General features: G+C 69.9%; 54 protein-coding genes, 1 tRNA gene, 1 pseudogene and 1 riboswitch (1 of these 57 only partly in view). Of the genes and pseudogenes, 25 read left to right on the top strand and 31 right to left on the bottom strand.

Features of this window, described 5'->3' with window-relative positions:
• The 3 genes in view from VEB62_RS06620 to VEB62_RS06610 are tightly spaced (each overlapping or abutting the next) and all read right to left on the bottom strand, a layout consistent with a single transcriptional unit that may run on beyond the window.
• Window positions 1-632: the 5' end (the start) of a cbb3-type cytochrome c oxidase subunit I gene (locus tag VEB62_RS06620; protein ID WP_324797069.1), read on the bottom strand. Its footprint begins 1,906 nt before the window's first position; the window shows 632 of its 2,538 coding nt (coding positions 1-632); it begins with the start codon at window positions 630-632; its stop codon lies beyond the left edge, outside the window.
• A complete protein-coding gene (locus tag VEB62_RS06615) occupies window positions 629-1,588 on the bottom strand; it encodes a cytochrome c oxidase subunit II (RefSeq protein WP_324797066.1) in 960 nt (319 codons plus the stop codon). The genes VEB62_RS06620 and VEB62_RS06615 overlap by 4 nt, the downstream gene beginning before the upstream one ends.
• Window positions 1,578-1,943, bottom strand: a complete 366-nt coding sequence (locus VEB62_RS06610) for a c-type cytochrome (RefSeq protein ID WP_324797063.1) — start codon at window positions 1,941-1,943, stop codon at window positions 1,578-1,580. The genes VEB62_RS06615 and VEB62_RS06610 overlap by 11 nt, the downstream gene beginning before the upstream one ends.
• A 223-nt stretch (window positions 1,944-2,166) precedes the next feature.
• Here VEB62_RS06610 and VEB62_RS06605 point away from each other — a divergent pair.
• Window positions 2,167-2,604: pseudogene (locus tag VEB62_RS06605) on the top strand (c-type cytochrome); the annotation flags it as partial.
• On the opposite strand, the gene VEB62_RS06600 reads toward VEB62_RS06605, so the two are convergent.
• The 7 genes from VEB62_RS06600 to cpdR form a co-directional block, all read right to left on the bottom strand.
• Window positions 2,594-3,328 (bottom strand): cytochrome b, encoded by a 735-nt coding sequence (locus VEB62_RS06600; RefSeq protein WP_324797060.1) that lies wholly within the window; start codon window positions 3,326-3,328, stop codon window positions 2,594-2,596. The pseudogene VEB62_RS06605 and the gene VEB62_RS06600 overlap by 11 nt on opposite strands.
• Complete coding sequence (locus tag VEB62_RS06595) at window positions 3,325-4,065, bottom strand: cytochrome c oxidase assembly protein (RefSeq protein ID WP_324797057.1); 741 nt, start codon at window positions 4,063-4,065, stop codon at window positions 3,325-3,327. Before VEB62_RS06595 ends, VEB62_RS06600 begins: the two co-directional genes overlap by 4 nt.
• Window positions 4,062-6,566 (bottom strand): membrane-bound PQQ-dependent dehydrogenase, glucose/quinate/shikimate family, encoded by a 2,505-nt coding sequence (locus tag VEB62_RS06590; protein ID WP_324797055.1) that lies wholly within the window; start codon window positions 6,564-6,566, stop codon window positions 4,062-4,064. The genes VEB62_RS06595 and VEB62_RS06590 overlap by 4 nt, the downstream gene beginning before the upstream one ends.
• 120 nt (window positions 6,567-6,686) lie before the next feature.
• A complete protein-coding gene (locus tag VEB62_RS06585) occupies window positions 6,687-6,884 on the bottom strand; it encodes a hypothetical protein (RefSeq protein ID WP_324797053.1) in 198 nt (65 codons plus the stop codon).
• A 101-nt stretch (window positions 6,885-6,985) separates the two neighbouring features.
• Window positions 6,986-8,143, bottom strand: a complete 1,158-nt coding sequence (gene dcm, locus VEB62_RS06580; protein ID WP_324797051.1) for a DNA cytosine methyltransferase — start codon at window positions 8,141-8,143, stop codon at window positions 6,986-6,988.
• 58 nt (window positions 8,144-8,201) lie between these two features.
• Window positions 8,202-8,276, bottom strand: a tRNA-Val gene (locus tag VEB62_RS06575).
• A 136-nt stretch (window positions 8,277-8,412) separates the two neighbouring features.
• Complete coding sequence (cpdR, locus tag VEB62_RS06570; RefSeq protein WP_324797048.1) at window positions 8,413-8,772, bottom strand: cell cycle two-component system response regulator CpdR; 360 nt, start codon at window positions 8,770-8,772, stop codon at window positions 8,413-8,415.
• Between the two features lie 138 nt (window positions 8,773-8,910).
• On the opposite strand from cpdR, the gene VEB62_RS06565 reads away from it, so the two are divergent.
• Window positions 8,911-9,786: an N-formylglutamate amidohydrolase gene (locus tag VEB62_RS06565; protein ID WP_324797045.1), complete on the top strand. Its 876-nt coding sequence runs from the start codon at window positions 8,911-8,913 to the stop codon at window positions 9,784-9,786.
• A gap of 234 nt (window positions 9,787-10,020) precedes the next feature.
• Here VEB62_RS06565 and VEB62_RS06560 read toward each other — a convergent pair whose 3' ends face one another.
• Window positions 10,021-10,719 (bottom strand): DUF599 domain-containing protein, encoded by a 699-nt coding sequence (locus VEB62_RS06560; RefSeq protein ID WP_324797042.1) that lies wholly within the window; start codon window positions 10,717-10,719, stop codon window positions 10,021-10,023.
• A 133-nt stretch (window positions 10,720-10,852) separates the two neighbouring features.
• On the opposite strand from VEB62_RS06560, the gene ppa reads away from it, so the two are divergent.
• Window positions 10,853-11,410, top strand: a complete 558-nt coding sequence (gene ppa, locus VEB62_RS06555) for an inorganic diphosphatase (RefSeq protein ID WP_259554860.1) — start codon at window positions 10,853-10,855, stop codon at window positions 11,408-11,410.
• Between the two features lie 216 nt (window positions 11,411-11,626).
• Window positions 11,627-12,235: a Crp/Fnr family transcriptional regulator gene (locus VEB62_RS06550; RefSeq protein WP_324797037.1), complete on the top strand. Its 609-nt coding sequence runs from the start codon at window positions 11,627-11,629 to the stop codon at window positions 12,233-12,235.
• Window positions 12,236-12,250: 15 nt separating this feature from the next.
• On the opposite strand, the gene VEB62_RS06545 is transcribed toward VEB62_RS06550, so the two are convergent.
• On the bottom strand, window positions 12,251-13,426 hold the full coding sequence (locus tag VEB62_RS06545; RefSeq protein ID WP_324797035.1) for an acetyl-CoA C-acetyltransferase: 1,176 nt from the start codon (window positions 13,424-13,426) through the stop codon (window positions 12,251-12,253).
• Window positions 13,427-13,631: 205 nt separating this feature from the next.
• Between VEB62_RS06545 and trhA the strand changes: the two genes are divergently transcribed.
• The 4 genes from trhA to VEB62_RS06525 all read left to right on the top strand — a co-directional run bounded on the left by trhA (window position 13,632) and on the right by VEB62_RS06525 (window position 16,277).
• Window positions 13,632-14,345: a PAQR family membrane homeostasis protein TrhA gene (gene trhA / locus VEB62_RS06540; RefSeq protein ID WP_414641992.1), complete on the top strand. Its 714-nt coding sequence runs from the start codon at window positions 13,632-13,634 to the stop codon at window positions 14,343-14,345.
• A gap of 57 nt (window positions 14,346-14,402) precedes the next feature.
• Window positions 14,403-15,005, top strand: a complete 603-nt coding sequence (gene phaR / locus VEB62_RS06535) for a polyhydroxyalkanoate synthesis repressor PhaR (protein ID WP_324797030.1) — start codon at window positions 14,403-14,405, stop codon at window positions 15,003-15,005.
• A 2-nt stretch (window positions 15,006-15,007) separates the two neighbouring features.
• The gene (locus VEB62_RS06530; RefSeq protein WP_324797028.1) at window positions 15,008-15,358 is read left to right on the top strand and encodes a hypothetical protein; all 351 of its coding nucleotides are present in this window, start codon (window positions 15,008-15,010) and stop codon (window positions 15,356-15,358) included.
• 160 nt (window positions 15,359-15,518) lie between these two features.
• A riboswitch (yybP-ykoY riboswitch) is annotated at window positions 15,519-15,698 on the top strand.
• Between the two features lie 15 nt (window positions 15,699-15,713).
• Window positions 15,714-16,277, top strand: coding sequence for a TMEM165/GDT1 family protein (locus tag VEB62_RS06525; protein ID WP_324797026.1), 564 nt, complete (start codon window positions 15,714-15,716; stop codon window positions 16,275-16,277).
• On the opposite strand, the gene VEB62_RS06520 is transcribed toward VEB62_RS06525, so the two are convergent.
• Together VEB62_RS06520 and VEB62_RS06515 are read right to left on the bottom strand one after the other, a co-directional pair.
• Complete coding sequence (locus tag VEB62_RS06520) at window positions 16,274-17,047, bottom strand: metallophosphoesterase family protein (protein WP_324797023.1); 774 nt, start codon at window positions 17,045-17,047, stop codon at window positions 16,274-16,276. The two genes, VEB62_RS06525 and VEB62_RS06520, sit on opposite strands and share 4 nt — an antisense overlap.
• A gap of 105 nt (window positions 17,048-17,152) precedes the next feature.
• Complete coding sequence (locus tag VEB62_RS06515; RefSeq protein ID WP_324797020.1) at window positions 17,153-17,932, bottom strand: nucleotidyltransferase family protein; 780 nt, start codon at window positions 17,930-17,932, stop codon at window positions 17,153-17,155.
• Window positions 17,933-18,070: 138 nt separating this feature from the next.
• Here VEB62_RS06515 and VEB62_RS06510 point away from each other — a divergent pair, with 138 nt between their 5' ends.
• The gene (locus tag VEB62_RS06510) at window positions 18,071-20,269 is read left to right on the top strand and encodes a response regulator (RefSeq protein WP_324797017.1); all 2,199 of its coding nucleotides are present in this window, start codon (window positions 18,071-18,073) and stop codon (window positions 20,267-20,269) included.
• Here VEB62_RS06510 and VEB62_RS06505 read toward each other — a convergent pair.
• From VEB62_RS06505 to VEB62_RS06485, 5 genes are all read right to left on the bottom strand, one after another.
• A complete protein-coding gene (locus VEB62_RS06505) occupies window positions 20,257-20,907 on the bottom strand; it encodes a glutathione S-transferase family protein (RefSeq protein WP_324797014.1) in 651 nt (216 codons plus the stop codon). The two genes, VEB62_RS06510 and VEB62_RS06505, sit on opposite strands and share 13 nt — an antisense overlap.
• A 31-nt stretch (window positions 20,908-20,938) precedes the next feature.
• On the bottom strand, window positions 20,939-21,724 hold the full coding sequence (locus VEB62_RS06500; RefSeq protein WP_324797012.1) for a CPBP family intramembrane glutamic endopeptidase: 786 nt from the start codon (window positions 21,722-21,724) through the stop codon (window positions 20,939-20,941).
• Between the two features lie 17 nt (window positions 21,725-21,741).
• Window positions 21,742-22,431: a helix-turn-helix domain-containing protein gene (locus tag VEB62_RS06495; protein ID WP_324797009.1), complete on the bottom strand. Its 690-nt coding sequence runs from the start codon at window positions 22,429-22,431 to the stop codon at window positions 21,742-21,744.
• 109 nt (window positions 22,432-22,540) lie between these two features.
• Complete coding sequence (locus VEB62_RS06490) at window positions 22,541-23,137, bottom strand: phage tail protein (protein ID WP_324797006.1); 597 nt, start codon at window positions 23,135-23,137, stop codon at window positions 22,541-22,543.
• Between the two features lie 11 nt (window positions 23,138-23,148).
• Window positions 23,149-23,739, bottom strand: coding sequence for a phage tail protein (locus VEB62_RS06485; protein WP_324797002.1), 591 nt, complete (start codon window positions 23,737-23,739; stop codon window positions 23,149-23,151).
• 346 nt (window positions 23,740-24,085) lie between these two features.
• On the opposite strand from VEB62_RS06485, the gene VEB62_RS06480 reads away from it, so the two are divergent.
• Entirely contained in the window at window positions 24,086-25,132 is a 1,047-nt protein-coding gene (locus VEB62_RS06480; protein ID WP_324796999.1) for a ribonucleotide-diphosphate reductase subunit beta, read from the top strand.
• Entirely contained in the window at window positions 25,054-26,163 is a 1,110-nt protein-coding gene (locus VEB62_RS06475; RefSeq protein WP_414641991.1) for an oxidoreductase, read from the top strand. The genes VEB62_RS06480 and VEB62_RS06475 overlap by 79 nt, the downstream gene beginning before the upstream one ends.
• 135 nt (window positions 26,164-26,298) lie before the next feature.
• On the opposite strand, the gene VEB62_RS06470 is transcribed toward VEB62_RS06475, so the two are convergent.
• From VEB62_RS06470 to VEB62_RS06450, 5 genes are all read right to left on the bottom strand, one after another.
• Complete coding sequence (locus VEB62_RS06470; protein ID WP_324797164.1) at window positions 26,299-27,813, bottom strand: carboxylesterase/lipase family protein; 1,515 nt, start codon at window positions 27,811-27,813, stop codon at window positions 26,299-26,301.
• 44 nt (window positions 27,814-27,857) lie between these two features.
• Window positions 27,858-28,616 (bottom strand): molybdopterin-binding protein, encoded by a 759-nt coding sequence (locus VEB62_RS06465; protein ID WP_324796996.1) that lies wholly within the window; start codon window positions 28,614-28,616, stop codon window positions 27,858-27,860.
• Window positions 28,613-29,437 carry a cytochrome b/b6 domain-containing protein gene (locus tag VEB62_RS06460; RefSeq protein WP_324796995.1) on the bottom strand — a complete coding sequence of 275 codons (825 nt, stop codon included), beginning with the start codon at window positions 29,435-29,437 and terminating at the stop codon, window positions 28,613-28,615. The genes VEB62_RS06465 and VEB62_RS06460 overlap by 4 nt, the downstream gene beginning before the upstream one ends.
• Before the next feature lie 178 nt (window positions 29,438-29,615).
• Window positions 29,616-31,076: a sensor histidine kinase gene (locus VEB62_RS06455; RefSeq protein ID WP_324796992.1), complete on the bottom strand. Its 1,461-nt coding sequence runs from the start codon at window positions 31,074-31,076 to the stop codon at window positions 29,616-29,618.
• 40 nt (window positions 31,077-31,116) lie between these two features.
• Entirely contained in the window at window positions 31,117-31,839 is a 723-nt protein-coding gene (locus VEB62_RS06450; RefSeq protein WP_324796989.1) for a TVP38/TMEM64 family protein, read from the bottom strand.
• Window positions 31,840-31,958: 119 nt separating this feature from the next.
• Between VEB62_RS06450 and rpmH the strand changes: the two genes are divergently transcribed.
• The 5 genes from rpmH to VEB62_RS06425 all read left to right on the top strand — a co-directional run bounded on the left by rpmH (window position 31,959) and on the right by VEB62_RS06425 (window position 36,143).
• Window positions 31,959-32,093, top strand: a complete 135-nt coding sequence (gene rpmH, locus VEB62_RS06445; RefSeq protein ID WP_123288089.1) for a 50S ribosomal protein L34 — start codon at window positions 31,959-31,961, stop codon at window positions 32,091-32,093.
• 26 nt (window positions 32,094-32,119) lie between these two features.
• Window positions 32,120-32,524, top strand: a complete 405-nt coding sequence (rnpA, locus tag VEB62_RS06440) for a ribonuclease P protein component (RefSeq protein WP_324796981.1) — start codon at window positions 32,120-32,122, stop codon at window positions 32,522-32,524.
• A gap of 5 nt (window positions 32,525-32,529) precedes the next feature.
• The gene (gene yidC, locus VEB62_RS06435) at window positions 32,530-34,341 is read left to right on the top strand and encodes a membrane protein insertase YidC (RefSeq protein WP_324796978.1); all 1,812 of its coding nucleotides are present in this window, start codon (window positions 32,530-32,532) and stop codon (window positions 34,339-34,341) included.
• Window positions 34,342-34,495: 154 nt separating this feature from the next.
• Window positions 34,496-35,137: a ribosome biogenesis GTP-binding protein YihA/YsxC gene (gene yihA / locus VEB62_RS06430; protein ID WP_324796975.1), complete on the top strand. Its 642-nt coding sequence runs from the start codon at window positions 34,496-34,498 to the stop codon at window positions 35,135-35,137.
• A gap of 40 nt (window positions 35,138-35,177) precedes the next feature.
• Window positions 35,178-36,143, top strand: a complete 966-nt coding sequence (locus VEB62_RS06425; RefSeq protein WP_324796972.1) for an alpha/beta fold hydrolase — start codon at window positions 35,178-35,180, stop codon at window positions 36,141-36,143.
• Here VEB62_RS06425 and VEB62_RS06420 read toward each other — a convergent pair.
• Together VEB62_RS06420 and VEB62_RS06415 are read right to left on the bottom strand one after the other, a co-directional pair.
• Complete coding sequence (locus VEB62_RS06420; RefSeq protein ID WP_324796969.1) at window positions 36,140-37,621, bottom strand: S41 family peptidase; 1,482 nt, start codon at window positions 37,619-37,621, stop codon at window positions 36,140-36,142. The genes VEB62_RS06425 and VEB62_RS06420 overlap by 4 nt on opposite strands.
• 77 nt (window positions 37,622-37,698) lie before the next feature.
• Window positions 37,699-38,700: an LLM class flavin-dependent oxidoreductase gene (locus tag VEB62_RS06415; RefSeq protein ID WP_324796966.1), complete on the bottom strand. Its 1,002-nt coding sequence runs from the start codon at window positions 38,698-38,700 to the stop codon at window positions 37,699-37,701.
• A 120-nt stretch (window positions 38,701-38,820) separates the two neighbouring features.
• On the opposite strand from VEB62_RS06415, the gene VEB62_RS06410 reads away from it, so the two are divergent.
• Entirely contained in the window at window positions 38,821-39,183 is a 363-nt protein-coding gene (locus tag VEB62_RS06410) for a hypothetical protein (RefSeq protein ID WP_324796962.1), read from the top strand.
• A gap of 6 nt (window positions 39,184-39,189) precedes the next feature.
• Here VEB62_RS06410 and VEB62_RS06405 read toward each other — a convergent pair whose 3' ends face one another.
• Window positions 39,190-40,128, bottom strand: a complete 939-nt coding sequence (locus VEB62_RS06405) for a pirin family protein (RefSeq protein ID WP_324796959.1) — start codon at window positions 40,126-40,128, stop codon at window positions 39,190-39,192.
• Between the two features lie 35 nt (window positions 40,129-40,163).
• On the bottom strand, window positions 40,164-40,652 hold the full coding sequence (locus VEB62_RS06400; RefSeq protein WP_324796956.1) for an Lrp/AsnC family transcriptional regulator: 489 nt from the start codon (window positions 40,650-40,652) through the stop codon (window positions 40,164-40,166).
• A gap of 145 nt (window positions 40,653-40,797) precedes the next feature.
• Between VEB62_RS06400 and VEB62_RS06395 the strand changes: the two genes are divergently transcribed.
• The 7 genes from VEB62_RS06395 to VEB62_RS06365 all read left to right on the top strand — a co-directional run bounded on the left by VEB62_RS06395 (window position 40,798) and on the right by VEB62_RS06365 (window position 49,437).
• Complete coding sequence (locus tag VEB62_RS06395) at window positions 40,798-42,033, top strand: 3-methyl-2-oxobutanoate dehydrogenase (2-methylpropanoyl-transferring) subunit alpha (protein WP_324796953.1); 1,236 nt, start codon at window positions 40,798-40,800, stop codon at window positions 42,031-42,033.
• A 2-nt stretch (window positions 42,034-42,035) separates the two neighbouring features.
• Complete coding sequence (locus tag VEB62_RS06390) at window positions 42,036-43,160, top strand: transketolase C-terminal domain-containing protein (RefSeq protein ID WP_324796950.1); 1,125 nt, start codon at window positions 42,036-42,038, stop codon at window positions 43,158-43,160.
• 1 nt (window position 43,161) lies between these two features.
• Window positions 43,162-44,904, top strand: coding sequence for a dihydrolipoyl dehydrogenase family protein (locus tag VEB62_RS06385; protein WP_324796947.1), 1,743 nt, complete (start codon window positions 43,162-43,164; stop codon window positions 44,902-44,904).
• A gap of 3 nt (window positions 44,905-44,907) precedes the next feature.
• The gene (locus VEB62_RS06380; protein ID WP_324796944.1) at window positions 44,908-45,390 is read left to right on the top strand and encodes a hypothetical protein; all 483 of its coding nucleotides are present in this window, start codon (window positions 44,908-44,910) and stop codon (window positions 45,388-45,390) included.
• The gene (gene lpdA / locus VEB62_RS06375) at window positions 45,387-46,784 is read left to right on the top strand and encodes a dihydrolipoyl dehydrogenase (protein WP_324796941.1); all 1,398 of its coding nucleotides are present in this window, start codon (window positions 45,387-45,389) and stop codon (window positions 46,782-46,784) included. Before VEB62_RS06380 ends, lpdA begins: the two co-directional genes overlap by 4 nt.
• 112 nt (window positions 46,785-46,896) lie before the next feature.
• On the top strand, window positions 46,897-47,958 hold the full coding sequence (locus VEB62_RS06370) for a substrate-binding domain-containing protein (RefSeq protein ID WP_324796938.1): 1,062 nt from the start codon (window positions 46,897-46,899) through the stop codon (window positions 47,956-47,958).
• Window positions 47,959-48,219: 261 nt separating this feature from the next.
• Window positions 48,220-49,437 (top strand): OprO/OprP family phosphate-selective porin, encoded by a 1,218-nt coding sequence (locus VEB62_RS06365; RefSeq protein WP_324796935.1) that lies wholly within the window; start codon window positions 48,220-48,222, stop codon window positions 49,435-49,437.
• Between the two features lie 189 nt (window positions 49,438-49,626).
• Here the strand turns inward: VEB62_RS06365 and VEB62_RS06360 are convergent, their stop codons facing one another.
• The 3 genes from VEB62_RS06360 to VEB62_RS06350 form a co-directional block, all read right to left on the bottom strand.
• Window positions 49,627-50,712, bottom strand: a complete 1,086-nt coding sequence (locus VEB62_RS06360) for a glycosyltransferase family 4 protein (protein WP_324796932.1) — start codon at window positions 50,710-50,712, stop codon at window positions 49,627-49,629.
• 91 nt (window positions 50,713-50,803) lie between these two features.
• Window positions 50,804-51,265, bottom strand: a complete 462-nt coding sequence (locus VEB62_RS06355; RefSeq protein WP_324796929.1) for a surface-adhesin E family protein — start codon at window positions 51,263-51,265, stop codon at window positions 50,804-50,806.
• Between the two features lie 71 nt (window positions 51,266-51,336).
• Entirely contained in the window at window positions 51,337-51,798 is a 462-nt protein-coding gene (locus VEB62_RS06350; protein ID WP_414641989.1) for an Lrp/AsnC ligand binding domain-containing protein, read from the bottom strand.
• 109 nt (window positions 51,799-51,907) lie between these two features.
• Between VEB62_RS06350 and putA the strand changes: the two genes are divergently transcribed.
• Window positions 51,908-55,036, top strand: coding sequence for a bifunctional proline dehydrogenase/L-glutamate gamma-semialdehyde dehydrogenase PutA (gene putA, locus VEB62_RS06345; RefSeq protein ID WP_324796926.1), 3,129 nt, complete (start codon window positions 51,908-51,910; stop codon window positions 55,034-55,036).
• The last annotated feature ends 101 nt before the right edge of the window (window positions 55,037-55,137 follow it).

Below are 55,137 nucleotides of genomic sequence, written 5' to 3'. Positions count from 1 at the left end.
GTCATGCCGGGGGCGCGGGTGCGCAGCACGCCGACGATGATCTCGATGGCCCCGGCGATGGCCGAAATCTCGATGAAGCCGATGCCCAGCAGCCAGAAATCGGCATTGATGCCGGGCGACCAGGCCATCGAGGTCAGCGGCGGATACATGAACCAGCCGCCGTTCGGCGCGAGGCCGAAGAACAGCGAGCCGAAGAAGGCCAGTCCGCCGATCAGATAGGCCCAGAAGGCGTAGGCGCTGAGCCTCGGAAACGGCAGGTCCCGCGCGCCCAGCATCTGCGGCAGCAGCAGCACGCCCAGCGCCTCGACCGCCGGCACCGCGAACAGGAACATCATAACCGTGCCGTGGACGGTGAAGAACTGGTTGTAGGTCTCCTGCGGCAGGAAGCCGTTCATCGGCACGGCCAGCTGGGTGCGCATCAGCACCGCCAGCGCCCCGGCCAGCACGAAGAACAGCATGGCCGCGCCGACGTAGTAGACGCCGACGAAATTGTTGTTGATGGCGGTGATCCACTGCCACCCTTTCGGGCCGCACCACACATCCTCCAGCGCCTCGAGCTCTCCCGGCGGACGCTCTCCCTGCGTCGGAAAGCGCTTGTAGAGGGCCGGGTCGAAGCCGGTTTCGCTGTTCACTTCAGGCTCTCGAGCCAGGCCGAGACGTCGCGCAGCTCCTGGCCGGTCAGCACCGGATAGGCCGGCATGCGGTTGCCCGGCTTGATGGCCTGGCTGTCGGAGATCCAGCCAGCCATGGTCCCGTGGTTGTTCGGCAGGATGCCCGCGCCGAGGGTGCGGCGCGAGCCGACGTGGCTGAGGTCCGGCCCGGCGAGGCCGTTGAAGGCCGTGCCCGCGACGGTGTGACAGGCGCCGCAGCCGGCGCGGGCGAACACCGGCGTCCCCGGGTGTGACACGATCGTCGCGGCGGCCGGAGCCGACTGCCGCGCCCGCCACGCCTCGAACTCGCGAGGTTCGTGCGCCACCACCACCAGACCCATCAGCGCATGGGGGCCGCCGCAGTATTCGGCGCACTGGCCGCCGTAGACGCCGGGCGCGTCGGCCTGCAGCCGCATCAGGTTGCGGCGGCCGGGGATCATGTCGACCTTGCCGGCCAGCCGCGGGACCCAGAGGCTGTGGATCACGTCGGCGGAGTCGAGCTCGAACACCACCGGGCGGCCGACGGGGATGTGGACCTCGTTGGCGTCCTGCAGGACCTCGCGGCCGGCGCCGTCCAGATAGGCGACCCGCCACCACCACATCTCGCCGGTGACCCGCACCCGCATTTCGCCCGGCGCCGGCTCCTGCGTCAGGTGCGATGTCAGACCGAGGCCGTAGACCAGCAGGGCGCTGAGCACCACCACCGGAAAGGCGAGGCCGCCGATCCACACCAGCCGCTCGCCGCCCAGCCGGGCGCGCCATCGCCGGGACCCGAACAGCGCCAGCCCGAGGGCGACCAGCACCACCAGCAGCACTGTCACGGACATGCCGATCAGCCCCCAGGCGAGGGTGTTGAGCGGCCCCGCGAACGGCCCGGCCGGGTCCAGCGCCGGCGGCGGCCAGCCGGCGATCCCCTCCGGAGCGATGTCAGCGGTCATCGAGCGTATAGAGGTAGGCCGCGACATCGCGGGCTTCGGCCTCGCTGATCGGCATCGGCGGCATGCCGGTGTCCGGCGACAGCGACGGCGCGTCGATCAGCCAGGCCGTCAGGACGTCCGGCCGGTTCGGAAGCTGGCCCGCGATCATCGGGCTGACCCCGAAACCGTCGAGCGACGGCCCCGCGAGGCCTCGCGGCCAGTCGATTCCGGGAATGGCGTGGCAGGCCGCGCAACCGACCCGCTCCATCACGGCCAGCCCCCGCGCCGGATCGGCCCCGGCGATCACCCGCGGCGGGTGGGTCTTGTCCGCACAGGCGGCCAGCAGGGCCGCCGCCAGCGGCGCCCATCGCCTCATATGTGTCCTGGCCGGTGAACTGGTCAGTCATCCTGCCCCTTTCGGGGATCAAACCCGTGCTCAGCGTCACGGTTCCGGCGGCGGAACCGCAAAGGTCGGCTGGTGTTGGTTCGGCGTGCGCCCGCTCCCTGCCGTCCTCGTTCTCGCGACCGTCGTCGCGGCCTGCACGCCGGTCAACGAGCGGGCGGGCGAGGCCTTCACGACGGACGGCGAGATCATCGCCATGGGCGGCGGCGACGGCGGCCCGGCCAACGCCTGTCTCAGCTGCCACGGCCTCGACGGCGCCGGGGACGGGGTCAGCACGCCCCGGCTGGCGGGGCTGGACGCGGGCTATCTGCAGAAACAGTTGGGCGACTACGCCGACGGGACCCGGCCGGACGAGGTCATGGGCCCGATCGCGAAATGGCTGGACGACGGCGACCGGCGGGCGGTCGCGGCCTGGTATGCGGGCCTGCCGCCGCCGGGCGGAACCCGGCCCGTGACGCCGGTCCCCGCCATCTACCTGACCGGCGGCTGCGGCAGTTGCCACGGCCCCGACGGGCAGGGTGTCGGGGCGGGCAATCCGGCGATCTCTGGCCAGCCCGCCGGTTATACGCTCGACCAGCTGCGCCGCTGGAAGCGGGCCGAACGCCGCAACGATCCGCGCGGGGTCATGGCCGATGCGGTCGCGGACCTGACCGACGTCGAAATGCGGGCCATAGCCGCCTGGCTCGAGACCGTACCCGCTGCTCGACCGCCCGATAGCGCCGCTGCCAGCGCGTCCGCCGGCGCGGCAGCTGCGGCACGACCGGCAGCATTCCGTGGAACACGTCGTCCCGATCGATGAAATGGTGCTTCAGCGCCGCCCCGACGTGGAGCGGGATCAGGAACAACAGGGTGAGGATCAGCCCCCAGTGCATCCATTCGGCGACCGCTTCGATTTGCCAGCGCTGGACGAAACCCAGATTACCGAACGGCATCAACGGCCATGGCGTGAAGCCGATCAGCGTCAGCTGCTGCTCGCGCGCCGTGGCCGAGATCATGGCCCAGCCGGTGAGGGGCAGGCCGAACAGACAGGTGTAGAAGACATAGTGGGTCACCCGCGCCGTCGCGCTTTCCCAGCCCGGCTTGTCGGCGTCGTTGATCGGCCCCGGCGCCAGCGCCCGCCACGCCCCGCGTCCCATGGCCAGAACCAGCATCAGCACCCCGATCAGGTAGTGCAGGTCATACGCCGCCACCTTGTCGCCGCCGACCGGCAGCCGTCCCATCCACCAGCCCCAGGCCAGCTGGAAGACGACCAGCGCCGCCATCGTCCAGTGGAAGATGATGGCCACGGGCGAGTAGCGGCCCTGATCGTGATGGCCGGCGGCCCACTCGAGGATGTTGACGATCAACCGGTCGATCATACGGGCCTGGCCCCGGCGCGGGCGTCGGGGCCGATCCAGCGGCCGAGCACCCCCAGCGCAGCCGCCAGATAGATCGCCGCCGCCGGGGCCCACATGATCAGCCCGGCCATCTGCTGGTCCTCCAGCGGGCTCAGTCCCCAGGCGGCGGTGGTGAGCTGATGCGGCGCATAGAGCGGCTGGCCGGTGAAGGTCAGCAGCGCCCCGAGCAGCCCCATGGACACCATGGCCAGCAACAGGGCGGCGACGGCGCCGGGCGCCGAGGCTCTCCGCACGGCGGTCCAGAACCACACGGCGGTCCCGAGCAGGCTGATCTGCATCAGCCAGTAGACGGTGTCATCGGACAGGGCCCAGCCATAGGCCGCCGGCGCGTGCCAGGCCCAGAACACCACCGCCTGCGCCGCCGTCGCCAGCGCCAGCGGACCGACCCGAAGCCTCGGCAGCGACATGGCGATCAGCGGCGCCGCCACCGCGACCAGCAGGACATGATGCACCGTCCGGGCGGCGAACAGGGCCGAACCGAGCGCGCAAAGCGGCGATACGAACACCACCGCCAGCACGGCGACCGCGGCGACGCCGGCTGTCCGCTCCCGTCCCGACGTCCGCCACAGCACCAGCCCCAGGCCGACGGCCAGCGCCGCGATCAGCACGGGATCGAAATTCCACCGGGCCAGCCAGTCGTCCGGCCCGAGCCCCGGGCCGCAATACGGCGCCCAGATCGCCGGGGCGCGCCCGCTCATCGCTCCGGCAGGGCGTAAGCGATCACATGATCCCCGGCCGGCGTCTCCATGAAGTGATGTCCGCCCGCCATGATGACCAGATACTGCCGCCCGTCCTGCTCATAGACCATCGGCGCCGCCTGGCCGCCCGCCGGCAGCGCGTCCGCCCAGACAGTCTCGCCGGTCTCGATGTCGATGGCGCGGATCAGGTCGTCGGTCGCGGCCGCGATGAAGACCAGCCCGCCCGCCGTGACCACCGACCCGCCGTTGTTGGGCGTGCCGATGTCGAGCGGCAGCATCGAGGGAATGCCGAACGGCCCGTTCCGGCGCGCCGTGCCCAGCGGCCGGTCCCAGACCGTGTGGCCGGTGCGGATGTCGATGGCCCGGATGCCGCCGTAGGGTGGCTGCTTGCACATCAGGCCGGTCGCCTTAATTCGCCAGCCCGCATTGACGTCGATGGCGTAGGGCACGCCCGCCTGCGGATCGCCGGCCCCTTCCGCCGCCACGGGCACGCCGCCCGGCGTCTTCTTCTTCAGCCGCGGGTCGCCGCGCGGGAACCAGCCCTTCTCGTCGGCCTCGGCGCGGGGGACCAGCCGGTTGTAGTTCGGCATGTCGTTGTAGTTGGCGATGATCCAGCCGCGCCGCGGATCGACCGCCACGCCGCCCCAGTCCGAGCCGCCGTTGTAGCCGGGGTACTGGATCCAGCGCCGGTCGCTGGTCGGCGGGGTGTAGACGCCCTCATAGGCGGCCTGCCGGAAGCCTATCCGGCAAACCAGCTGATCGATCGGCGACATGCCCCACATGTCGCGCTCCGTCAGGTCGTCGGCCCGCCGCAGGGTGTGGAACAGCGAGAACGGCTGGGTCGGCGTCCGCTCGCGCGGCTCGACGCCGCCCTGCGGCACGCGCCGCTCCTCGACCGGGGTCAGGGGGCGGCCGGTGCGCCGGTCGAGGATGTAGATATCGCCCTGCTTGCTGGGCAGGATCAGCGCCGGAACCACGCCGGCGGGGGTCGGATAATCGATCAGCGTCGCCTGCGATCCGAGGTCGTAGTCCCAGACGTCCCTGTGCACGGTCTGGAACGACCAGGCCGGGCGGCCCGTGGTCACATCCAGCGCCACCAGTGAGGTGGCGTAGCGGTTCTCGGCCTCGGAGCGGTCGGCGCTGTAGTAGTCGGCGGCGGAGTTGCCCATCGGCAGATAGACCAGCCCCAACTGCTCGTCGCCCGAAGCCGTCGTCCACATATTGGGCGTGCCGCGAGTGTAGCTGTCGCCGGCGGGCGGGGCGCCGGTCAGGTCCGGGCGGGTCATGTCCCAGGCCCAGCGCAGCGCGCCGGTGACCGCGTCGAAGCCCTGGATCACGCCCGACGGCGCCGAATTGGACTGGCCGTCCAGCACCTGATGGCCGGTCACGATCACGCCGCGCACGATGGTCGGGGCCGAGGTGATCGAGACCATGCCGGGGATGACCTCGCCCATGCCGGTCTTGATGTCGACCGCGCCGTTGGTCCCGAAACCGGCGCAGGGGCGGCCGGTGCGGGCGTCGACGGCGATCAGCCGCCCGTCGAGCGTGCCCTCGATGATCCGGGTGGCGCAGGCGACGGGAGCGATGGCCGGGATGGGAACCGGACGCGGCTGCACGGCGGGCCCGACCGAAGCGGACGCGGGCGCCGTCGCCGGTCCGGCGGCCGGCGTCGCGACGGCGCCGGTGTCGTGGTAGGCCACGCCGCGGCAGGCGGCGGTATAGGGAATCCAGTCCTCCGACACGCGCGGGTCGTAACGCCAGCGCTCGCGGCCGGTGCGGGCGTCGAGCGCGATCAGCATGTTCATCGCCGTGCACAGATAGACGGTGTCGCCGACCTTCAGCGGCGTGGTCTCGGCGCCCCATTTCTCCTTCGGCGTGTCGCCGGTGCGGAAGGTCCAGACGCGCTCCAGCCCACCGACGTTGTCGCGATTGATCTGGTTCAGCGGCGAGAAGCGCCGCGCGCTGTACGTCCCGCCCCAGGCCGGCCAGTCGGCGCCCACGTCGCGCAGCGACGGCTCCGACATGGCCGCCATCGCCACGGACCGGGTCGCTACGGGCGGCGCCGGCCGGTTGGCCTGCGCCACGACCGCGCCGGCGACCAGGGCGCCGAGAACGAACACAGCCGCCCCGCCCAGCGCCAGCCGTCGGCCCCGGCGTCCGTCGAGGACCGGCAAGGACGCGATGACCAACGGCAGCAGCATCGCCGGCGCGACCACGCGGGGGACCAGCGCCCAGCCGTTAAGCCCGACCTCCCAGAGCGCCCACAGCACCGTCAGGACGAAGACGCCGCCATAGATCCACGCCCCGAGGAGGCTCAGCCGCCACAGCATGCCCCCCGAAGCGATCAGGCCCAGACCGGCCGGCAGGTAGTAGAAGGAGCCGCCCAGCGACAACAGCCAGCCGCCGCCGATGGCCAGAACCAGTCCGATCAGGATCAGCAGCGCCGCGAGCACCCGCACCAGCAGACCGCCGAAGCCCACGCCTCTCTCGATCCTGGCCATATCGGGCTCGCCTTCCAGCTTCGCTGCAAGGGCAAACCGGCGGAAGGCGGCGGGGTTCCGGATTTCGCGGCGGGAAGCCGCGCGCGGCCGGGCGCGGCATCGGTGATTCAGTCGGGTCGGTCAGTCCAGCGGGATGATGAACACGCGGTCGTATCCCGTGCCGCCGTCGGTGGTCGGAAGGGCGATGTAGTCGTCTCCCGCCTCGTCCATAACGCGCTCGACGAGCCGGTTGAACCGGGCGGGCGCGTCCGGCTCCGGGCGGAGACTGAAGCCGTAATCCGTCTCCTCGCTTCCCTGGGAGGCGGCGACCTCTCTCAACCGTTGCAGCAAGGCGCCCACGAGCCACCCACCTTTCGCCTCATACTATACCCGACGTTCGCGACGGCGATGAGGTTTGGTAAACGCTCACGCGCTGTTGATCAGGCTTGGGCCTGGCGGACAGCTGACGCCCCCGACGCCGGGGCGACCAGCGGCTCGAACAGATGCCGGGCCAGATGACGCACCACCGGGACCGCCACCCCGTCGCCGGTCAGGTGATAGGCGTCGCTGTAGTTTCGCGGCAGCACATAGGCGTCGGGCAGGCCCATCAGACGCGCCGTCTCCCGGGCCGAGATCAGCCGCGAGCGCACCCGGGGGCCGTCGACCACGAGGATGATCTGGCGGCTCGATCCGCCGGCGGGCGTCCTCAGGCAGCCGGCCACGTCGTCGAACCGCACCTCGGCGCGCTGCACCCGCGATCCATCCCCGTCGGTTCGGGTGCGGCGGTACACGCCGCCCACCATGCGGCGGCCAGCCCGCCGGGCCGCCTCGACCTTGGCGGCGTTGACCGGCGACATGAGGTCGAGCAACCGCTTCGTCTCGGCCTGATTGTGCCAGGGCACGCTGTCCGGCGCGTCCTCGATCAGCTCCGCGAACGTCGTCTGGCGCCGTTCGGGCGTCGGCACGTTCCACCACACCAGCCGGTCCCGAAGATCGTTCGAAAGGCCCGCCACGGCCCGGCGCAGCGCCGCGCTGTGGAAGGGTTCCAGCGGACCGGGCGCCGTCAGCCCGGCGTCGATCTCCACGTCGGCCCGCACCCCGATCACGAACAGCCGCGGCCGGCTCTGCGGCACGAACAGCCCGGCGTTGATCACCAGCGCGCCGTAGCGATAGCCCGCCTCCGCGAAGGTCCGGCAGATCGTCCCGAAATCCCGCCCGCCGTGCGAGGTCAGCGTCCCGCAGACGTTCTCGACCGCCACCAGCCGCGGGGCCCGCCCCTGTCCGGCCAGCCCGCGGATCACATCCCCGAAGGCATGGAAGGTCCCCGACCGCTCGCCCTTCAGCCCGGCTCCGGCGCCGGCCAGGGACAGGTCCTGGCAAGGGAAACTGCCCCAGACCAGATCCGCCTCGCCGGGCATGACATCGACGTCGAGCCCGCGAATGTCGCCGACGGTCAGCTCCCCGCCCGTGCCCCAATTGGCCTGGTAGGAGAGACCCTTGCGGGCGTCGAAATCGTTGGCGAACAGACAGGTCCACCCGTCGCCCAGCCCGGCCCGCGCCATGCCGCCGCCGGCGAAGAACTCATAGAAGCTGGGCATGGACTCCCGGGGTCTGCAGCGGCCCGAAGGCGACGCACCCGACTGTAGGGGAGGAAGATGGTGGACGCGACAGGGATTGAACCTGTGACCCCTTCGATGTCAACGAAGTGCTCTCCCGCTGAGCTACGCGTCCGCCGTGACGGCCCCGGGTGACCCCGGGGGCAGGAAGGCGCGGTCTATAACCCGGCCTGTTTGTTGTCCGCAAGGGCCAAAACCACGCCCGCGCTCAAGTCGCGAGCCGCCGCGCGGCGAGCGATCGCGCCTCTACTTCAGGCCGCCGCCACCATCCGCTCGACCTCGCCCACGAGATCACGCAGGTGGACGGGCTTGGACAGCACCTTGGCCTGCGGGCTGGCCTGGGCGGCCGACAGGGCCACGGCGGCGAAGCCGGTGATGAACATGATACGGATGCCCGGCTGGCGGGCGGCGGCCACGCGGGCCACCTCGATGCCGTCGGCTCCGGGCATGACGATGTCGGTCAGCAGCAGGTCCCACGGGCCCTGATCCAGAGCGTCGATGGCGTCGTCGCCATTCTCGCAGTCGACCACCGAATGGCCGGCCCGCACGAGCGCCCGCGTGAGGAATCCCCGAAGCGAGTGATCGTCTTCGGCAAGGAGAATGCGCGCCATGAAGTGTTTTCGCCCCGTCTTGTTAGCGTGACGCTACGACGCGATCGGTAAACCCGCCATGAAAATCCCCGGTCGGGCGAAGCGGATCGGCGCCGCGAACCTGTGGATCGTTGCGCGAAACGCGGTATGGGATCGGCCATGGCGGACAGTCCCCAGCACAATCCGGCCGACGCGGGCGAGGCGGCGTTCACCCTCCTCATGCCCGCGACGCCGGGCCGGTTCGTGTTCGCCTCGCCGCACTCGGGCGACCTCTATCCGGCCGATATGGGCCCGGCGCCGGAGCTGGAGACGACCAGCCTGCGCAGCGCCGAGGACGCCCTTGTCGACCGGCTGATCGCGCCGGGGCGGGAGCGGGGCGCCGCCCTGCTGCTGGGACGTTTGGGCCGCGCCTATGTCGACCTGAACCGCGATCCCGGGGACCTCGACCCCGCCCTGGTCGACGGCCTCGAGGGGCGCACGGCGTCGCCGCGCACGGCGGCCGGCTACGGCGTCGTCCCGCGCCTGACCGGCGACGGCCGCCCGCTCTATGGCCGTCGGCTGGGGCTGGCCGAGGCCCGCGACCGGATCGACCGGGCCCACGCCCCCTATCACGCCGCCCTGGACCAGTTGATGCGGGCGGCGCACGCCCGGCATGGCGAGGCCGTGCTGGTCGACTGGCATTCGATGCCCGCCCGGGCGACCCAGGGCGTCGGCGGCGCGCGCGGGCCCGACGTGGTGCTGGGCGACCGGCACGGATCGTCCTGCGCGGCGGCCCTGACCCGGCGGCTGCGGCGGGCTTTCGAGGCGCTGGGCTGGCGGGTGACGCTGAACCAGCCCTATTCCGGAGGCTGGACCACCCAGGCCTGGGGGCGGCCGGCGGACGGGTTCCACGCCGTCCAGATCGAGCTGAACCGCGCCCTCTACCTGAACGAGGCGACGCTGGAGCCCGGACCGGGCTGGCCGCGCTGCGCCGCCGGCGTGGCCCGGGTCATCGACGACCTTCTGGCCGATCCGTTTCCTCTCGGCCGGGCATAAAAAAAGCCGCGCCCGAAGGCGCGGCATTGAAGTCTTTAGGGAGGAAACGCCCAGGAAGGGCATGACGCCGCGAGGGCGTCGAAGATCAAGTTAGTGTGCGGTGCACAATGCGTCAACCGGAGAGTTCGCACCCATGTTCACGCCTTGTAACGGCAGGCTTCATCCCGAACTGATCTCCGTAACCGATTTCAGAGGTTAAATTCGCCCCACGCTGTGAGCGCTTGCGAAACAGCGTTACCGTATCGGAAGATGCGGCTCGAGCAGCCGGCGCGCGGCCCGCACCGCCCGCGCCGCCGGTGAGCCGGCCTGGCGCCAGACCAGCAGGCAGAACACCACCGCCACGCCGAGCGCCAGCCACAGCGGACCGAACAGCCAGGCCGCCGCCGCCAGGGCGAAATAATAGCCCCGCACGCCCTGACTGAAGGCGCTCAGCGCCGGATTCAGCAGGTTGGCCGCAGCCTCGCCCAAGGCCACCCGATCCCCCTCGGTATGCAGTTCCGGGGCCGCGCCGATCAGGGCCAGGGCGTAATTCATCTGGCGAATGGACCAGATGAAATCCAGCAGGCCGCGCGCCAGACAGAGCAGAACCAGCGCCAGCTTGGCCTCCAGCAGCCCCGTCGGGACGGTCCCTTCGTCTATCAGGGCCACGCCCCGCAGCGCCTGGTCGCCGCCGAACAGCACGCTGGCCACCGCCGCGATCAGCAGCAGGTTGGTCGAGGCGAAGAAGCCGGCCGAGTTGATGGTGTGACCCATCAGCTGGCTGTCGACGATCCGGACCTCCCGGTGCGTCATCACCATCATCCAGGCCCGCCGGACCACGATCATGTCGTCGTTCAGCGAGCCGCTGCGCCGGGCCAGCAAGGCCAGCAGCGGGCCGTAGCCAAGCCAGCACAGAAAGAACAGCGCCAGCGCCAGACCTTCGAAGATCGTCATGACCGCTCCTTCAGAACCCACCGCCTGTCGTGCCGCGCGGAACTTCCGGGGGCAAGTCCGCCTTGCTTCCGGCAAGTTGCGCGCCTATCACGCCCGCCTCCCCGTACCGCACTGCACCATAGACGAGCCCGTCATGAACATCGACGCCATTCCCGCCGGCCCGAACCCGCCCTGGGACGTCAACGTCGTCATCGAGATTCCGCAGGGCGGCCTGCCCGTGAAATACGAAATGGACAAGGCCTCCGGCGCCCTGTTCGTCGACCGCTTCCTGCACACCGCCATGTACTATCCGGGCAACTACGGCTTCATCCCGCACACCCTGTCGGACGACGGCGATCCGTGCGACGTGATCGTGCTGAACCCGACCCCGGTGGTGCCGGGCTGCATCATCCGCTCGCGCCCGATCGGCGTGCTGAAGATGGAAGACGAGGCCGGCGGCGACGAGAAAATCCTGGCCGTGCCGGTCGACAAGCTGAACCCCTATTATACCGACATCGCCAGCTACCGGCAGCTGCCGGCGATCCTGGTCGAGCAGATCGAGCACTTCTTCACCCGCTACAAGGATCTGGAGAAGGGCAAGTCGGTCACGGTCAAGGGCTGGGGCGACGCCGGCGAGGCCGCCGAACTGATCGCCGCCGGCATGAGGGCGCATCAGGAGAAGCTGAAGTCGAAGGCCGCCAACGCGGCCTGAGGCCAGTCTGGCGGCAGCAGCCGGAACGGAGTAGGATTCCCTTCGTCAGGGCCAACGCCTCGATCCGGCTAAGTCGATTTCCGGCGGACGGATCATTCCGCTTTCCCCTAATCGGCGAAGATGCCTTCGGCCACGCTTCGCAACCACCTCCTCGATCGTCTATCGCCTGAAGACCGCGCCGCGGTCCTCTCCGCCTCGACTCCGTTCGAGTTTGAATTGGGTCACGTTTTCTCCGAGGCCGGAGACGGCATCGGGCACGTTCACTTCGTTCTGAGCGGCATCATCTCGGCCGTCGCCGGCATGCAGGACGGCCGCACAGTCGAGACCTTCATGGTCGGCCGCGAAGGCGCCACCACGCCCGGCGCCATAAACGTCCCGGTGCGGACCTATTCCCGTCTGGTTGGCCAGGCCGCCGGCGAAACCCGGCGGATCGAGGTCACCCGCTTGAGAGCCCTGTGCGAGGAACGCCCGGACCTGCGGACGATTCTCGCCCTCTACGCCGCCGGCCTGCAGGGCGAACTGGAGCAGTCCGGGGCCTGCAACGCCCTGCACCGTTCGGACCAGCGTTTCGCCAAATGGCTGCTGCGATGCCACGACCGGATCGACGGCGAGACCCTGCTCCTGACCCAGGAATACCTGGCCAGCCTGCTCGGCTCGCAGCGCACCACCGTCAACGAGGCCGCCCAGGGCCTGCAGAAGGCCGGGGCCATCACCTATTCACGCGGCCGGGTGACGATCCTCGACCGGGCCGCGCTCGAACGGGCGGCGTGCGAATGCTACCGCCACGGCCAGCGCTCCAGCATCGACATCCCGGAACCGCAGTAGCGCCTCCGGCCCTGCTCAGGGCCGTTCCACGCACATCGCCACGCCCATGCCGCCGCCGATGCACAGCGTGGCCAGGCCGCGCTTCGCGTCGCGCCGCTTCATCTCGTGCAGCAGGGTGGTCAGGATGCGCGCGCCCGAAGCCCCGATCGGATGGCCGATGGCGATGGCCCCCCCGTTGACGTTGACCTTGGCCGGGTCGAGCCCGAGCTCCTTCAGCACGCACAGCGACTGCGCCGCGAAGGCCTCGTTCGATTCGACCAGGTCGAGGTCGGCGACCGTCCAGCCGGCCTTCTCCAGCGCCTTGCGCGAGGCCGGGATCGGGCCGGTTCCCATGATCGCCGGATCGACGCCCGCCGTGGCCGACGAGACGACCCGGGCCAACGGCTCCAGCCCCCGCGCCCTGGCCTCGTCGGCGCTCATCAGCACCAGCGCCGCGGCGCCGTCGTTGAGACCGGAGGCGTTGGCCGCCGTCACCGTGCCCTCTTTCGAGAAGGCGGGGCGCAGCGAGGCCATCGCCTCCAGGGTCGCGCCGTGGCGGATGTACTCGTCCTTGTCGACGACCACGTCGCCCTTCCTCGAGGCGATGGTCACCGGGACGATCTCGGCGTCGAAGCGGCCATCCTTCTGGGCCGCCTCGGCCCTGTGCTGGCTGGCCACGGCGAAGGCGTCCTGGTCGGCGCGGCTGATCTGGAACCGGTCGGCGATGTTCTCGGCCGTCTGGCCCATGTGATAGCCGTTGAAAGCGTCCCACAGCCCGTCCTTGATCATCGTATCGACGAACGACAGGTCGCCCATCTTCTGGCCGGACCGCAGCTGCTGGGCGTGCGGCGCCTGGCTCATGCTCTCCTGGCCGCCGGCGACGACGATCTTGGCGTCGCCCAGCGCGATCTGCTGCGCCGCGAGCGCCACGGCCCGCAGGCCCGAGCCGCAGATCTGGTTCAGGCTCCAGGCCGGGACCTCCTTCGGAATGCCGGCGCCCATGGCCGCCTGCCGCGCCGGACCCTGACCCGCGGCCGCCTGCAGCACATGGCCGAGGATCACCTCATCGACCTCGGTCGCGTCGACGCCCGCCCGCTCCAGCGCGGCCCGGATGGCGACCTCGCCAAGTTTCGACGCGGGCAGGCTGGACAGGGCGCCCAGGAAGGAGCCGACCGGCGTGCGGGCGGCGGAGACGATGACGACGTCGGTCATGGCGGGCTCGGGGCTGCTTTCGGGAAGGCGCTGCAAATAGCCCCAACCACGGCGCGCCGCCACTCCGCATGAGACCGGGTTGTGGCGTTTGTGCCGCACGGGACGGCTTTCCGCGGCCCGGACCCGGCGTTCAGCCGGCAGTCATCGGCCCGCCCCATATTTGGGGGAACGATTGGCGGGCAAATGGCTTGAAGGGCCGATGCTCATGCAAATGAAGACGATTTTCGGCCGGGTCTGCATTCCCGACGAGCTCGACATGATCGAGCACTACCGCACTCCGGCTGAAAAGACGGCCGACCTGGTCGTGCATGTGGTCGGCCTGACCCTCGCGGCGGTCGGCGGGATCGCGCTGGCGGTGCTGGCGGCCCTCTATTCCGGGGTCGGCGCCGTCGTCGCCACCGGCGCCTACGCCCTGTGCCTGATCGCCATGCTGACGGTCTCGACCATCTACAACCAGACCCGCCCGTGCGCCGCCCGGCCGATCCTGCGCCGCATGGACGAGGCGGCGATCTTTCTGATGATCGCCGGCAGCTACACCCCGTTCACCACCCAGCGGTTCGAGGGCGCCTGGTCGATCGGCTTCACCCTGCTGGTCTGGTCAGTGGCGCTGGCCGGCGTGTTCGCCAAACTGGTGGCGCCGCGCCTCTCCGACGCCTTCTGGAGCGCGGTCTATATCGGCTTCGGCTGGCTGGCCGTTCTCGCATTCAAGCCGATGATGGACACCGTCCATCCCATCGCCCTTGGTCTGCTGGTGCTTGGCGGCCTGATCTATACCGCCGGCGTTTTCGTCTTCATCAGCCCGAAGGTGAAGTTCCGCCGGGCCATCTGGCACGGTTTCGTCGTCACCGGCGCGATGACGCACTGGGCGGCGGTGCTGGTCGGGGTGGTCCTCGCCCCCGGCTCGACGGGCCTCGGCTAGACATTCCAGTCCGCAGCGCAGCATAGTGCGGCATTGCAACAGGATCGGGGATTGCGCGTGGCCGACAAGAAGTCCGGAGCCGGCGAAACCGTCGTCATCAAGAAATACGCCAACCGGCGGCTCTACAACACCGCCACCTCCGCCTACGTCACCCTTGAGGACCTGGCCCGGATGGTGCGCGAGGGCACCGACTTCGTGGTCTACGACGCCAAGACCAACGACGACCTGACCCGCCAGATCCTGACCCAGATCATCTTCGAGGAGGAGAGCCGCGGCGAGGCCTTGCTGCCGGTCCAGTTCCTGCGCCAGTTGATCGGCTTCTACGGCGGCCAGATGCAGGGCGTGCTGCCCAGCTATCTCGAGATGTCGCTGGACAGCTTCAGCCGCCAGCAGGAGCAGATGCGCGGCCAGTTCTCGAAAGCCTTCGGCGCCGCGCCCGGCGCCGGCCTGCTCGACGAGGCGGTCAAGCGCAACATGGCCTTGTTCGCCGAGGCCATGAAGGTATGGCCGGGCTTCAGCGTCGCGGGCGCCGCCCGCCCCGCCGCCAGCCCGCCGCCTGAACAACCCGCCGACGATCCCCTGGCCGAGATGCGCCGCCAGATGGACGAGATGCGCACCCAGCTCGACAGACTGTCCCAGCCGCCCGGCAAGGCCGGCTGACCATGCCCGACGAGGTTCGCCCCGTCGGCCCCGTGCAACGCCGCGACGAGCGCCGCGAGGCCGACCGCCGGTCCGCCGAGCGCCGCGCCGCCTCCGCCTCGCGGGCGCTCGTCCCGACCGACTTCCCGGCGGACCCTGCCGAGCCCCCGGCAAGACCTGCCCCGACGCCGGGCGCCGACGCCTCGGCCGCCGCCTTCGCCGCCCAGGTCATCGGCCAGACCGGACAACGGCGCGGCCTGAAGGGCGGCCCGCCGGTGCTGGACGCCGCCCGCTCGACCTATCTCGGAAACGCCTACTCCGGCGCGGCCGAGCGTCGTCCGAAACCCGGCAAGGCCACGGACACCGACGTCTGATCCCGCGGCACGGTCCTTGCTGACGACAGGCTGAAACGCCTTCGTCCGGGACCGCCGCCATGCTGACCTTCCTCGCCCGCACCGTCGATGTCGCCGTCGTGGCGCTGATCTTCGTCGGCTTCAGCTGAACTTGCGCGGGCGCCGCCGCGCCGCTAATCACCCGATCGTCATCGGGGAGTAGCCGCCCGCATCTATCAGCGGGGTTCGCGTCAACACACTTCCTCTCCCGGAGAGGATGGCGCGATCGGGCCTTCGGGTTCTGGCAAGACCGCTGGCATTCGCAGGGGATTTCCACGCGGAGCCCGGCTGCGAACGCCACAGGTCTGTCCGCCGAGGCTCCGCGCACGAAGACGAGTTGGACGCCTTCCTGATCTCGACCGGCCTCGTCTCCATCGCGGAGATCGGGGACAAGACCATGCTGCTGGCCATCATGCTGGCGGCGGCGTGGCGGCGGCCGCTGCCGATCCTGCTCGGCATCCTCGCCGCAACCCTGGCCAACCACGCCTTCGCGGCGCTGGCGGGCACTGTGCTGGGCCACTTCATGCAGGGCGAGTGGGTGCGCTGGGTGGTCGGCCTGGCCTTCCTCGGCTTCGCCATCTGGGCCCTGATCCCCGATCGCTTCGACGAACAGCCCGACACCACCGAGAAAACGTTCTCCGGCGTGTTCTGGACGACCACCGCCGCCTTCTTCGTCATCGAGATGGGCGACAAGACCCAGGTCGCCACCGCCGTCCTCGCCGCCCAGTTCCAGAACCTCCCACTGGTCGTGGCCGGCTCGACCCTCGGCATGATGCTGGTCAACGGCCCGGCGGTCCTGCTCGGCGAGGCGGCGGCGAGGCGGCTGCCGCTCAGCTGGATCCGGGTCGCGGCGGCGGCGGGCTTTGCCGCCACCGGTGTGTGGGTGCTGCTGGCGGGCTAGACCTCGAACACCCGGTACGGCGTGTCGCCCAGCGTCCGCAGCACCGGCAGGGCCACGTTGTAGACCGGAACCCCCTTGGTGGTCCGCCCCTCCGGCTGGCCGCGGTGGGCATGGCCGTGCACGACCAGGCTGATGTTGTCGTAGCGGTCGATGGTCTCGCCCAGCCGCGACGAACCGAGGAACGCGTGGATCTCCGGCGGCTCGCCCATCACCGTGTCCACCACCGGCGAATAGTGCAGCACCACCACCGACCGCTCGGTCCTCAGCATGCGGATCGAGTTCTCGATGTGGTTGGCGTCGTCGACCGCCTCCTGCACGAACGACTTGATCGCGGCCTCGCCGAACGGGCTCAGCATGTAGCGGCCGAACCCGCCGATGAAGCCCTTGCCGCCGGCGAAGCCGACCCCCTCGATCTCATAGGCCTGACCGGTCAGCATCTTGACCCCGGCGTCGCACAGCAGCCGCGTCACCTCCTCCGGCTGGCCGCATTCGTGCTCGTGATTGCCCAGCACCCCGACCACAGGAATCTTGCAGCCGCGGATATCCTCCAGCAGGATCTCGACCTCGCGCGTCTTGCCGAAATTGGTCAGGTCGCCGCACAGGCACAGCACGTCGGCGTCCTCATGCACCCGGTCGAACAGTTCGCGGTGCGGGCGGTCGTGGGCCTCGCCGACGTGCAGGTCGCCGACGGCGGCGACGCGCAGCCTCTTCGCCGGCCCCGGCTCCAGCCCCGGCTGCGGCGTCTGCGGATCGGGATGGACCTCGGTCATGATCCCGCCCCCGCGCCCAGACCAGGAACCGCCGCGCGGCGAGCATGGCACGCCCACTTCGCGCTCAAGCCGCGAGCGACCACGTCGCGAGCATAGCGCCCTGCCTCAGTGCGTGGATTCATGGCGTTCCTCCAGCCCCTTGCCGACGATGTCGCCGAAGCCCCATTCGGTGATGTCGGCGATGTAGTCGCGCGGGCTGAACAGCCGGCCGCGGCACACCTTCACCCTCGGGGCGGGCAGGTCGACCTGGGCGTGCAGCCGCCCGGTCAGCTCGGCCATCAGCCAGGTCGGCACCCGCCCCCGCTCGGTCGGGTAGGCGAAGCGGAAATTGAGCAGATGGGCCATCAGCACCTCCCAGTAGAGGTCCATCTGGTCGAGCAGGAATTTCCAGTCGATGGCGTCCGACTGCTTGAGGATCACATGGTTCACGTCCGCCCCGTCGAAACGGTAGCGGTCCTGGATGAACAGCTTGGACAGGATCAGGGCCGTCGGCGGGGTGATCCCGACCTTGTGGCCGTAGACCTCGATCGTATCCGTGCCGAACCAGCTGTCGTTGACCGCGATGGTGCCGTTGGACATGGCGAAGATCACGTCGAAGAAATACTGCTCGTCCTTCCACACCTTGGCGATCCAGCGCTCGTCCTCGACGTCGGTGCGATAGCCGCGCGCCTGGAAGAAGGCGAGGATGCGGGGGTAGTCCCCGGGCTTGCAGAACACGTCCAGATCCTTGGTCGGCCGGCGGATGCCCGTATAGGCAGTCACCGCATAGGTGCCGGACAGAAGGAACGGGATGTCGCTCTCCTTCAGCAGGCCGAGGGCTTCCTCGTAGAAGGCCACGGCGTCTTCCGGCGGATGGAAGCTCGGGTCGGCGACAGTGTCTGACATGGTCCGGACCCTCGGGGGCGAGGGATTGGAAACGGTCGCGGTTGGCGGGGAGTTCCTTGGCGCCCAGGCCGCAGGCGCCTGATTTGTTTACGGGTCGGCTCTACACGTGACGCTTCGAGGTGGCCGGGAGGGGACCGCTTGAAAGGTCGTTGGCGTCTGTTCAGGCACGACGCGGGTCGCGTCGCCGGCCCGCCCGCCCTGGCCTATGTGGTGCTTTACGCCGCCGCCATGGCGGTGGGCTACTGGACCATGGCGCGGTTCGGCACGGCGACGGTCTGGCTCGCCAACGGCGTCGTCACCGCGGCCCTGCTGCAGTTGCACCGCCGCCCGGCCCTCATGGTGCTGGCGGCCTGCGTGGCGCTCGACCTCGCGATCAACAGCCTGCGCGGGGCGCCACCGCTGTATCTGGTGGCCAACATCGTGCTCAACCTCGGCATGGCTGTCGCCGCCGCGGTGCTGGCGCGGCGGGTGTGCGGCGCGGCGCTCGACCTGCGCCGTCCGGGCCGTCTGCTCCGATTCGCCCTGCTGGCCGTGGTCCCGGCCACGATCGCGGCGGCGCTTTTCAGCGTGGGTCTGCTGGCCGTCATCGCTCCGCACCCGTCGGCGATCTGGTTGTTCGAACTCCAGAGCTATTTCGCCATCGAGGCGCTGGACCTGCTTCTGGTCACCCCGATCCTGTTGCTGCTGGCGCGCCGTCACCGCTTCGCCGGCGCGGCGCGCGCGTCCCGCGCCGAGGCCGCGACCCTGGTCGGGCTGATGCTGGTGGTGACCGCCGGCGTCTTCTGGCAGGACAACGCGCCGCTGATGTTTCTCGTGTTTCTGCCGATGGTGCTGATCGGCCTGCGTCTGTCGCCCACCTGGTCGGCCGGAACGATGATCGGCCTGGCCCTGCTCACCGGCGCGGCCACCCTGACAGGCCACGGCCCGGTCCATCTGACCCGGCTGGCCGATATCTCCGGGCTCGAGGGCGTGCCGCCCATGGTCCGGCGTCTCGGCGTCTACAACCTGTTCCTGCTGGCCATGGTCGCCACCGTCCTGCCAATCAGCACGGTGATGACCGAGCGTCGCCGGCTCGTGGCCCGGCTTCAGGCCCGCACCCTCGCGGCCCAGGAGGCGCGCCGCGTGGCCGAGGACGCCGCCGCGGCCCGCTCGCGTTTCCTGGCCATGATGAGCCACGAGATGCGCACCCCGCTTAACGGCGTCGCCGGGTTCGCCGACCTGCTGGCCGGACGGGCGGACCTGGACCCGGAGGCGGTGCGTCAGGCGCGCCAGATCCGCGAGTCCAGCGACGGCCTGCTGATGCTGGTCGAGGACATCCTCGACTTCGCCCGCGGCGACCACGCCGTCTCGCCCGAGCCGCTGGATCTGGCGGCCGTCGCGCGCGAGGCCATGGGGCCCAGCCGGGCCGCCGCCGACGCCCTCGGCCTGACCCTGACCATCGACGACCGCCTGCCGGCCCGCTCGCGCTTCAACTGCGACCGTCGCGCCCTGCGCCAGGCCCTGCATCCGCTAATCGCCAATGCGGTGAAATTCACCACCGGGGGCGGCGTCTCGGTGCGGCTCGACCGGGCCGGCGAGGGCGTCGCCATTCGCGTCTCGGACACCGGCTGCGGCATCGAGCCGGCCCACCACGCCCAGCTGTTCGAGGCTTTCTCCCAGGCCGACGCCTCGACCACCCGACTGCATGACGGCGCCGGGCTCGGCCTTGCCCTGGTGGCCCGCCACGTCCGCCGGCTCTGCGGCCGCGTCGAGGTTGACAGCCGGCCCGGCGAGGGCTCGACCTTCACCCTTCACCTGCCCTTGACCCGGGCCCCGGACGCCGTCGTCGAGCCGCCCGTCGCGGACCCCGCCCCCGCCCTCGTCGCGGCCGTCGAACCCTCGGCCCCGTCCGACAAGGCCGTCTCCGCGCCCCGCGTGCTGGTGGTCGACGATCATCCGGTCAACCGCGAGGTCGCCCGCATCATGCTTCAGGCCTTCGGCTGCGAGGTGCTCGAGGCCTGCGACGGTCAGGAGGCGGTTCAGGCCGCCGTCGCACAGGCCTTCGACCTCGTGCTCATGGACGTGCGTATGCCGCGCATGGACGGCCTTGAGGCGACGCGCCGGATCCGGGCGCTGCCCGAGGCCTGCGGCCAGGTCCCGGTGGTGGCCATGACCGCCGACGCCATGCCGGAGGATGTCGCTCGCTGCCTCGCCGCGGGCATGAACGCGCACCTCGCCAAGCCGGTCAGCCAGGCTGCTCTCTGCACGATCGTCTCCCGCGCCCTTTCCGGCGACCTGCCGGCCGCCGGCGTGGTCGAGACCGATCGTCCCCCGGCCCCCGTCCCTCAGCCGGCGTAGGCGGCCTCGAACGGAAACCGCCGCGCCCAGAATTCGCCGAGCTCGGGCAGGGCGTCGACCCGCCGCATGACCTCGCCCATCCGCGGCGCGACCTCGTGGAAGCGCGACCGGTGCGGGGTCCAGCGGCTGGCCGTGGCGACATAGAGGTCCAGCACCGTCGGCTCCGGCCCCAGCAGGAACCGGTCCGGCGCGATCTGGCTTTCCATCCGGCCCCAGCATTCGGCGATCCGCTCCGCCGTCCGCGCCTTGATCGTCGCCTGCGCCGCAACGTCGTCGCCGGCCAGCCGGCCCGGCACGTCGCGGACCCAGTACATCGAATAGATCGAGGCCGGGATGAAGGTCATCCAGCGCAGGAACTGCGCCCGGCGCGGGTCGCACGGCTCCGGCCCCAGCGCCGCCTCCGGATGCTGTTCGGCCAGCCAGATCAGGATGGCCGCGCTCTCGGTGATGGTCTCGCCGGCGGGGGTGACCAGCGCCGGAATCTGCCGCATCGGATTGACCGGAGCGACCTTCTCGCGCTCGGCGTCGCCTTCCCAGGTCACGGCCTCGACCACCTCGAAAGGAACCCCGATCAGCGTCAGCGCCGCCTCGACCGGGACCGAGCCGGAGCCGGCGGCGCCATAGACGGTGTAGGCCATGCGTCCTCCTGGTTCGGAGGTCAGCCCCGGATCAGCCCATGGCGATCAGCAGGCCCATCACGGCGGCGACCTCGACGAAATTCCCTACGCCATGGGCGACGATCGGCGCCACGAGACTCTTCGAACGCTCCATAAGCCAGACATATGTCAGGCCCCAGGCGAAGGCGTAGATCTGCTGGGCGACGGCCAGATGCAGGGGACTGTGATTGAAGCTGTCGTAGTGGGCGATGCCGAACAGCAGGGCCACGAACACGCCCGCGATCGGGATCTCGAACGCGCCCAGCCGGATGCGTCCCGGCGTCAGGATCACCAGCATGCCAACCAGCAGTCCGCGGAAGATCGTCTCCTCGCCCAGACCGGTGGTGATCATGGCCAACAGCCATTCCGCGGCGAGCACCGGCTCAAGCGGATAGTCGGTGGGCGCGGTCCCGGCCAGCAGCTGCGGCCAGTAGTCGGCGACCAGCATGACCAGACCCATGACCACGCCGATGAGGGCGGCCAGACCGATATAGCTGCGTCCCGGAGGCCAGCGGACATGCCCGTCGGCGGCGGGCAGGACCTTGCGCATGATGGCTATGCCGGCCAGGCCGACGAGCCCCTGCATCATGATGGCGACGAAGACGAACAGGCCGACATGGTCGGTCCAGCCCTCACCGCCGTTCCGGAAAATCCAGCGGGCGGCCTCGCGGGCCGGCACGAGGCAGATCTGCATGACCACCGCGGTCAGGACCAGGGCGAGGATCGTGCGCACCGGGCCGGCGGTGAAGCCGGTGATCTGGAAGAAGGGGCGCGGGGCGGAGGGGGCTGCGATGCTCATTCGATGAGCGTGGCGGTTCAGCCTGCCGCGGTCTTGAACGAATGTTGCAGCGCTCGCCATTGACCGGGCGTGCGACCCGTCAGCGCCCGTACGTCCCGCGTCATATGGGCCTGATCGGCGAAACCTTCGGCCAGGGCGATGTCGCTCAGCTCTTCCCAGCCGGCGACCAGGCGACGCCAGGCCCGGCGCGCCCTCGCCTCGACGCGATAGCGCGCCGGCCCCGTTCCATAGGCCCCCGCGAACCGTCGCCAGGCGGTTTGTCGCACCACGCCCGCCTCACGGGACCAGGCGGAAACCGGCGGAGGCGAGGAGTCCGACAAGGCTTTGGCGAGGAGGTCGGCGTCATCCTCGAAACCCTCGGGCCCGGAGATCAGCGCCTCCAGCAGCAAGGCTTGTCCATCCCGGATATTGCGCTCGGCCAGCCGCGCCACCGCGTCCGGGTCATCGACGCGCATCCGGCTGGAAAATCGGGCCCACAGGAGTGGCAGTGGCAGGTTCAGCACGAGGGTCCGTCGCCCCGGCGCCCGGTCCAGATGGGCCGAGAACGCCGCGTGGATCAGCACGTCGCCCGGCTCCGCGAGGTAACGGCCGCCGTCGCCGGCCTCTTCATAGCCGCCCGACAGCACCACCGCCGCATAGGGCGCATCATGCCGATGTCGCGGTATGGCCGCGCCGGGCTGGAGCACGTCGATCGGGGTGGTGGTCATCGACGGCCAGCCTACATCACGGACCCGACCCCGCCACTACCCCGCGGCCCGCGGCCTGTACCGCCCCCACGTGATCCCGCGGGGGCGGCGGCCGGCGCGACGGCCCGTATCAGGGATGCGGGGGATAGATCCCGTACAGCGCAATGCACCAGTTGGTGGCCAGCACAGGCATCTGGATCGACACCGGCTGGGATTGCCCGGCCAGCTGAACCATGCCGTAATTCATCGGCACGTTCGGACTGGCGCCGGCGGAGGCGTAGATGGCCTGCCCCGCCGGGTAGTTGCCCAGCATGGAGTTCGCCGGGGAATTCCCGACCGGCGCCGTCGGATCGGCGTTGAAGCCATGGGTATGTATGGGCATCTGGACCTGGAGCATGGTCGCGGTTGATGCCCCTACGGCGGCCCCGATAGGCAGGGTGTTGCTCTGACTGATCGGCGCCCGGTCGCGGAGATCAGGGACCGCGAAGGTGGTGACGCCGTCGCCCCCGAACGTCGTCCCGAGCAGGGAGAACAGCGTCGAGTTGGCGGCGATCGAGAGCAGGGTGCCGTCGGCCCGCTGCCAGCCGTCCGGACACCAGTTGTAGCCGAACTGCTGCAGCTGACCGAGGTAGGCGTCCTGGGCGCGGGCGGAGCCGGCGCCGAAGACCGCGAGCCCGAGGGCGGCGACCGCCGCGGCGGCCGCGATGCGAAGTCCTGAACGTTTCATGGCGCTTTCCCTCACGGCCGCGCCGGGTAGATGCCGGTCGTCGCCACGCACCAGTTCATGGCAAGGACGGGGCTTTGGGTCGGGAACGGCTGGCTCCCGCCTGAGACGCCGACAATGCCGGCATGCATGGCGATGTCCGGCGTGACGGTGTTCGCGGCATAGATGGTCTGGCCGGCCGGGAAGGTGCCCAGCGAACCGCCCGCCGGACTATTGGTCGAGATCGTGGCGGACGACCCCAGCACGACGTGGGTATGGGCGGGCATCTGGGCGGTGGTCAGGGTGACCGACGTACTGCCGGTGGCCGCCCCGAGCGGATTGGTGCTGGACCAGCTGATCGGCGCGCGGTTCTGCAGGTTGGGCAGGTTGAAATTGGTCGTGCCGTTGCCGCCGTAGGTGACGCCGTACAGCGAGAACAAGGCGGTGTTGCTCTGGATTGCGAGTGAGGCGCCGTTGGCCGGCTGCCAGCCGCGCGGACACCAGCTGGTGGCGAACAGGCTGACCTGGCCCAGGATAGGTTCGGCCTGGGCGTGCGCGGAACCGGCGCCGCCGAGGACGGCGAGACCGGAAAGCGCGGCCAGGCCCATGACTTTGAACTGTTTCATTTCTCACCTTTCGGATTGGACGGAGTCGTCAGACACACGGGGCGGCGACGAGCACGGACATCGAGGAAGGAGAAACCGCGCCCCCCAGCGCAGGCACGTCCGCCTGCGCGAACATTTGACGATCGCACACTTATAGTTGTAGCGCCATTCACGTAACAGTGATTGCCACGGATCGAATCCGCGCGGGCGTCATCCCCAGCTTCTCCCCAGAAGTCTGAGAAGCGCCTACCACATCTAGCGGTCGCGGAAAAAGTGATCGCAATATAGCCGCATTTCGGCTTGGCGAACGGCCCCCGGAGTCGCATGGTTACGACCCACCTCCGGATTCGCCGACAGAGTTGCTTCGATGAACGCGCACGCCCCCATCACCGCTTCCACCCCCGGCCTTCTGACCGCCTCGGCCGCCTACAAGCCGTTCCGCTACCCGTGGGCGTTCGACATGTGGAAGAAGCAGCAGCAGGTCCACTGGATGCCCGAGGAGGTGCCGCTGGGCGAGGACTGCAAGGACTGGGCGGCCAATCTGACCGACAGCGAGCGCAACCTGCTGACGCAGATCTTCCGCTTCTTCACCCAGGCCGACATCGAGGTCCAGGACAACTACATGGAGCGCTACGGCCGGGTGTTCAAACCGACCGAGGTCAAGATGATGCTGGCGTCGTTCGCCAATATGGAGACGATCCATATCGCGGCGTACGCCCTGCTGCTTGAGACCATCGGCATGCCCGAGAGCGAGTTCGGGGCCTTCATGGAATACGAGGCCATGAGGGACAAGCATGACTTCATGGGGAAATTCGGGGTCGAGACCGACGGCGACATCGCCCGGACCCTGGCCATGTTCGGCGGCTTCTCCGAGGGACTGCAGCTGTTCGCCAGCTTCGCGATGCTGATGAACTTCCCGCGCCAGAACAAGATGAAGGGCATGGGTCAGATCGTCAGCTGGTCGGTGCGCGACGAAAGCCTGCACTGCGAGGGGATCATCAAGCTGTACCACGCCTTCAACAAGGAGACGGGAGCGGTGACGAAGGCGGTGGCGGACGACATCGTCGACTGCTGCCGCACCGTGGTCGAGATGGAGGACCGCTTCATCGACCTGGCCTTCGAGATGGGTCCCGTGAACGGCATGACCCCGTCGGACATTAAATCCTATATCCGCTTCATCGCCGACTGGCGCCTGCGCCAGCTGCACCTGCCTGAGATCTACGGCGCGAAGGAAAACCCGCTGCCGTGGCTGCAGTCGATGCTGTCGGGCGTCGAGCACGCCAACTTCTTCGAGGCCCGCGCCACCGAATACTCCAAGGCCGCCACCCGGGGCTCCTGGCACGGCGCCGCGGGCGTCTGGGACAGCTTCGACGCCATGATGCACAAGCGCCGGATCGAGGGCGTCGACGCCTGACCCCGTCCCCGGTCAACGTCGCCCTCGTCGGCTTCGGCTACGCCGGACGCACCTTCCATGCGCCGTTGATCTCGGCCTGCGCCGGGCTGAACCTGCATACGGTCGTCACCAGCCAGGCGGAGGCTCTCGCCGCCGCCTGGCCCGAAGCCCGGCCGGTTCCGGGCCTCGACGACGCCCTCGCCGACCCGGCCGTCGGCCTGGTGGTCATCGCCACGCCCAACGCCCTGCATGCGCCGCAGGCCCGGGCCGCGCTCGAGGCCGGCAAGGCCGTGGTCATCGACAAGCCCTTCGCCCTCGACCTCGCCGAGGCCCGGAGCATCGCCAACCTCGCCGGGGCCCGCGGCCTGTTCCTGTCGGTCTTCCACAACCGCCGCTGGGACGCCGACTTCCTCGCCTTGAAGGCGGAGCTCGCCGGCGGCCGGCTGGGGGCCGTCCACGCCTTCGAGAGCCATTTCGACCGCTTCCGCCCCGAGGTGCGCGACCGCTGGCGCGAGCGGGACGAGCCCGGCTCCGGCGTCTGGCACGACCTCGGCCCGCACCTGATCGACCAGGCGCTCGTCCTGTTCGGCCGCCCGCTGGGCGTGACCTGCGACCTGGCCGTGCTGCGCGAGGGCGGCCGGGCCGTCGACTGGGCCCACGCCGTGCTCCGCTACGCCGACAGGCGGATCATCCTCCACGCCGACATGACCACCCCCGCCCCCGGCCCCCGCTTCGCCGTCCACGGCGCCCGCGCCGGCTGGATCAAGTCCGGCCTCGACGTCCAGGAGGACCAGCTCAAGGCCGGCCCCCCCGTCGGCGGCCCCGGCTGGGGCGTCGATCCCTCGCCCGGCGTCCGGGTCGATGGCGGGACCGGAGCGCGCGAGCCCGTCCCCGGCCCGCCCGGCGACTACCGCGCCTTCTACGACGCCGTCGCGGCGGCCCTGTCGGAGGGGGCGCCCAACCCGGTCCCGCCGGAGCAGGCGCTGGCGGTCATGGAACTGCTGGAGGCCGGGATCGAGAGTGATCGCCGGCGGGCCGACGTCGCGCTGTAGCCCGTTGGGGGAGGGGCCCGCCGGGCGAGACATTTCGGCGTGGACAAGGGGGACACGCTAAGCGGGACATCCGCGACTTTCCCGATACATCCGGGAGACCCGCGACATCCGTGAAATCCGAAGCGGCGACCTCCCTCAGGTCCCCGGTTGGACGTACGGAATCCGTCCGAAGAAGCGCCGTTCGTCGCCCCGGGGATCGTTCTCCATCCGGGGCGGCAGGTCCATGACCATGGTCTCGCGCCGCTCCAGCGAATACGGCGTCCACGTGGGCAGGCCCGGATGGTTCGGCGAGCCGGTGCGGGCGAAAGCCAGCAGGGTGTCGCTCATCACGTCGGCCATGCCCTGCGCCTCCGGTCCGATCGCGCCCGAGCCCTCCACGGCCAGATTGTCGAACATCAGCGGGATGTCCGAGGTGTGAAACGCCCCCGTCCGCCCGTTCGCCAGCCGGCCGGGCCAATCAAGCTGGTAGACCCAGGCCGGCGAGCCCTGGGCCGCCCGCATCTCGGCCTCGACCACCGCCGCCCGCCACGACCGCGCCGCCGTCGTGGCCCGGATCAGCACCTGGTCCGGCGTCATCTCCGGATGCTCGCGGCGGTACCAGGCCACGACGGTTTCCGGCGCCACGTCGATCCGCATCTGCGACGGCGTCAGCCGCCCCGGCAGGGTCTCCCACGTCAGGCCCGCATTGGCGGGGTCGGCGCCAAGGAAGGCCAGGGTCTCCTCGCGCGTATTGCCGATCATCATCGGGATATGCGCCGACTGCGCCGGGGCGTCGGGCCAGAACGGGTGCCGAGTCAGGTTCCGCTCGTCCAGCACCGGCCCGAAATACACCCCGCCGCCGAGGATCGGATCCGTCGCCGACAGGGCCTCGATCAGGCGTTCGACCGGCATCGTCCGCACCTCGCCGATCCGGTCCCGGGTCAGGCCCAAGGCCTCCAGCCAGACCTGGGCCCGGCGCGTGGCGTTCAGCGGTCCCGACGCCGTCACCTGCTGTCCGCTCATGGTGACCGCGCGGTGGAACAGCCCCGCCGCCGCCGGCATGGCCATCAGGGTGGCGATCTTGGCCCCGCCGCCCGACTGGCCGAAGACGGTGACGCAGCCCGGATCGCCGCCGAAGCCGGCGATGTTGTCCCGCACCCAGCGCAGGGCGAGGATCAGGTCGAGCTGCCCCAGATTGCCGGAGTCCCCGAACCCCTCCCCCAGCCGGTCCAGCCAGGCGTAGCCGAGCGCGTTGAGCCGGTGGTTGACCGTCACCACCACCACGTCGCCCCGGCGCGCCAGCCGGACGCCGTCATACAGCGGGCTCGACCCCGACCCGGCCGAATAGGCGCCGCCGTGGATATAGACCAGCACCGGCCGCCGGGCGCGGTCCGTCCCCGGCGTCCAGACGTTGAGGTACAGGCAGTCCTCGGACTGGTCCGGTTCGGCCCCACGCTGGGGCGCGGCATGGCCATAGCCGAGGCAGGACCGGGGATCGCGCCACGGCGCGGGCGGGACCGGCGGCTGGAACCGGCCCGGGCCGGTGTCCGCCCCATAGGGAACGCCCCGGAACACAGCGACGCCATCGTCCATGACACCGGTTACCGGGCCGGACGTCGTAAGCGCGGCCGGAGTCCGCCCGGCCGCACTTACGACGCCGGCCGACAGCATGAAGGCGCCGGCGCTGAGGCCGAGCGCCCGTCTCGTCGGATGGATCATATTCCCGCGTACCATTCGTATCCCCGGTCTTCCCAGTAGCCGCCCTTGCCGTCGCCGATATGGGCGAAGCTGTCCACCGCCTCGATGCGGCGGATGTATTTGGCGTGTTTGTAACCCAGCTGGCGCTCGACCCGCAGCCGCAGCGGGGCCCCGTGCGCGACCGGCAGGGCCTCGCCGTTCATGGCCCAGGCGAGAATAGTCTGCGGATGTCGGGCGTCGACCAGGTCGATGCTCTCATAATAGCGCTCGCCATCCTCGCGCTGATCCAGGGCGTCGAAACAGTGGAAGACGATGTAGCGGGCCTCAGGCCTCAGCCCCGCCTCGTCCAGCAGCGTCTCGAGCCGCACGCCGGTCCATTCGCCGATCGAGGTCCAGCCTTCTACGCAGTCGTGCTTGGTGATCTGGGTCCGCGCCGGGCGGGCGCGCAACTCAGCGAGGCTGAGCGACAGCGGCCGCTCGACCAGGCCGTTCACGACCAGCCGATAGCCGGCGAACCCGTCCGCCTTCAGCGCCAGATAGTCGGACGCCGCCGGATCGATCGAGCCATTCGGCCGAAAGTCCGGCGAGATCTCGGACCGGCTGTAGGTCGGCGCGAGGGCGTCGCGCGGAATGACCAGCCGCTGGACGCGGCGAGTCAGTCCCTCGCCCATCCGCCGCGCCTGCTCCGAGAGCCGCCCGCCGCCCTGACCGCAGGCGGCGAGGACGGACGCGGCGGCGGTCGCCAGCGCCCCGGCCAGCCAGCGGCGGCGGTTCATGGCGCCTCTCCCTTGTCCGGCCGCCGGCGCCCGGGCCACGGCCCCGCCGTCGAGCCGGGCGGCCCGATCACGAACCAGCCGGTGGTCATCGAGCGCATGTTGTTGAACAAGCCGGTCCAGATCACCAGCCCGACATGCACGACGATGAAGGCCACGATCAGCCCCGCCGAGATGAAATGCAGGGTCCGCGCCGACTGCCGCCCGCCCATGATCTCCAGCAGCACCCCGCCGATGGCGTTGAACCCCGGCGACATCGACAGGCCAGTGACCAGCATCAGCGGCAGGATGACCAGCACCACGGCCACATAAGTCAGCTTCTGGATGACGTTGTAGGTCCGGGCATGGTCGTCGGCCGGAAAATGGAAGCGGGCGTGTTCCTTCACGGACGGCCAGAACCCGCGAAGCTCGGTCCCCGACGGCCACAGCCGCCGCCGGAGACGGCCGGTGGCCAGCGACCAGATCAGATAGACCAGGCCGTTGATCACAAAGATCCAGGCGAACAGGAAATGCCAGTTGCGGGCCTCAGCCAGATTGCGCCCTGGCGGGATCAGCAGCCAGTCCGGGACCACCGGCGTGCTCAGCCACGGATCGGCGAAGGTCGAGCGGATGCCCCAGTAGAGGTGCGGATGCGCCGCCAGGATGTTCAGCCCGCTCATCAGCAGGACAACCACGGCGACGACATTGAGCCAGTGCGTGATCCGTACGGTCGCCGGATGGCGCCAGACGTCGGTGCGGCCTCCGGGCAGGGCCCGGTCCCCGTGCGGGTCCGGCGGCGACGCGGCCGGTGGAACAGCGGGCGGATCGGCGACGGCGTCGGTCACGGCGGCGTTTCCCTCCAGGACAGCCAGGCGACGGTGTCACGCGCGCCGGTCTTCCGCAACGCCGGCGCGCCCCGGACCGGGGCGACCAATCCTCAGGCGGGGGCGGGGCCGGCGGCGCGGACTCCGCCGGCGATCTGGCCGGCTAAAGCCGGTCAGGCGATTTGGGGCCGCCCGGCCCTCAGTCCGGCAGACGGAGCTCGAACGTCGTTCCGTCCGGCCCGGTGTCGACAAGCGCCAGATCCCCGCCATGGCTGACCGCGAGCTCGCGCGAGATGGTCAGGCCCAGTCCCGTGCCGTCCGAGGCGTGGCCGCTGACGAAGGGGTCGAACAGCCGCTCCGACAGGCGCGGCGGAATACCGGGCCCGTTATCCGCGACGCGGATGACCGTCATCCCGCCCTCGGCGGCGGCGCTGACCCGGACCACGCCCTTGCGGCCGACGCGGGTGGCGTCGCCCTCGATGGCCTGCCGCGCGTTGCGCATCAGGTTGACCAGGATGCGGTGCAGCTGGTCCGGATCGACGTGGACGGGGAGGCGCGCCGGGATCGCCTTCACCAGCCGCACCCCCTCGTCCGAGAGACCCGCGTCCTCGGCCGCCGCCGCCACGGCGGGGGCCAGGGCGAAGCGGGTGCGCTGCGGCTCGGGCTCCTCGCTGCGGCCGTATTCCAGCACGTTGCGCGACAGCGCCGCCGCCCGTCCCAGCGCCCGCTCCAGTCGCGGCAAGGCCTTGGCCACCACCGGATCAGGCGACGCCGCCAGCCGCTCGGAGGCGATCTGGGCCGAGGTCAGCATGTTGCGCAGGTCGTGGTTGATCTTGGCCACCGCCTCGCCCAGCGCCACCAGCCGGGCCCGTGAACGCAGCGAGTGGCGGACCTCGTCCTGCATCCGCGCCAGTTCGCGTTCGACCCGGCCGATCTCGTCGTGGCGGTCGCTGGGCGGATCGCCCTCGGCCTCGGGATCGAGGGCGAACCGCTCGATCGACCGGGTGACCCGTCGCAACGGCTGCAGGACCAGGAAGGCGAGGCCGCCATACAGCAGGCCGCCGGCGACGAGCGAGATCAGCAGCGACATCAGCAGGCTGTTGAGCAGATAGGCCTGAAGTTCGACCTTCAGCGGCTCGGCTGGCGCGAGAATCTCCATGAAGTCGCCCGAACGATAGCGCGGCCGCGCCTGCACCCGCACCGACCGGTCCGGATGGCCGAACAGGGTCCGCCAGGGATCGAGGATCCGGGCCAGGGGTCGTGGCTCGCGCAGGTCGATCAGGTCGGGCGTGCGCGGCAGGTTGGGGGCCTGAAGCAGCAGCCGCCGGACCCCCTGGTCGCCGACGACCACCGCCTGCACCCCGCCGATGGCCAGCAGCTGTTCGGCGACGTCGTCCTCGACGGCGGAATAGGGCAGGGCCTCGACCCCCACCGAGGCCAGTTCGGCCGATTGCAGCCGGTCCAGCAGCCAGCGTTCATGGAAGCTGGCGGCGCTGGGGGCGATGATCAGAACCTCGACCACCACGGTGAAGATGAAGGTGAGCGCCAGCAGCCGCCACGCGAGGGCGTCGGGGGCGTGGAAGCGCAGCCGCTCGCGCCAGTCGGCCGGCACGCGCAGCCGCCGCCGGACATCGCTCAACAGGGGCCGCGCCTCGCTCATGCGGGATCTAACGCAAAGCTTGAGCCAATGGCTGCGTTCCTCACGCCCGACCCCGCCGTTGCAGCGCCGCCTGCACCGCCTTCATGGCGAAGGGCAGCACGACAGCCAGCACGAAGACGCCGGCCATCGGGGCCCAGAACTGGTTGAACAGGGCCTGGAGATCCGGGTCCGGGTCGACGACCAGCAAGGTGTTCAGCCGGGCCCCGATCCAGCAGTAGATGATGTGGGCCGGCAGCAGGCCGATCACCGTGGCGACCGTATAGGGCGCGAGCCGCACGGCCATCATCCCGGCGGCGATGTTGATCATGTGGAACGGCACCACGACGGCCAGCCGCGACGCCAGCACGTACCAGAAGGTGTCCTTGTCCATGGCGGCGCAGACCTTCTGCATCAGGCCCGCGTCCCGCTCGGCCTTGCGGCGCAGCGATTCGCCCAGCGCCGAACGCGTGACGGCGTAGACGACGAGCGCGCCCGCCGTGGCCGCGATCGAGGTCGAGACGCCGCCGACCCACGGTCCGAACAGATAGCCGGCGGTGATGGTGACGAAGAAGACGCCCGGCACCACGCTGGCGGTCAGCACCGCGAACAGCAGCATCAGGATCAGCAGGCTCGCCAGATAGTGGTCGGTGGTGAAGGCGCGGAAGGTCTCGCCGTGGTCGCGCAGGGTGTCCAGGGACAGGTAGCGGTTCCAGCCCATGGCGAAGATCAGGGTGATCACGCAGGCCAGCGCGATGAGGGGCAGGAAGCGTTTGACCCGGTGCATCGTCTCTCCGCTGGCCGCTCGCGGCGTTGACACCACGGGCTTCCCCGCTTATACGCCCGCCCTTCCCGCGACGGACCTCTTTCCGCCGCCCACCTTGTTTTCAGTCCCAGGAGCCGACCGTGAAGCGGACCTATCAGCCGTCGCGACTCGTGCGCAAGCGCCGTCACGGCTTCCGTTCGCGGATGGCCACCAAGAACGGACAGAAGATCGTTCAGCGCCGCCGCGCCAAGGGCCGCAAGCGCCTGACGGCCTAAGTCGTCCGGCGCCCGGGACCGGGCGCATGAGCGACCTCGTGAAAATCGAACGCCTGACTTCGCGGCCCCAGTTCCTGGCGGCCGCGAAGGGCGTTTCAGAGGCCCGCGGCGCCGTGGTCGTGCAGCGCCTCGACCGGGGCGACGGCGATCCGGTGGTGCGGCTGGGCTTCACCGCCACGCGCAAGGTCGGCAACGCCGTGATCCGCAACCGCGCCAAACGCCGCCTCAGGGAAGCCGCCCGGGCCCTCGCGCCGCAGCTGGCGCGCCCCGGCAGCGACTATGTCTTCATCGCCCGGATGGGCACGGCGGACCGTCCGTGGGACCGTTTGCTTGACGACGTGAAATCGGCGCTTACAAGGCTCGCGACCCCGCGGCCGGCGCCCCAGATCGCGCCCCACGCCCCGACATCGCCCGCCGGCCAGGATTCCTGATCTCCATGCCCCCCCACGACAACAGCCGCAACACGATCATCTTCGTCGTGATCGCGGGCCTCATGCTTCTGGCCTACAGCTATTTCGTCATGGAGCCGCAGGCGCAGAAGCGCCGCGCCGCGCAACTGACGGCGGCCGAATCCACGACCGGCCCGGCGAGCGCGACCTCGCCGTCGCCCAGCGCGGCCGTCTTCACCGAGGACCGGCGGGTGGCGCTCGGCGCGAACGGAACCGAGCGCGTGCGCATCCGCACCGGCACGCTGACCGGCTCGATGTCGCTGACCGGCGGTCGCATCGACGACCTGTTCCTGACCCGCTACCGCGAGACCATCGACAAGGACTCCCCGGCTGTCGAACTGTTCCGTCCGGAGGGCATGAAGCACGCCTTCTACGCCCAGTTCGGCTGGACCGGGCCGAACATCCCCGGCGGGGTGCCCGGCCCGAACACGCCGTGGCGGCTGACCCAGGGTCAGACCCTGACGCCGGCCACGCCGATCACCCTGACTTGGGACAACGGCGCCGGCCTGCGCTTCACGCGCCGGGTCAGTGTCGACGAGCAGTACATGTTCACCGTGACGGACACCGTCGCCAACTTCAGCGCCCAGGCAGTCACCCTGACGCCCGCCGCCACCGTCCTGCGCCAGGGCGTGCCGGCCGGCCTCGGCAAGAACCAGGTGCTGCACGAGGGAGCCATCGGCACCTTTGGCGACGGCGAGTCCTATTCGACTACCCAGCTGAAATACGGCGCCTGGGCCAAGAAAAAGGCTCCGGACGAGCACGAGTCCACCGGCGGCTGGCTGGGCATTACCGACAAATACTGGATGGCCGCCCTGATCCCGGCCCAGGACGAGAAGATCGACGCCGAGTTCCGCGTCAGCGGCTCCGGCGAAGCCGCCGACAAGATGCATCTCGTCGGCATGCTGGGCGAGTCCCGCACCATCCAGCCCAACACCCAGATCACCGAAACCCGCCGCCTGTTCGCGGGCGCCAAGCGCAACGAGATTCTCTCCGGCTACGAGAAGTCCCTCGACCTGCCGCGCTTCGTCTACGCCATCGACTGGGGCTTCCTGTTCTTCCTGACCCGCCCGATCTTCTGGCTGGTCGAGCTCTTCTACAGCGTCCTCGGCAATTTCGGCCTGGCCATCCTGGGCCTGACCCTATTCGTCCGCCTTCTCATGTTCCCGCTCGCCAACAAGAGCTACGAGAGCATGTCGAAGATGCGGAACCTCCAGCCCAAGATGGAGGAGATCAAGAAGAAGCATCCCGACGAGCCGCAGAAGCAGCAGCAGGAGCTGATGGCCCTGTACCAGAAGGAGAAGATCAATCCTCTGGCCGGCTGCCTGCCGCTGCTGCTCCAGATCCCGGTCTTCTACGCCGTCTACAAGATGCTGTTCGTGACCATCGAGATGCGGCACCAGCCCTTCTTTGGCTGGATCCAGGATCTCTCGGCCCCCGATCCGACCACGATCTGGAACCTGTTCGGCCTGATCCCCTGGGATCCGGCCTCGACGCCGCTGATCGGGACCTATCTGGCCGGCACCTTCGCGCTCAGCATCCTGGCCATCTTCTACGGCCTGACCATGTGGCTGCAGATGGCCATGAGCCCGCCGGCGCCCGATCCGATGCAGCGCCGCATCTTCCAGTTCATGCCGATCGTGTTCACCTTCATCATGGCCACCTTCCCGGCCGGCCTGCTGATCTACTGGGCGTGGTCGAACATCCTGACCATCTTCCAGCAGTACATCATCATGCACCGCCTGAAGGCCGAGAACCCGATCGACACCTTCTTCGCGCAGCTGAAAAAGGCGAAGGGCTGACCCTCCAAACCGCTCATCCCGGCGAAAGCCGGGACCCAGCGCTTTGGATGGGCAGGGGTCGTGACCGGGTCTCAGGCATTAGTCCTGACACGCTGGCGTCAGGCTGGACGGAACTGGGTCCCGGCTTTCGCCGGGATGAGCGGAAGATAAGGTGATGGACGAGTTCACTGCGGAAGAACTGGAGCAGGCGCGCATCCTGTTCGCGCGCCCGGCGACCTTCGTCATGGGGGCCGCCAAGATCGAGCAGTTGCCCGATCCGGACCTGCCCGAGATCGCCTTCGCGGGCCGTTCCAACGTCGGCAAGTCGAGCCTGATCAACGGCCTCGTCGGGATGCACAAGCTGGCCCGCGCCTCGAACGAGCCGGGCCGCACGCGCGAGGTCAATTTCTTCGACCTCGACGGCAAGATGCGGCTGGTCGACCTGCCCGGTTACGGCTGGGCCAAGGCGTCGAAGGCGACGGTGCGGAAATTCCAGGACCTCGGCCGCGACTACCTGCGCGGCCGGGTGACGCTGAAGCGGGTCTATCTGCTGATCGACGCCCGCCACGGCCTCAAGAAGGTCGACGACGAAGCGCTCGACGCGCTCGATCTCGCCGCCGTCAGCTACCAGATCATCCTGACCAAGGCCGACAAGCTCAAGAAGGGCGAGGCCGAAAAGGTGCAGGCGGCGACGCTGAAGGGCGTGTCCAAGCGCGGCGCCGCCTATCCTTCCGTGATCGTCACCTCGGCCGAGAAGGGCGACGGCATGCCGGAGCTGCGCGCCGAGATCATGCGCACCACGGGCGTGACGATCTAAACCGCTTGCGTGGCCCGGCGCCGGGTGATCGGGTGGCGGCATGCAGACCCGAACCCTCCAGACCGACGGCCTGACCCAGCAGATTCTGGAGGCCGGCTCCGGGCCGCTGGTGCTGCTGATCCACGGCTTCCCGGAGCTGGCGGTCAGCTGGCGCGCCCAGATCGAGGCGCTCGCCGCCGCCGGTTTCCACGCCGTGGCCCCGGACATGCGCGGCTACGGCGGGACCGACAAGCCCGGCGAGGCCTCGGCCTACGGCGTCCTCGATCTCGTCGGCGACATGGTCGATCTGGTCCGGGCCCTGGGCGAGACGTCCTGCGTCGTGGTCGGCCACGACTGGGGCGCGCCGGTGGCCTGGCATTGCGCCCTGACCCGGCCGGATCTGTTCCGCGCCGTCTTCGCCCTGTCGGTGCCGTTCCAGCCGCGCCGCGCCAAGGGGCCGCCGACCGCGGCGATGGCCGCGATCTCGAAGAAGGCCGGGCTGGGCCAGCTCTACATCAGCCAGTTCCAGGCGCCCGACGCCCACGAGGTTTTCGACGCCGATCCCGCCGCCGCCCTGCGCAAGGCCTTCTTCGCCTATGACGGCGCCACCCCCGACGGCCGCCAGTCGACCGGCTTCTTTCCCGAGGGCGAGACCTTCCTGTCCACCATCCCCGACGACGCGACCCTGCCGCCGTGGATGAGCGAGGCGCATTTCCAGGAGTATGTCGCCGCCTTCTCCGCCGGCGGCTTCAAGGGCCCCGTCGACTGGTACCGGAATCTGGACGCGAACTGGGCCGCCACCGCCTTCCTGCAGGACGCCCGCATCCGCGTTCCCGCCGCCTTCGTCGTCGGCGAGCGCGATCCGGTCCGCCACTACGCCGGCGCGCACGAGGCCGGGCTGAAAGACTGGGCGCCCGACCTGCGGATGCAGCAGGTCATTCCCGGCGCCGGCCACTGGATCCAGCAGGAACGCGCCGACGAGGTGAATCGCCTGCTGCTCGACTTCCTGTCCCGCCTCGCGGACTAGCGGTCCGCCGCCTGCCTCGCCGCCTGGTCGAGCGCCGCCGGCAGCGCCGCATCCAGCCGCTTCGCCCGCCGCGCCGGTCCGTCGTTCTCGCGGAAGCCGATCAGCACGTCCGGGTCGATGCCGGAGACCTCATTGCTCCCGTCGGCCCGGAACCGCGCGCAGTCCGGCAGGCGCAGCGTCGCGCCGCTGTGCCGCAGCACCACATCCAGCCCGCCGCGCGTATGGCCGCAGCCGGCGCCCCGCGTCGGCGAGCCGAGGATGACCGCCGCCTCGTTGTCCTGCAGCAGGGCGGCGAACTCCTCGCTGGCCGAGGCGGTCCCGGCGTCGACCAGCACGACCAGCGGCCCGCTCCAGACCCCCGGCTCGAAGGCGAAGGCCAGCGGCGTGAACACCTCGGCGGCCCACGGCTTGCCCACGATGGCCGGATCGAACGCCGCCTCCGGTCCGGTGCTGTAGATGTCGCCGCTGGCGAGCCAGTCGCAGTCGGGCGTCCGGCCCTCGAACAGCGGCGCCGGATCGCACGGCTGCTCCGCCCGCGCCCGGGCCGCCGCATAGGCCGCGGCATAACGCTCCAGCCGCGCCCGGTCTTCCGCGGGCTGGCCGATTGCCGCCTCGCGCAGGCGTCGTTCGCCGTCGGCCAGCGCCTCGACCCAGTGCGGATGGCGCACGAACCCGACGCGCGCAGAGCGCAGGCGCACGGGCGTCACCGTCCGGGCCACCGCCTCGACCCATTCGGTGCCGCCGCCGTTGCCGGCGATGTCGACCAGCAGGGTGGTCGCGCCGGCCGCCTCCAGGGCGCGCAGCCGGTCGGAAAAGTCCGCCGTCACCCGGTCGGCCGACAGGGTCCATAGCCGCTCCATGCAGGCGTCGTCGCACGGCTCGCCGGCCGGGGTCAGCTCCGCCAGCGCCGCCGCGCACGCTGCTGGATGCGACTGCGGCGAGAACAGCGCGATGCGGATCGCGCCGATCGTCCGGCCCTCGACCTCGACCACGCCGGCGGGAAAGCCGCTGTCCCCCTCGAGCGGGCGGTAGCCGGGCAGGCGTTGGGCGATCGCACCGCCGTCCCGACCGCCGCCCTTGAATCCGAGCGTCTCGCAGGGGGAGGCGGACGACGGCGCGGCTCCCGCCGATGGCTGGGCGCCGGGCGCCCCCGGCCGGGGCCAGACGAAATCGACATGGCCGTCGCCGAGATAACGCTCCAGCCGCTCGAACACCTCGCGCGCCTCGGCCTCGCTGCCCGCCGCCGCCAGGCGCTGCCGGCCCGCGGCGAACATCGGCCCCAGCGCGGCTTCCCGCTCGGTCACGGCCCAGTCCAGATTGGCGTAGTGCGAGGACATCTCCTCGCGCACCTGCTCCAGATCGGCGACCCACCCGGCCGGATCGAAGGCCGGTGTCGGCGGGACGTCCGGCTCAACCCGGGCGAAGGCGGCGGGGGCGGCGGCGAGCGAGCACCCCAGGATCAAGGCGACGAGACGCATGGCGGGCTCCTGATGTCCGCGCCCTATGCCCCGGCGCGGCGAGCTTCACCATTTAAGAAATCGTAATGGCCGCGGACTCAGGCGGCCTGGGCCCTCAGCCCGGCCACGGCCCCGGCGGTGATCTCGAGGCTGCGGATGCGGGCTTCCAGATCGTGGATCATGCCCGTGACCATGACCTCGTCCACCCCGGTCAGGGCGATGAATTCCTCCAGCCCGGCCCGCACCGTCGCGGCTCCGCCGACAGCGGCGTAGGTCAGGCGGCTGCGCACCGCCGCCTGCTGACGGGCGTCCAGCACCGCGTCGATGTCATCGACCGGCGGCTTCAGCCGGCCCGGCTTGCCCGAGACCACGGCGGCGAACGCCTGCTGCATCGACGTCGACAGCCGGGCCGCCTCCGCGTCCGTGTCCGCCGCGAACACGTTGAAGGCCGCCATGGCGTAGGGCCGGTCGAGTTGCGCCGACGGCCGGAAGCCGGCCCGGTAGGTCTCCAGCGCCTGCAGCAGGAGCTCCGGCGCAAAATGGCTGGCGAATGCGAAGGGCAGGCCCAGCTGCGCGGCCAGTTCGGCGCTGAACAGGCTGGAACCCAGCAGCCAGATCGGCACGTTCGAGCCCTGTCCCGGATACGCCGCCACCCGCTGGCCCTCGACCGCCGGCGCGAGGAAGGCCTGCAGCTCCATCACGTCGCGTGGGAACTGGTCCGCGGCCTCGAAATAGCGTCGCAGCGCCCGCGCCGTCTCGCCATCCGTGCCGGGCGCCCGGCCTAGGCCGAGATCGATGCGGCCCGGATGCAGGGCCTCGAGCGTGCCGAACTGTTCGGCGATCACCAGCGGCGCGTGGTTGGGCAGCATGACCCCGCCCGAGCCGACCCGGATCGTCTCCGTCGCCGCGGCCACATGGGCCAGGGCCACGGCGGTGGCGGCGCTGGCGATGCCCGGCATGTTGTGGTGTTCGGCCAGCCAGAAGCGTTTGAAGCCCAGATGCTCGGCCGCCCTTGCCAGTTCGGTGGTTTCCAGCAGGGCGCGGCGGGCGTCCCCGCCCTCCACGATCGGCGACAGGTCGAGCACGGAGAAAGCGGTCATGCCCGCTAGATCGGGACGCGGCGGCTGAAATCAAGCGGGTGATTCTGGCGGCGCACAACCACCGGATTGCATTTCCCGCGGTTCGCGGCGAGAGTGCGCGTGCATCTGGAGGAATCGCCCATGCGTCGCCTTTCATCCTGCCTCATCGCCGCGTCGCTGTTCGCGGCGGCCCTTCCCGCGGCCGCGCAGCAGCCCCCGCCCCGCCCCAACACCCCGCCGCCGCTGACCCAGCGGGTCGACCGCCCCATGATCGTTTCAAACGCCTGGACCCGGGCGGAATACGAAACCTTCCTGGACGCGGCGTCCGGCAACAATCTGCCGACCCAGCCGCTCGAACGCGTCGACCTCGCCAATCGGGTCAGCACCCTGATCGAGCTTGGCCGCTGCACCGACGCCCGTAACGAGGCTCGCGAGGCGGGCGACCCGCAGATGGCGCTGCGGGCGCGGCAGATCTGCCGCGCCGACGCCAATCCGGCGGGCTAGCCCCCGCTAGACCGGATGGGTCGGTTCCGGTTTCACCGGAGCCGGCGCCGGCTCGGGCGTCGAGGGCACGTCCGGCAACGGGATGAACTCCACGTCGTCCCCGGCGGGCAGGGCCATGCGCCCGGCCTTCCAGTCCGCCTTGGCCGCGTCGATCTTCGCTTGCGACGACGAGACGAAATTCCACCAGATCAGCCGCGGCCCGACCGGTTCGCCGCCCAGCACCATGACCGACGACGGCCGCACGGCCCGGATCGTCGGCTCGGCCGTGGGCTCCAGCACGATCATCTGGCCCTCGTGGAAGGTCCGGTCTCCGATTTCGATCTCGCCCCTGGCCACATACAGGGCCCGCTCGCTGTAGCCGCCCGCGCCCCGGCCCGGCGGCGGCGTCGTGCGCACTCCCTCGGCCAACTCCCAGTGGACGTAGAACAGCGGCGACGACGTCGGCACGGCCGCCTTCGCCCCATAGGCCTCGCCCGCCACCAGCCGCGCGAACAGGCCGCCGTTCTCATAGGCCGGCTGGTCCGCCTCGCCATGATGGTGGAACGACGGGTCGGCGTCCTCGGCCTCGTCCGGCAGGGCGATCCACGCCTGCATGCCGTGCATCGGTCCGCCCCGGCTTTGCTTCAGCGGGTCGGTGCGCTCCGAGTGGACGATCCCCTTGCCGGCCGTCATCCAGTTGACCTCGCCCGGACGGATGGTCTGGGTCACGCCGGTGTTGTCCCGGTGCACGATCTCGCCCTCGAACAGATAGGTCAGGGTCGACAGGCCGATGTGCGGATGCGGACGCACATTGATCGCATCGGACCCGGGCGCGAACTCGGCCGGCCCCATCTGGTCCAGGAAGATGAACGGACCGACCATGCGCCGGGCGTGGAACGGCAGCACCCGCCCGACCTCGAACCCGCCGAGGTCCTTGCGTCGGGCGTCGATCACCATCTCGATCATGTGCGTCTCCCCGGCGCGGCGCGCGCCGGACCGGACTATCCGACGTGCGGGGTGATTATGCCAAGAGGCAGGGTGGTCACATTCTTCACGCCCCGCGTGACGATGTGGCTCTCGCAGTCCGAGACGATGCCGAGGCTGAGCAGCTTCTCGCGCAGGAACAGATCGAAGGCGTGCATGTCCGAGGTGATGATCCGCAGCACATAGTCCTCCCGCCCGGTGATGGTGGCGCACTGCACCACCTCGGGCCAGTTGGCCACGGCGGCCTCGAACCGGTCGAGATTCTCCGTCGACGGCAGGCTCAGCTTGACGATGGCGTAGACCTCGAAGTCGAGGCCCAGCTTGGTGGCGTCCAGCAGGGTCACCCGCTTGCGGATGAAGCCCGTATCCTCCAGTCTCTTGATGCGGCGCCAGCACGGCGATGCCGACAGACCCACCCGTTCGGCCACCTCGGCCACGGACAGTCCGGCGTCCTGTTGCAGGATGTCCAGTATGCGGGCGTCCACGGGATCCAGATCGTCAGCCAAGGCGTTTCTCCGGTTCTTGTTATGGCGCAATAAAATACCCGTGAACCGGCATATGCAAGGTCAAAATCGAGCGAGCCTTGGCTGGCGGACCATGCTACAGGGCGCCGGAGGAAACGCGGTCGGATCAACCGGACGGCAGGACGGAATGACAAAGCCTAACACCCAGCCCTTGTCGCTGCGCGTGCCGGAGCCCTCGGGCCGCCCGGGCGACAAGCCGGACTTCAGCCATCTCAAGCTCGACGCGCCCGGCGCCGTCGACCGCCCGGCGGTCTCGACCACGCCGTTCGACATGCGCGATCACGCCTTCCGCCTCGTTCGCGTGCTGGATGACGACGGCAAGGCGGTCGGCCCGTGGAATCCCAAGCTGGACGCCGAGACCCTGCGCCGCGGCCTCAAGGCCATGATCCTGACCCGCGCCTTCGACGACCGGATGCATCGCGCCCACCGCCAGGGCAAGACCAGCTTCTACATGAAATGCACGGGGGAAGAGGCCATCGCCGTGGCCCAGGGCATGATCCTCAGCCGCGAGGACATGGGCTTTCCGACCTATCGCCAGCAAGGCCTTCTGATCGCGCGCGGCTATCCGCTCGCGACGATGATGAACCAGATCTATTCGAACGCCTCGGATCCCATCAAGGGCCGCCAGCTGCCGATCATGTATTCGGCGAAGGACTTCGGCTTCTTCACCATCAGCGGCAATCTGGGCACCCAGGTGCCGCAGGCCGTCGGCTGGGCCATGGCCAGCGCCTACAAGGGCGACGACAAGATCGCCATCACCTGGATCGGCGACGGGGCCACGGCGGAAGGCGACTTCCACAACGCCCTGACCTTCGCCAGCGTCTACCGGGCCCCGGTGATCCTCAACATCGTCAACAACCAGTGGGCCATCAGCTCCTTCCAGGGCATCGCCGGCGGTCTGGAGACCACCTTCGCCTCCAAGGCCATCGGCTACGGCCTGCCGGCCCTGCGCGTCGACGGCAACGACTTCCTCGCCGTCTGGGCCGCGACCCAGTGGGCCGAGGAGCGCGCCCGCTCCAACCAGGGTGCGACGGTGATCGAGCTGTTCACCTACCGCGGCGCCCCGCACTCCACCTCGGACGATCCCAGCCGCTACCGCCCCGGCGACGAGCACGAGAAATGGCCGCTCGGCGATCCGATCGCCCGCCTGAAACAGCACCTGGTCGCGCTCGGCGAATGGTCCGACGAGCAACAGACGGCCGCCGAGGCCGACGCCGTCGACCAGGTCCGCGCCGCCGGCAAGGAGTCCGAGGCCATCGGCACGCTGGGCCAGTCGCGCCCCTCGGTGAAGACCATGTTCGAGGAGGTCTACGCCACCGAGGACTGGCGCATCACCGAACAGCGCCGCGAGGTGGGGGTCTGATCATGAGCGAGCAAACCACCTTCACCCGATCCGACCGCACTGACGGCGTCGAGCCGGACATGGTCGACCAGAACCACGCGCCGAAGTCCGAGGCCCCGACCTCAGGCGTCCAGCCCATGAACATGATCCAGGCGCTGAACTCGGCCCTGCACGTCAAGATGGCCGAGGACCCCGATGTCCTCAGCTTCGGCGAGGACGCGGGCTATTTCGGCGGCGTCTTCCGCGTCACCGACCAGCTGCAGCAGAAGCACGGCCTGACCCGCAGCTTCGACGCCCCGATCAGCGAGTGCGGCATCGTCGCCGCCGCCATCGGCATGGGCGCCTATGGGCTGCGGCCGGTCGTCGAGATCCAGTTCGCCGACTACATCTACCCGGCCTACGACCAGATCGTCTCCGAGGCCGCCAAGCTGCGCTATCGCTCGGCGGGCCAGTTCACCTCGCCCATCGTGGTGCGTTCGCCCTACGGCGGCGGCATCTTCGGCGGCCAGACGCACAGCCAGTCGCCGGAGAGCCTGTTCACCCACATCGCCGGGCTCAAGGTCGTCATCCCGTCCAACCCGTACGACGCCAAGGGCCTGTTGACCGCGGCGATCGAGGACGACGACCCGGTCATCTTCTTCGAGCCGAAACGTCTCTACAACGGCCCCTTCGACGGCTGGCACCAGAAGCCGGTCAGCCCGTGGAAGGCCCAGGCCCTCGCCCAGGTCCCGACCGGCAAACACGTCGAGCCGATCGGCAAGGCCCGCGTCATGCGCGAGGGCGCCGACGTCACCATCCTCTGCTACGGCACCATGGTCTGGGTCTCGCTCGCCGGAGCGGAGCACGCCGGGGTCGACGCCGAGGTCATCGACCTGCGCACCCTCGTGCCGCTCGACATCGAGACCATCGAGGCCAGCGTGAAGAAGACCGGCCGCTGCGTCATCGTCCACGAGGCGCCGAAAACCTCCGGGTTCGGAGCGGAACTCAGCGCCCTGGTGCAGGAGCGCTGCTTCTATCATCTCGAGGCCCCCATCGCCCGCGTCACCGGCTGGGACACCCCCTATCCGCACGCCTTCGAGTGGGAATATTTCCCGGGTCCGGAACGGGTCGCCACGGCGCTGAAGGCCGTCATGAGCGGGGGTCGCTGAGATGGGTCGTTACGTCTTCAAACTGCCCGACGTGGGCGAAGGCACGGCCGAGGCCGAACTGGTCGGCTGGCACGTCAAGGTCGGTGACACGGTCGCCGAGGACCAGATCATCGCCGACATCATGACCGACAAGGCCACGGTCGAACTGACCAGTCCGGTCGCCGGCAAGGTGCTGGCCGCCCACGGGGAGCCGGGCCAGCAGCTGGCCGTCGGCTCGCCGCTGGTCGAGTTCGAGGTCGAGGGGGCGGGGAACGCCACCTCTTCTCCCTTCCCCCTCGAGGGGGGAAGGGCCGGGGATGGGGGTGCTTCCGCCTTCGCCGCCGGTGAAGCTGCGAAGGCTCCGTCTGCGCCTTCCGCGTCCAAAGACACACAGCCTGCCTCCACCCCCTCCCAACCCTCCCCCCTCGAGGGGGAGGGCGCGGCGGGTTCGGCCAACTACGTCTTCAAGCTCCCCGACGTCGGCGAAGGCACCGCCGAGGCCGAGCTGGTCGGCTGGCACGTCAAGGTCGGCGATACGGTCACGGAAGACCAGATCATCGCCGACGTCATGACCGACAAGGCCACCGTCGAACTGACCTCCCCCGTCGCCGGAACCGTCGTCGCCCTGCACGGCGAAGCCGGCCGGCAGATCGCCGTGGGCGGGCCGCTGGTCAGCTTCCAGGTGGAGGGCAAGGGCAACGTTAGCGCTCCCTTCCCCCTGGAGGGGGGAAGGGCCGGGGATGGGGGTGGCGGTGCGTCCGCCGCCGCTCAGCCCAAAGCGGCACGCACCGCACCTGAAGCCGCCGCCTCCACCCCCATCCCGACCCTTCCCCCCTCCAGGGGGAAGGGCTCAGACGCGAAGTTCTCCGACCGCACCCAGCGCCCGCTCGCCTCCCCTGCCGTGCGCAACCGCGCCCGCGATCTCGGCGTCGAGCTGCGGTTCGTCCCCGGTTCCGGCCCCGCCGGCCGCATCGAGCACGCCGACCTCGACGCGTACGTCGCGTCCGGCGGCCACACACCGTCCGCCCCCGGAGCATCGACCGGCTCGACCTATGCGAAGGTTGAAGGGACCACCGAGGTCCGCATCATCGGCCTGCGCCGCAAGATCGCGGAGAAGATGGCCGAGAGCGTGCGCCGCATCCCGCACATCACCTATGTGGAAGAGATCGACGTCACCGCACTCGAGGAGCTCCGCGCCCACCTCAACGCGGCGAACAAGGGCACGGACAGGCCCAAGCTCAACGTGCTGCCGTTCATCGCCCGCGCCGTCGTCGTGGCCTTGCGTGACCAGCCGCAGATCAACGCCTGGTACGACGACGAGGCCGGCGTCCTGACCCAGCACGCCCCGGTCCATCTCGGGATCGCCGCCCAGACCCCGAACGGCCTGATGGTGCCGGTGGTCCGCCACGCCGAGGCGCGCGATCCGTACGACACGGCGCTCGAGATCGCCCGCGTCTCCGCGGCCGCCAAATCGGGCAAGGCCAGCCGAGAGGAACTGTCCGGCTCGACCATCACCATCACCTCGCTGGGCACGCTGGGCGGGGTGGTCCACACCCCGATCATCAACTACCCCGAGGTCGCCATCGTCGGCCCCAACAAGATCGCCGAGCGGGTGGTGGTCCGGGACGGCCAGATGGTCGTGCGCAAGATGATGAACCTGTCGTCCAGCTTCGATCACCGCATCGTCGACGGCCACGACGCGGCCGTGTTCGTCCAGCGCATCAAGGGCCTGCTGGAGCACCCCGCGACGCTGTGGATGGGGTGAGGGGTGAACCGGCACCCGGACAATAAGGCCAGGCTGGCTGAAGCGGTCCGTCGACAACAGCGACGGAATGCGAAAGCGGATTTCGTTGCTCGCTTGGCGGGTGGAGGCTCTCCGGGGAGCATTATTGGCGACGAGCGGCAGCTGCATCTGGTCGCCGCCTTGAAGGAACTCAGTAGAGGTCCGCCGACGGCCTTTGGCGACATCTTCAGTGCTGTCGCAGCAGCGGAGGGCGTCGTCGGCGATGGGCTACGGGTGGTCCTTCATCCCTGCGTGGAGGAGTGGCCGGGCGCGATCGTGAACGCGACCGATTTCTTCGCAGCTGTCCAGTGTGATCCCTTCCTCCTGAGCCTCGATGGCTTCGTCATCATGTCGCCAGGCGGTGAGGCAGCCCTGGAGGTCGACTATCTGGACGAGGGGCCGGACGCTCCAGCCGAACTTAGAACCTACGGATCGTGGGCGGTTGCCCCAGAAGCTCAGAGCCAATGACCCAGACCCTGACCACCAAAGTCCTGATCATCGGCGCCGGCACCGGTGGCTATGTGGCCGGCATCCGTTGCGGCCAGTTGGGCCTCGACACCGTGCTGGTCGATGGCGGTGACGGCCTGGGCGGCACCTGCCTCAACGTCGGCTGCATCCCCTCCAAGGCCATCATCCACGCCGCCTCGAAGTTCGAGACCGTGGCCAAGGCCGCCGACGGAGGCACCCTCGGCATCACCGCCTCCAAGCCGGCCATCGACCTGGCGCAGACGGTGGCGTGGAAGGACGGCATCGTCAAAAAGCTGAACAACGGCGTCGCGGCCCTGCTGAAGAAGTCGAAGGTCAAGGTCATCAAGGGCTGGGCCGGGTTCACGGACGCCAAGACCTGCACCGTGAAGACCGCTGAGGGCGATCTCGTTATCCGCGCCGAACACGTCATCCTCGCCACCGGCTCCGAGCCGGTCGAACTGCCCTTCCTCAGGTTCGGCGGCGACGTCATCTCCTCGACCGAGGCCCTGTCGCTGGCCGAGGTGCCGAAGAAGCTGGTCGTGGTCGGCGGCGGCTATATCGGCCTCGAACTCGGCATCGCCTTCCGCAAGCTCGGCGCCGAGGTGACCATCGTCGAAATGGCCGACCGCCTGCTGCCGCTCTACGACAAGGCCCTGACCGATCCGGTCCAGAAGTGGCTGGAAAGGCACGGCGTCGAGCTGCACCTCGGGGCGAAGGCCGGCGCCTTCGAAAAGGGCCAGCTCAACGTCACGACGAAGGACAGCGAGGCCCTCCGGCTCAAGGCCGACAAGGTCCTCGTCACCGTCGGCCGGCGTCCGCGCACGAACGGCTGGGGCCTCGAAAACATGGGCGTGGCCATGGCCGGGCCGTTCGTGAAAATCGACGACCGCTGCGCGACGTCTATGAAGAACGTCTGGGCCGTCGGCGACCTGACCGGCGAACCTATGCTGGCCCACAAGGGCTCGGCCCAGGGCGAGGTGGTCGCGGAAATCATCGCCGGCCATGACCGCCGCTTTGACCCCGTGACCATCGCCGCCGTCTGTTTCACCGAGCCCGAGATCGTCTCCGCCGGCCTTACGCCCCTGGACGTCGAGGGCCGTGACGACGTCATCACCGCCGTCTTCCCGCTGGCCGCCATCGGCCGCGCCCTGGCCATCGAGGCCGGCGAGGACGGCGGCTTCGTCCGCGTGCTGGCGTCGAAGACCGACCACCGCCTGCTCGGCGTCCAGGCCGTCGGCCAGCACGTCGCCGAACTGTCCAACAGCTTCGCCCAGATGCTGGAGATGGGCGCGGTGCTTGAGGACGTCGCCGGCGTCATCCACGTCCACCCGACGCTGGGCGAGGCCTTCCACGAGGCGTCGCTGCGCGCGCTCGGGCACGCGATCCATATCTAGGACGGCGATCAACCCCTCCGTCGCCGAACCGTCATCGGACCGTCCGGCCGTCCGTCACAAACCTGTGGTCCAAGCAGCCTCGACCTCAACCCCGTTGTCGGAGCCAAAATCCATGAACCGCACCCTGTTCGCCGCCGCCTCGGCGATCGCCCTCGTCGCGCTGGCCGCCTGTGGCGACAATCAGAGCGCGGCCCCGCAGGGCGCGCGCGCGGGCGGCATCCTCGCGGTCGGCTCCTCGACCGTCTTCCCCTTCGCCAGCCGCGTGGCCGAGAATTTCGCCCGCACCTCGGGCGGGGCGGCCCCGCGCGTCGAATCCCTGGGCACCGGCGGCGGCATCCAGCGCTTCTGCGAGGGCGTCGGCCCGGGCACGGCGGACATCGCCAACGCCTCGCGTCCGATGAAGAAGTCCGAGTTCGAGCTGTGCCAGAAGAACGGCGTGACCGAGATCGTCGAGATCAAGATCGGCTTCGACGGCATCGTCATCGCCACCGCCCGTAACGGCGAGGCCATGAACTTCCGCCTGCAGGACCTCTACCTCGGCCTCGCCAAGGACGTCCCGGGCGCCGGCGGCGCCTTCGTCGCCAATCCCGCGACGACCTGGAACCAGGTCAATCCCGGCCTGCCCGCCCAGCGCATCCAGGTCTACGGCCCGCCGCCGACCTCGGGCACCCGCGACGCCTTCCTCGAGCTGGGCATGGCCCCCGGCGCCAAGCTGATCCCGACCCTGGCCTCGATCGAGGACAAGGACCGCTTCGAGGCGCTGGCCCACACCCTGCGCGAGGACAACGCCTGGATCGACTCGGGCGAGAACGACAACGCCATCGTCCAGACCCTGACCCGCACCCCCGGCTCGCTGGGCGTGTTCGGCTTCTCCTTCCTCGAGCAGAACATGGACACGGTGAAGGCCGAGACCATCGACGGCGTCGCCCCCTCGGCGGCGACCATCGCCGACGGCTCCTATCCGCTGGCCCGCAGCCTCTACATCTACGTCAAGAAGCAGCACATCGGCGTGACCCCCGGCCTGAAGGAGTTCGTGACGGAGTTCATGTCGGACGCCGCGGCCGGCCGCGGCGGCTATCTGCAGGACCGCGGCCTGGTGCCGCTGCCCGCCGACCAGCTGGCCGCCCAGCGCGCCGTGATCGCCGCCATGACCCCGATGGCCAGCCCGCAATAGCCACGACAGATCCATCGCGATCAGCTTGAACGCCGCGGGCCGCGAGGTCCGCGGCGTTTTGCTGTTCGCGCGCCCGCCCCCCCGCCCGCCGTCACAAATCTTCGGGGGAAACGTCATGGTGTTGCCTCCCGGCGTTCGGAATTGCGTCACCGCAATCTCACCGTTCCGTCGCCGGACTTAAGCAAAAACGTCGCGGCCCGACGATAATTCGGGGGCCTGATCTGACCACATCCGGTCGGCGGGCAACCGAAGGACATCCCGGTGCGACACCCCTCCCTGCTGGCGAGCGCCGCGCTCGCCATCGTTCTCTCGCTCACGACCGGCGCGGCCCTGGCGCAGGAGGCGGAGCCCGCCACCACCATCACCTGGAAGGGCGCGCCCGAGTTCAAATGGGGCGAGTTCACCTTCAAGCCGCGCGGCCGCGTGTTCCTCGACTATGTCGACCAGGACGTCGACCGCGCCACGGGCCTCGACTTCGGCGCCTCGGAAAGCCGCATCCGCACCGCCCGCATCGGCGTGCAGGGGACCTGGACCGACCAGTGGTCGTATGTCGCCGAGGCCAGCATCGCCAACGGCGAGGCCAACTGGGAAGACCTGCTGCTCGAATATTCCCTGGCCGAGCACACGGCGATCACCGTCGGCAATTTCAAGAGCCTGTCGCTCGAGAACCTGACATCGTCGCGCTACACGACCTTCATGGAACGCGGCGCGTTCAATGACCTGATCGACGTCGGCCGGGTCATGACGCTGGCGGCGCGCACCGGCGGCGACAACTGGTCGATCGCGGGCGGGGTGCACGGCGATTCCGTCAACGATCCCTCGACCGGCGGCGACGAACAGCGCGGCGCCTTCCTGCGCGCCCACCTCGCCCCGATCGTCACCGACGACATGAAGCTGCACCTCGGCGTCTGGGCCCGCGACCGCGACCGGAACGACGACGCCGCCTTCCGGTACCGCGTGCGCAACAACACCAATTTCGGCGACCGCTACACCGACGCCGGTTCCTCGCCGCTCGGCGCCGGCGAGAGCGACACCGCCGTCGGGGTCGAGGCCGCCGCCGTCTGGCGCAGCGTCTCGGTGCAGGGCGAATGGGCGACCATCGACGCCGACCTGACCGGCGGCGGCTCGGCCGGGGCGACCGGCTACTACGTCTTCGCCTCCTTCTTCCCGACCGGCGAACAGCGCAAATACGACGCCGCCGCCGGTGAGTTCGGCCGGGTCAGCATCCGCAATCCGCTGACCAAAGGCGGCATCGGCGCGGTCGAGCTGGCGGTCCGCTACGACGCCGCCGACCTGACGGAGTTCGCCGGCGTGGCCGCGGCCGGCGAATATTCGGCCGTCACCCTGGGGGCCACCTGGTACCCGTTCCCCTACGTCCGCTTCATGGCCAACTACACAGACTCGAAGAACGAGGCCCAGGTCGCGGCCTCCGACGTCGACGTCCAGACCCTCCAGGTCCGCGCCCAGTTCGACTTCTAGGGGCGGAGCGGTTCACCTCCCCATCGGCGAAGGCCGATGGGGAGGACAGATCGCGCAGCGATCAGGTGGGGGCGGCTCGGTGGCAGAGGATTGGCGGTAGGCTGGCCGAGGCCTGCGCCGCCCCCTCCGGGTCGCCGCTTCGCGCCGACCGTCCTCCCCAATCGCCTTCGCTCATGGGGAGGTAAGGTTTTAGGCCACCGCCTTCTTCCTCAGCCGGGCGATGCGCCGCAGGCGGCGCCAGAACCGCCCGCGCTCCGGCTCGGGATAGGGCTGCAGATTCTCGACGAACTGCTCCGCCGACGCGCGCCAGCTGAACCTCTCGGCATAGGCCCGCACGGCCGCCCGGTCGCATTTCAGCGCCTCGAGGCAGGCCGTCCCCAGGTCCTTGTCGATCACGCCGGCGTTCGAGCCCGGGATGATGTCGATCGGGCCGTGCGCCGGATAGGCGGCCACCGGCGTGCCCGTGGCCATGGCCTCGAGAATCACCAGGCCGAAAGTGTCGGTCCAGCTGGGGAAGACGAAGACGTCGGCGTCGCGGAAGCACCGCGCCAGCTCCTCGCCGAAGCGCGCGCCGAGGAATTTCGCCTCCGGATATTTGGCTTCCAGCTCGGCCCGCGCCGGCCCGTCGCCGACCACGATCTTCGTCCCCGGCAGGTCGGTTTCGAGGAAGGCCTCGATGTTCTTCTCGACCGCCACCCGGCCGACGTTGAGGAAGAACGGCCGCGGCCAGTTCGCGCCGCCCAGTTCGTCGTAGATCGGCTTCAGGTCCGGATTGAACTGCTCGGTGTCCACGCCCCGCGACCACGGCGAGACGTTGCGGAAGCCCCGCTCCAGCAGTTCGTCCCGCAGCGTCGGCGTCGCCACCATCAGCCGCCCGGAGGGCCGATGGAACCATTTCATATAGGCGTAGCCGACCTGCACCGGCACCGGGAACCGGGCCGAAATATATTCGGGGAATTTCGTGTGGTAGCTGGTCGTGAACGGCAGCTTCCACTCCACGCAGATGCGCCGCGTCGCGATGCCGATCGGACCCTCGGTGGCGATGTGCACGGCCTCCGGCTCATAGGCCCTCAGCCGCTCGCGAATCTCCTCCTCCGCCCCCAGCGCCAGCCGGATTTCGGGATAGGTCGGCGCGGCGATGGTCTTGAACTGGCTCGGCTCGATGACCTCGACCTCGTGGCCCATGGCGCGGCATTCCGCGATGGTCCGGGTCAGGGTGCGGACGACGCCGTTGACCTGGGGCTCCCAGGCGTCGGTGGCCAGAACGATGCGCATGTGGGCCGGGTGGCTCCGCCGTTGATCGGGGAACCGATCTAGCGGTTTGCGGCGACGTTGGCGAGACGGGGATGCGACCGCCGCCCGCGCCTCAGTCGACGGCGGGCGACAGCCGGTAGACGTCGAGGGCCGAAGGTTGCGGCGCTTCATCGCCCCAGCGGTCCCTGCAGACGGCGTCCGCCACCCTGTAGATCAGACTTCCCGGCGGCATCTCCTGGGGGGGCTGCGGCTCCGATGCCGGCTCAAACTCGCGGATCTGCCCCTCCGGGCCGTAGTCGATGCCCTCATCCACACTGAAGGTCATCCTCTCGCAGTCCACCGTCCAGCGGTAGATCTCATAGGCGTAGCCGGTTCCGTACATCGTGTCGCCGCCCGTCAGCGCCGCCATGGCCCAGTACTGGACCGTCCCCTCCGCCTCGCGCGCCACGTTCGAACGATCGACCGCGACCAGGCCCTGGTCGTGCCGGGCGAGCACCGTCCAGGCCTCCGGCGAGGGGGCCTGGCCCAGCCCTGCGGACTGAAAGGCGGCGACGGCCAGGCTGACCAGCATCATGGGACCCTCTCCCTCAAGGAGGCCACCCTATCCCCGCCGGTCCGGCGCGCGCCAGAGACGGTAGGGAATCGTCAGAGCGGCAGGGCGGTGGTCGCCTTCACCTCTTCGAGAACGGCATAGGTTCGCGTCTCGCGCACGCCCGGCATTCGCACCAGCACGTCGCCGAGGAAGGTTCGATAGGCGTCCATGTCGGCGACCCGCGCCTTGATCAGATAGTCGAAGCCGCCGGCGACCATGTGGCACTCCAGAACCTCGGGCTGACGGCGCACCGCCTCGGCGAAGGCCTCGAAGACATCGCCCGTCGTGCGATCCAGGTGAATCTCCACAAAGATCAGCAGCCCCCGTCCAACCTTGGCCGGATCGATCAGGGCGGCATAGCCGGTGATGACCCGGCGCTCCCGCAGCCGGCGCACCCGCTCGAAACAGGCGGCGGCGGACAGGTTGCAGCGGCGCGCCAGCTCCGCGTTCGACAGGCGGCCGTCCTCCTGGAGCGCGCGCAGCAGGCGCCGGTCGACAGTATCCAGAACATCCATCGGCAAACCCATCCACTCAACGAACGATCATCGGCGCTGCGGCAGATCATACGATACACATTCGGCGAGGTCCGCCATATATGCGCGGCACAATCAGGACGGTGCGCCCATGACGACTGCCTTCTCCCCCTCAAGCGTCGCCCATTGGGACACGCTGGACGAAGGCAAGTTCGCCGACGAAACCGCCACGGTCCGCGGCCTGCTGGCCCGCATTCCGCTCGACGCCGGCGAACGCGCCGCCGTCCTGGACAGCGCCGTCGATCTCGTCGAGCGCGCCCGCGCCAGCGTCAAGAAACAGGGCGTGGTCGAGAGCTTCCTGCAGGAATTCTCGCTCGGCACCCGCGAGGGCCTCGCCCTGATGTGCCTCGCCGAGGCCCTGCTGCGCACCCCCGACGAGGACACCCGCGACCGGCTGATCGCCGAGAAGATCGGCTCTGCCGACTGGGCCAGCCACCTCGGGCAGTCCGACAGCCTGTTCGTCAACGCCTCGACCTGGGGCCTCATGCTGACCGGCAAGCTGGTCGATGTCGACGAGGAGGCGAAGACCGACCTGCCCGGCTTCCTCAAGCGCATCGTCGGCCGGCTCGGCGAGCCGGTCATCCGCGAGGCCGTCGCCGCCGCCGTGCGCATCATGGGCGAACAGTTCGTGGTCGGCCGCACCATCGAGGCGGCGCTGAAGCGCTCGAACAGGGAAGGCTGGCTCTGCTCCTTCGACATGCTGGGCGAGGGCGCCCGCACTGCCGCCGACGCCGGGCGCTACGAAAAGATCTACGCCGACGCCATCGAGGCCGTCGGCAAGACCGCGAAGGGTCAGGGCCCCGAAGCCGGCCACGGCGTCTCGGTCAAGCTGTCGGCCCTGTCGCCCCGCTACGAGGCCACGCACGAGGCTCGGGTCTGGTCCGAGCTGTACCCCCGCGTGAAGCGCCTCGCCCTGATCGCGGCGAAATACGACATCAACTTCACCATGGACGCCGAGGAGGCCGACCGCCTCGCCCTGTCGCTCAAGCTGCTCGACCGGCTGGCCCACGAGCCCGACCTCGGCGGCTGGACCGGCCTCGGTCTCGCGGTGCAGGCCTATCAAAAGCGCTGCCCCGAGGTGATCCGTCGCGTCGCCGATCTGGCGAAGACAAGCGGTCGCCGCCTGATGGTCCGGCTGGTCAAGGGCGCCTACTGGGATACCGAGATCAAGCGCGCCCAGCAGTTCGGCCGCACCGACTATCCGGTCTTCACCACCAAGGCCGCCACGGACCTCAACTATCTCGTCTGCGCCCGGCTGATGATCGAGGCGGCGCCTCACATCTACAGCCAGTTCGCCACCCACAACGCCCACTCTCTCGCCGCCGTCTACAAGATGGCGTCGGAGCGCGACGTGAAGATCGAGTTCCAGCGCCTGCACGGCATGGGCGAGGCGCTCTACGACGCCGCCGGCGAAGCCTTCGGCCCGGTGACGGTGCGCGCCTACGCCCCCGTCGGCGGCCATGAGGACCTGCTGCCCTATCTGGTCCGTCGCCTGCTCGAGAACGGGGCCAACTCGTCGTTCGTGCACGCCCTGCTCGACGAGCGGGTGCCCGCCTCGGCCGTCGCCGCCGACCCCATCTCCGCCGTCGAGGCTCACCCCGACCGCCACGCGAAAATCCCGACCCCCAAGGACATGTACATGGACCGCCAGAACTCGCTGGGCCGCGACTATTCCCAGGCCACGGACCGCGAGCGCCACGCCCTCGCCCTGGCGAAGGTCGACAGCGAGAAGCTGACCTCCGGCCCGATCCTCGGCGGCAAGCTCAAGGCCGGGACCAATCCGCAGCCGGTGACCAACCCGTTCGATGCGACCCAGGTGTTGGGTCACGTCTCGGAAGCGACCGAGGCCGACATCGACGCCGCCGCCGAAGCCGCCGCCAGGGCCCAGGTCGCCTGGGACCGCAAGGGCGGCGCCGGCCGCGCTCCCGTTCTGCGCGCCATGGCCGACGCACTCGAGGCCGACATGGACCGGCTGGTCGCCTTGCTCAGCCGCGAGGCCGGCAAGACCCTCAACGACGGCGTCGCCGAGGTGCGCGAGGCCGCCGACTTCTGCCGCTACTACGCCATGCTGTCCGAGCGCGACTTCGGCGGGCCGCAGACGCTGCAGGGCCCCGTCGGCGAGATCAACCAGCTGGTCCTGCACGGCCGCGGCGTCTTCGCCTGCATCAGCCCCTGGAACTTCCCCCTGGCCATCTTCACCGGCCAGATCGCCGCGGCGCTGGCCGCCGGCAACGCCGTCTTGGCCAAGCCGGCCGAACAGACGCCGCTGATCGCCGCCGAGGCCGTGCGCCTCTACTACAAGGCCGGGCTCGACCCCGACCTGCTGGCCCTCGTCCCGGGCCGCGGCGAGACCGTCGGCGCCAGGCTGGTCTCGCACCCGGGAATCGACGGCGTCGCCTTCACCGGCGGCACCGACACCGCGACCCTGATCAACCGCTCGCTGGCGGCCCGTCCCGGCTCCATCATCCCCTTCATCGCCGAGACCGGCGGCCTCAACGGCATGTTCGTCGACACCACGGCGCTGAAGGAACAGGTCATCGACGACGTCATCCTGTCGGCCTTCGGTTCGTCGGGCCAGCGCTGCTCGGCCCTGCGCCTGCTCTACGTCCCGCACGACGCCGCCGACGCCCTGATCGAGGGCCTCAAGGGCGCGCTCGCCGCCCAGGTCGTGGGCGACCCGTCCGATCCCTCGACCGACATCGGCCCGGTCATAGACGCCGACGCAAAGGGCATGCTCGAGGCCCACCTCAGGCGGCTGGAGGGCGACGCGAAGATCGTCGCCCGCGCCGAACTGCCCGCCGGCGCCGACAAGGGCCATCTGTTCGCCCCGACCATCGCCGAGATTCCGACCCCCGACTATCTCGAGCGCGAGGTGTTCGGCCCCATCCTGCACGTCTGCCGCTACGAGCCGTCGAAGCTGAAGGAGACCGCGTCGAAGCTGGCGCAGCGCGGCTACGGCCTGACCCTCGGTGTGCACAGCCGGATCGAGGCCTTCGCCGACGAGGTCGCCCGCCTTGTCCCCGCCGGCAACGTCTACATCAACCGCTCGATCATCGGCGCGGTGGTCGGGGTTCAGCCCTTCGGCGGCGAGGGCCTGTCCGGCACCGGCCCCAAGGCGGGCGGTCCGCACGCCCTGCTCCGCTGCGCGGTGGAGCGCGCCGTCAGCGTCAACATCGCAGCCCAGGGCGGCGACCCGGCGCTGCTGAATCTCGACGCCTGATTTCGTCCCCAGGCCATCCACAGGCTGGCGCTTCACAGATGCGTGAATCGCCGGCCCATAACCGTTCGCGCTCCCTCGGGGAAGTCGCAAAATTAGGGATT

This window comes from Brevundimonas sp., from assembly GCF_035626975.1.
Lineage (GTDB): Bacteria > Pseudomonadota > Alphaproteobacteria > Caulobacterales > Caulobacteraceae > Brevundimonas.
This window is presented reverse-complemented; position numbering and strand designations above follow the sequence as displayed.

Bases quoted from the DNA above. Each gene is read 5' to 3' on its own strand.
- VEB62_RS06615 (WP_324797066.1), bottom strand. From the start codon at position 1,588: ATGACCGCTGACATCGCTCCGGAGGGGATCGCCGGCTGGCCGCCGCCG.
- VEB62_RS06610 (WP_324797063.1), bottom strand. From the start codon at position 1,943: ATGAGGCGATGGGCGCCGCTGGCGGCGGCCCTGCTGGCCGCCTGTGCG.
- VEB62_RS06600 (WP_324797060.1), bottom strand. From the start codon at position 3,328: ATGATCGACCGGTTGATCGTCAACATCCTCGAGTGGGCCGCCGGCCAT.
- VEB62_RS06595 (WP_324797057.1), bottom strand. From the start codon at position 4,065: ATGAGCGGGCGCGCCCCGGCGATCTGGGCGCCGTATTGCGGCCCGGGG.
- VEB62_RS06590 (WP_324797055.1), bottom strand. From the start codon at position 6,566: ATGGCCAGGATCGAGAGAGGCGTGGGCTTCGGCGGTCTGCTGGTGCGG.
- dcm (WP_324797051.1), bottom strand. From the start codon at position 8,143: ATGCCCAGCTTCTATGAGTTCTTCGCCGGCGGCGGCATGGCGCGGGCC.
- cpdR (WP_324797048.1), bottom strand. From the start codon at position 8,772: ATGGCGCGCATTCTCCTTGCCGAAGACGATCACTCGCTTCGGGGATTC.
- VEB62_RS06565 (WP_324797045.1), top strand. From the start codon at position 8,911: ATGGCGGACAGTCCCCAGCACAATCCGGCCGACGCGGGCGAGGCGGCG.
- VEB62_RS06560 (WP_324797042.1), bottom strand. From the start codon at position 10,719: ATGACGATCTTCGAAGGTCTGGCGCTGGCGCTGTTCTTTCTGTGCTGG.
- ppa (WP_259554860.1), top strand. From the start codon at position 10,853: ATGAACATCGACGCCATTCCCGCCGGCCCGAACCCGCCCTGGGACGTC.
- VEB62_RS06545 (WP_324797035.1), bottom strand. From the start codon at position 13,426: ATGACCGACGTCGTCATCGTCTCCGCCGCCCGCACGCCGGTCGGCTCC.
- trhA (WP_414641992.1), top strand. From the start codon at position 13,632: ATGCAAATGAAGACGATTTTCGGCCGGGTCTGCATTCCCGACGAGCTC.
- VEB62_RS06530 (WP_324797028.1), top strand. From the start codon at position 15,008: ATGCCCGACGAGGTTCGCCCCGTCGGCCCCGTGCAACGCCGCGACGAG.
- VEB62_RS06520 (WP_324797023.1), bottom strand. From the start codon at position 17,047: ATGACCGAGGTCCATCCCGATCCGCAGACGCCGCAGCCGGGGCTGGAG.
- VEB62_RS06515 (WP_324797020.1), bottom strand. From the start codon at position 17,932: ATGTCAGACACTGTCGCCGACCCGAGCTTCCATCCGCCGGAAGACGCC.
- VEB62_RS06505 (WP_324797014.1), bottom strand. From the start codon at position 20,907: ATGGCCTACACCGTCTATGGCGCCGCCGGCTCCGGCTCGGTCCCGGTC.
- VEB62_RS06500 (WP_324797012.1), bottom strand. From the start codon at position 21,724: ATGAGCATCGCAGCCCCCTCCGCCCCGCGCCCCTTCTTCCAGATCACC.
- VEB62_RS06495 (WP_324797009.1), bottom strand. From the start codon at position 22,431: ATGACCACCACCCCGATCGACGTGCTCCAGCCCGGCGCGGCCATACCG.
- VEB62_RS06490 (WP_324797006.1), bottom strand. From the start codon at position 23,137: ATGAAACGTTCAGGACTTCGCATCGCGGCCGCCGCGGCGGTCGCCGCC.
- VEB62_RS06485 (WP_324797002.1), bottom strand. From the start codon at position 23,739: ATGAAACAGTTCAAAGTCATGGGCCTGGCCGCGCTTTCCGGTCTCGCC.
- VEB62_RS06480 (WP_324796999.1), top strand. From the start codon at position 24,086: ATGAACGCGCACGCCCCCATCACCGCTTCCACCCCCGGCCTTCTGACC.
- VEB62_RS06470 (WP_324797164.1), bottom strand. From the start codon at position 27,813: ATGCTGTCGGCCGGCGTCGTAAGTGCGGCCGGGCGGACTCCGGCCGCG.
- VEB62_RS06465 (WP_324796996.1), bottom strand. From the start codon at position 28,616: ATGAACCGCCGCCGCTGGCTGGCCGGGGCGCTGGCGACCGCCGCCGCG.
- VEB62_RS06455 (WP_324796992.1), bottom strand. From the start codon at position 31,076: ATGAGCGAGGCGCGGCCCCTGTTGAGCGATGTCCGGCGGCGGCTGCGC.
- VEB62_RS06450 (WP_324796989.1), bottom strand. From the start codon at position 31,839: ATGCACCGGGTCAAACGCTTCCTGCCCCTCATCGCGCTGGCCTGCGTG.
- rnpA (WP_324796981.1), top strand. From the start codon at position 32,120: ATGAGCGACCTCGTGAAAATCGAACGCCTGACTTCGCGGCCCCAGTTC.
- yidC (WP_324796978.1), top strand. From the start codon at position 32,530: ATGCCCCCCCACGACAACAGCCGCAACACGATCATCTTCGTCGTGATC.
- yihA (WP_324796975.1), top strand. From the start codon at position 34,496: ATGGACGAGTTCACTGCGGAAGAACTGGAGCAGGCGCGCATCCTGTTC.
- VEB62_RS06425 (WP_324796972.1), top strand. From the start codon at position 35,178: ATGCAGACCCGAACCCTCCAGACCGACGGCCTGACCCAGCAGATTCTG.
- VEB62_RS06420 (WP_324796969.1), bottom strand. From the start codon at position 37,621: ATGCGTCTCGTCGCCTTGATCCTGGGGTGCTCGCTCGCCGCCGCCCCC.
- VEB62_RS06415 (WP_324796966.1), bottom strand. From the start codon at position 38,700: ATGACCGCTTTCTCCGTGCTCGACCTGTCGCCGATCGTGGAGGGCGGG.
- VEB62_RS06410 (WP_324796962.1), top strand. From the start codon at position 38,821: ATGCGTCGCCTTTCATCCTGCCTCATCGCCGCGTCGCTGTTCGCGGCG.
- VEB62_RS06405 (WP_324796959.1), bottom strand. From the start codon at position 40,128: ATGATCGAGATGGTGATCGACGCCCGACGCAAGGACCTCGGCGGGTTC.
- VEB62_RS06395 (WP_324796953.1), top strand. From the start codon at position 40,798: ATGACAAAGCCTAACACCCAGCCCTTGTCGCTGCGCGTGCCGGAGCCC.
- VEB62_RS06390 (WP_324796950.1), top strand. From the start codon at position 42,036: ATGAGCGAGCAAACCACCTTCACCCGATCCGACCGCACTGACGGCGTC.
- VEB62_RS06385 (WP_324796947.1), top strand. From the start codon at position 43,162: ATGGGTCGTTACGTCTTCAAACTGCCCGACGTGGGCGAAGGCACGGCC.
- lpdA (WP_324796941.1), top strand. From the start codon at position 45,387: ATGACCCAGACCCTGACCACCAAAGTCCTGATCATCGGCGCCGGCACC.
- VEB62_RS06370 (WP_324796938.1), top strand. From the start codon at position 46,897: ATGAACCGCACCCTGTTCGCCGCCGCCTCGGCGATCGCCCTCGTCGCG.
- VEB62_RS06360 (WP_324796932.1), bottom strand. From the start codon at position 50,712: ATGCGCATCGTTCTGGCCACCGACGCCTGGGAGCCCCAGGTCAACGGC.
- VEB62_RS06355 (WP_324796929.1), bottom strand. From the start codon at position 51,265: ATGATGCTGGTCAGCCTGGCCGTCGCCGCCTTTCAGTCCGCAGGGCTG.
- VEB62_RS06350 (WP_414641989.1), bottom strand. From the start codon at position 51,798: ATGGATGTTCTGGATACTGTCGACCGGCGCCTGCTGCGCGCGCTCCAG.
- putA (WP_324796926.1), top strand. From the start codon at position 51,908: ATGACGACTGCCTTCTCCCCCTCAAGCGTCGCCCATTGGGACACGCTG.